This window comes from Pseudomonas sp. P4_C4 (genome assembly GCF_056402055.1).
In genome coordinates this window covers 57,672-107,124 of the sequence record NZ_JBFUID010000018.1, presented here as the reverse complement: position 1 = coordinate 107,124, position 49,453 = coordinate 57,672, and the positions used below count along the sequence as shown (strand labels likewise).

Below are 49,453 nucleotides of genomic sequence, written 5' to 3'. Positions count from 1 at the left end.
GCTTGAACGTGCTCGTTTATAACTTGAAACGGGTGATGAAAATCCTCGGCGCGCAGAATCTGATGAAAGCGCTGGCGGCCTGAAAAGCCCCCTGTTTTGCCCGATGGACGAGCTGAGAAGCGTTACTAGTGGCATTAAAAGCGGGTTGGAGCTACGAAGAACGCTTTAGGTGTAATTAGCCAGCCAAACATCGTCGACGCTACGCGTCGACGATGTTTGAACCAGTTTTTACACACTCTGGGCCGGCGGCGGCTAACCCGGCATCCATGCCGGGTTGMCCACTGCGCAGAACCTSCRCTCGGCCTCACGAGGGGGCGTACACCGCAACAGCGTCCGAGGCGGCCTGCCGGCCGGCCTGGTTCTTCATGCGTGCGCATTGCCCTGTAGGAGCTGTCGAGTGGAACGAGGCTGCGATCTTTTGGCTTTATTACTGACAAACAAGATCAAAAGATCGCAGCCTTCGGCAGCTCCTACGCAGTGATACATCCGCGAAATCAGGTCGGCTGGCAGGCCGCCATCGTCGGAACGCCGCCCGGAGCAAGCCCGCTCCCACAGGGTTTCACGTCGATCACAGCACTGTGTTTCGACGCTGATTTTGTGGGAGCGGCGGTGCGACGATTCGACTTGCCCGCGAAGGCGTCAGTCGCCACAGGCTGCGATCTTTTTCAGAGGATGCGATAGAGCAACCGCTCGATCCGCACACGACTCACGCGCTTGAGGAACTTGGCCACGCCCGCCGGGTACTCGGCGAGGGTTTCCAGGTTCTGGAAGTGCTCGATACGCCGAGTGTGCTGGAAGATCTCCGTCAGCTCTTTACGACGCGGCTCCAGCAGTTCGCCATGGGGATCATCGATCAACAAGGCGTTTTCCAGATCGAGTCGAAACGCCCGCGGGTTGAGGTTGTTGCCGGTCAGCAAGGTATAGCGCCGGTCGATCCACATGCCCTTGAGGTGATAGGTGTTGTCACCATCACGCCACAGGTGCAGGTTCAACTGCCCACTGTCGATGTTGCGCTGATGGCGCTTGGCAAACCGGCGCAAGCTGATTTCGTACAGGTACGGCAGCGCCGAAATGACCCGGAACGGTTCGCTCGGCGGAATGTAGAAATCGTTGGCGGTCTTGTCGCCGACCACAATGTCGATCTTCACCCCACGGGCCAGTGCGCGGTTGATCTCGCGGATGATCGCCAGCGGCAGGTTGAAGTACGGTGTGCAAATGGTCAGTTGCTGCTGGGCGCTGGCGATCAGTTCGCAGATCACCCGGTTCAGCGGATTGTTCTTGCCGACGCCGAGCAAGGGGCTGACAGACAAACCGGTCCGGTCGGTGGTGCCCCGCGTGGTGTCGTAGGCCGCGTGCTTGAGGCGGCTGCGCAGGTCGCCGATGTCATTGCGCAGGCTGCGGGTGGTCGGCAGGTTCGGCAGGTCGAGGCGGTGCACCGCCTTGGACGCCACCAGGCCGTGCTGCACCAGATGCTGCATCGAATCGGCCAGTTCACGATTGTGCAGCAGGTGATAGCGGTCGTAGCGGTACTTGTCGAACTTGTGCAGATAGACGTTGTTCAGGCTCGCGCCGCTGTAGATCACGCAGTCATCGATCACGAAACCTTTCAGGTGCAACACGCCGAACAGTTCGCGGGTTTGTACCGGAACGCCGTAGACCGGCACAACACTTTCGTGGGTGCGGGTCATTTCCTGATACCAGGCGGAGTTGCCCGGTTGCTTGCCGGCACCGATCAGGCCGCGCTGGGCGCGCAGCCAGTCGACGACGACCACCACGTCCAGTTCCGGACGTGCCAGCTTGGCCGCGTGCAAGGCATCGAGAATTTCCTGGCCGGCTTCATCCTGTTGCAGGTACAGCGCAACGATGTAAATGCGCCGGGTCGCGCTGGCGATTTTCTCCAACAGGCAATGACGGAATTCTGCAGCGCCGGAGAGAACGCTAACGGCATCGGCCGCCAGCGGAAAACTGCGCAACTTGGGCAGCAGGGAGCGTTTGAAAAGCGACGGCATAGGGCTCGCAATTGGGTCGAATCCGAAGAACCCGAGAGCTTACACCATGCAAAGGTTCGGGTCTTGTTACCGTCTGTAATGTCCCCTTCGCGAGCAGGCTCGCTCCTACATTGAAATGCATTCTCCTGTGGGAGCGAGCCTGCTCGCGAAGACCATTTATCAGGCACTACAAAAACACCTATTGACCATGGAGAACGATCATTCTACTGTTAGCCACATGAACGAAATCACCAGCAATGACACACGCGACATCATTATGGATGTCACCGAGAAGTTGATCTACAAAAGTGGCATTGCCGCCACTGGCATGGATCTTCTGGTGAAAACCGCCGGCGTCTCCAGAAAAAGCATCTACCGCTACTTCGCCAACAAGGACGAACTGGTGGTGGCCGCCCTGCAACGCCGCGACCAGCGTTGGATGCACTGGTACAGAGGCGCAGTCGGCCAGGCACAAACCCCGGCCGAGCGACTGCTCAACCTGTTTACCGTACTCAAGTCCTGGTTCGCCTCCGACGGTTTCCGCGGCTGCGCTTTCATCAACACCAGTGGCGAAACCGGCGACCCACAAGACCCGGTGCGCCTGGTCGCCAAAGAGCATAAACAGAAGCTGCTCGACTACGTGTGCGAGCTGTGTACCGAATATGGTGCCGAGGATCCGCAGACGCTGGCCAGACAACTGCTGATCCTGATCGATGGTGCCATTACCGTGGCGCTTGTAATGGGTGATCACAGTGCCGCCGATAATGCGCAATGCATGGCGCGAAAGTTATTGGACCTGTAGCAACTCAATCAAGCTCGACACAATGTTTGAACTTTAACTTGATACGGAGACTTGAAATGTCTGATGCCGAAGTTCGTCCGCCATTACCCCCTTTCACCCGTGAATCGGCGATTGAAAAAGTTCGCCTGGCTGAAGACGGCTGGAACTCGCGCGACCCCGAGCGCGTGTCCCTGGCCTACACCCTGGACACTCAATGGCGCAATCGCGCCGAGTTCGCCCACAACCGCGAAGAAGCCAAAGCTTTCCTGACCCGCAAATGGGCCAGGGAACTGGATTATCGGCTGATCAAGGAACTCTGGGCCTTTACCGACAACCGCATCGCCGTGCGTTATGCCTATGAATGGCATGACGACTCGGGCAACTGGTTCCGCTCCTACGGCAACGAAAACTGGGAGTTCAACGAGGAYGGCCTGATGGCCCACCGCTTCGCCAGCATCAACGACATGCCGATCAAGGAAAGCGAGCGCAAGTTCCACTGGCCGCTGGGGCGTCGTCCTGACGATCATCCGGGGCTGTCGGATCTGGGCCTGTAGTTTGAATTCGCACTAATCCCTGTGGGAGCGAGCTTGCTCGCGATAGCAATCTAACATTCAACATCATTGTTGAATTTGATGACGCCATCGCGAGCAAGCTCGCTCCCACAGTTTTTGTGTTGTTCACAAAGCATCACGCAAAGGTTACAGGTAACATGTCGCCCCTTCCCCGCAGCCCTTTCTGCACCCGCCGAATAAGCCGAGCCCATGTCTTTCGAACTCAGCGTTGACCTCTCCACCCTGGCCATCCTGGCCCTTGTCGCTTTTGTTGCYGGTTTCATCGACGCCATCGCCGGTGGCGGTGGCCTGTTGACCACCCCGGCCTTGCTGACTGCCGGCCTGCCGCCGCACTTGGTGCTGGGCACCAACAAACTCAGCTCGACCTTCGGCTCGGCGGTTGCCAGTTTCACCTTCTACCGCCGCAAGCTGTTCCACCCCGCGCAATGGGTACACGCCATCATCGGTACCCTGGTCGGCGCGCTGACCGGTGCCGTGGTCGCGCACTACCTGCCGGCGGAGTGGCTGAACAAAATGCTGCCGGTGATCGTTTTCGCCTGTGGCGTTTATCTTTTGTTTGGCGGCACGCCGAAAGCGCCAGTGGACAGCGATGCACCGATCAAGAAAAAGTGGCAGTCGACCCAGGGCTTCAGCCTCGGCTTCTATGACGGCGTGGCCGGTCCCGGCACGGGCGCGTTCTGGACCGTCAGCAGCCTGCTGCTCTACCCCGTCGACCTGGTGAAGGCCAGCGGCGTGGCGCGCAGCATGAACTTCGTCAGCAACGCGGCAGCGCTGTCGATCTTCATCTTTTCCGGTCAGGTGGACTGGATCATCGGCCTGTGCATGGGCTCGTCGTTGATGGTCGGCGCGTTCCTTGGTGCCCGCACCGCCATCAGCGGCGGTGCGAAATTCATTCGCCCGGTGTTCATCACCGTGGTGCTGGGCCTGACCGTGCGCCTAGCCTGGCAGCACTGGTTCAGCGTGGCCTAAACGCCGCGCCACATAGAGGTCGATCAGGTAACGGGCAATCGAGCGTGACGCCGGCAACGGCGGCAGCTCGTGCACGTTGAACCACTGGGCGTCCTCGATCTCGTCTTCCTGACAGACGATCTCGCCGCCGGCGTATTCGGCATGAAAGCCGAGCATCATCGAGTGCGGGAACGGCCAGCACTGGCTGCCCATGTACTGGATGTTCCGGACCTCGATGCTCACCTCTTCGCGAACCTCGCGAATCAGGCAGTCCTCGGCCGATTCGCCCGGTTCGGCAAACCCGGCCAGGGTGCTGTAGACCCCCGGCACAAAACGCGGCGAACGCCCCAGCAGAATCTCGTCGCCGCGGGTCACCAGCACGATCATGCTCGGCGAAATCCGCGGGTAATAGCGCAAGTCACAAGGCTCGCAGTACATCGCCCGCTCACGCACCACCTGATGGGTCGCCTGCCCACAATTGCCGCAAAAACGATGCTCGCGGGCCCAGGTGCCGATCTGTGCGGCGTAACCGAGCACCTTGTAGACCGTGTGATCGCCCTCCAGCATGAACGCCCGCAGGCCTTTCCAGTTGCAGCCCGGCACTTCGCTGTGACTGCGCAGCTCCAGTAGATAGACCGGCTCGCCATCGAGATGACCGATGCCATGTTCGGCAATAATCGACAGGTCCTGGCGCTTCAGCCATTCGCGCGCGAACAGTGCGCCATTGTCATCGAACAGAAAGCCTTCGGGGCTGCGCGCAATGGCCCAGCCGCCGGGTTGATCGGTGTCCAGTACTGCGGTGGTCCAGCGAGGAATCATGGTTAATCAATCCAGAAATTCGGGTTTCTGTTTGCTCATATGGGCGGCCATGGCCACACGCAGATCGGTGGATTGCAGCATGGCGGCGTTCCAGGTAGCGATGTATTCGAGGCCGTCATCGATGCGATGGTCGCGCATGTAGCTGATCATCTCTTTGGTGCCGGTGACGGCGATCGGCGACTTGCTGGCGATTTCGCGGGCAATGCCCATGACGCCGTCGAGCAGACTGGCGTTGTCGCTGTAGACGCGATTGACCAGGCCCATGCCCCGCGCCTCGTCGGCGCCAAACGTGCGACCAGTGTAAGCCAGTTCGCGCAGCATGCCGTCACCGATGATCCGCGGCAAGCGTTGCAACGTGCCGACGTCGGCGGCCATGCCGATGTCGATTTCCTTGATCGAAAACTGTGCGTCATCGGCGGCATAACGCATGTCGCACGCGGCAATCAGGTCGATGGCGCCACCCAGGCAGTAGCCCTGAATCGCTGCAAGCACCGGTTTGCGGCAGTTATCGACGGCATTGAACGACGCTTGCAGGGTGAGAATCTTGCGCCGCAGCAGTCGCGCATTGCGTCCGACGTCCTTGCCCAGTTCGTTGGCCACGCCAGCCAGCATCATCAGGTCGATACCCGAGGAGAAATGCTTGCCTGCGCCGCTGAGAACCACCACGCGCACTTCATCGGTGTCGTCGATCCACTGGAAGATTTCGACGATCTCGCTCCAGAACGCAGCGTTCATCGAGTTGATCTTCTCCGGGCGGTCGATCTGCACATGGGCGATTTTATCGACCAGTTCGACGTTGAACGCGCTGTACTGAGACATGCCAGTGATCCTTTTGCGGGCAAAAATGAGGCCCGAACTATAACAAGGCATCAAGGTGGGCAGTAAGGCAGCGGTTCGGCCAAATGCGGGACTCACGACGCGCACCACAATGGTGCGCGCATGCTGAATCGTGTCGCACATTTATGTGACTGCCCAGTGACTTTTTGAGGCCAAAACGCAAAAAAACATGCACTTCGTCGGGGCGATTGCACCTCAATCAGGCACGTCCGTCCCGCTACAAACCGATTGTCGAACAATTTTGCCATCCGGCCTTTACCGCTCTAAGTTCTGGCCTAGACTCATTTTCTCGAGACGAAACCGATCGGTCACAAAATGGAAAAACAGTCGAAACTTTTTCCAATCCCGATCGGTCCTCTGACAAGAAGGTGCGTTGCGACTGGTGCAATCTTTGCAACGGCTCATTCAACCCTTTTGCTTCGACGCATTGGGCAGCGCTTGCTCACTGATGCGTAGCGCATTTGCGCCGGCCACGGGAATTGGCCATGGAACACCGTTTGCCAGACCTAAGAATTAGATCAACAACACGGGAGATTCATATGATCAGTACGGCTTTGGAAATACAGGGAGAGCGTGCTCATCAGGTCGGCGAATCGAGCGCCGTTACTGCCGCAAACACCCAACCCGTCAGTGTTCCAGGCACCAGGACCCTGACCCCGGCAGCCAAGCACAATCCGAACCGTAAGAAAGTCCTGTTCGTCACCTCGGAAATTGCCGACCTGGTGAAAACCGGTGGTCTGGGCGACGTTTCCGCGGCGCTGCCACGGGCCATGGCCCATCTGCACGATGTGCGGGTGTTGATCCCGGGTTACCCGCAGGTGCTGCACAGCGAGAACCCCATTCATATCATCGGTGAGCTTGGCGGTCATGCGGCGTTGCCACCGTGCAAGATCGGGCGCATGGACATGCCCGACGGTCTGGTCATTTACGTACTGATCTGCCCCGAACTCTACGAGCGCGAAGGTTCGCCCTACGGCGCCAACAACGGCCGCGACTGGCCGGACAACCATATCCGTTTCGCCCGCCTGGGCCTGGCGGCGGCCGATATTGCCGCCAACCTCGCGCAAATCCACTGGTGCCCGGACCTGGTGCACGCCCACGACTGGCCGGCCGGCCTGGCCCCTGCTTATATGCACTGGCGTGGACAGCGCACACCCACCCTGTTCACCATCCACAACCTGGCGTACCAGGGCGTAACCAGCCTGGGGTCGTGCCCCGAATTGGGCATCCCCCATCACGCGCTGCAGCAGGAAGGCATGGAGTTCTACGGCAAGATGTCGTTCCTCAAGGCCGGCATGGCCTATTCGAGCCACATCACCACGGTTAGCGCGACCTACGCCCAGGAAATCACCACCCCGGATTTCGGCTGCGGTCTCGACGGTTTTCTCGCCGCCAAGACCCAGCAAGGCCTGCTCAGCGGCATTCCCAACGGCATCGATGAAAGCTGGGATGCGGCGACCGATCCGCACCTGTTCTGCCCGTTCAACATCGGCGACTGGGATGGCAAGGCCGTGAACGCCGCTCATGTGCGCGAGCTGTTCGGCCTGGAAGATTCCGAAGGTCCACTGTTTGCAGTGGTCTCGCGGCTGGTTTATCAGAAAGGCCTGGACCTCACCGAGGCGGTGTCCGAGTACATCGTCAAAAACGGCGGGCAGATCGCGATCATCGGCCGTGGCGAGCCGGAAGAAGAACAATCGATGCGCGAACTGGCCCTGCGTTTCCCCGGGCAGATCGGCGTGCGCATCGGCTTCAACGAAACCGACGCCCGCCGCATGTTCGCTGGCAGCGACTTCCTGCTGATGCCTTCGCGGTACGAGCCATGCGGCCTGAGCCAGATGTACGCCCAGCGCTTCGGCTCGTTGCCGGTGGCACGCAACACCGGTGGCCTGGCCGACACCATCGAGAACGGCGTGACCGGTTTCCTGTTCGATGAATCCACGGTGCAGAGCTATCAGGAAGCCCTGAGTCGCGCATTCAAGGTATTCGCCTTTCCCGACCTGCTGCACGCCATGCGCTGCCGGGCCATGGCCGCGCCGTTCAACTGGTGCAAGGCGGTCGAACCCTACGCCGAACTCTATGAACAGCTTGTGGCGAAAGCATTGGGGAAATCGAACAAACAGTAAGAGGCTTTCAAGATGCCGTTACGGACCCTTGAGACCTGGCCCCACGGCGCAATCATGCTGGACGCAGAGCACACGCGATTTGCGTTGTGGGCGCCAGATGCGTTTTACGTCAGTGTCGAACTGGAAAATGGACAGTCCTTGCCGTTGCTGCCCCAGGCCGACGGCTGGTTCGTGAGCAACATCCGATGCGCAGCGGGCACGCGTTACCGCTACAGCATCGACGGCGAACTGGAAGTGCCCGACCCGGCCTCCCGCGCTCAGGCCGGCGATATCGACCGGCACAGCGTGGTGGTCGATCCGCTGACCTATGCGTGGCAACACAGTACCTGGCTGGGACGGCCGTGGAACGAAGCGGTGATCTACGAACTGCATGTCGGTGCGCTCGGCGGCTTCAGCGCCGTCGAGCAGCATCTGGCGCGCCTGGTCGAACTGGGTGTCACCGCGATCGAACTGATGCCCATCGCGCAGTTTCCCGGTGAGCGTAATTGGGGTTATGACGGCGTCCTGCCCTATGCGCCCCAGGCTTCCTACGGCTCACCCGAGCAGCTCAAGCACTTGATCGACACCGCCCACGGCCACGGTCTGGCGGTGATTCTCGACGTGGTCTACAACCACTTCGGCCCGGACGGCAATTACCTGCATCGTTATGCCAGTGCTTTCTTTCGCGAAGACCAACACACGCCGTGGGGCGCGGCCATCGACTTGCGCCGTCGCGAAGTACGGGACTTCTTCATCGAAAACGCCTTGATGTGGCTGCTGGAATACCGTTTCGACGGATTGCGCCTGGACGCGGTGCACGCCATCCAAGATCCAGATTTCCTCCAGGAACTGGCGCAACGGGTGCGCCAGCAGACGGGACCGGCGCGGCATGTGTGGCTGATGGTCGAGAACGAACACAACCAGGCCAGCCTGCTCGAACAGGGTTACGACGCGCAATGGAATGATGACGGCCACAACGCCCTGCACGTATTGCTGACCGGCGAAACCGACGCCTATTACGCCGACTACGCGCAAAACCCCACCGAACAACTGGCGCGCTGCCTGAGCCAGGGTTTCGTGTTCCAGGGCCATCTCAACCGCCATGGAGTGGCACGCGGTGAACCCAGCGGGCATTTGCCCCCCGGCGCATTCATCCTGTTTTTGCAGAACCATGACCAGATCGGCAACCGGGCCTTCGGCGAGCGCCTGCATCAACTCGCCCACCCGCAAGCGCTGCAGGCCGCCACGGTGTTGCTGCTGCTGTCGCCGATGATTCCGCTGCTGTTCATGGGTGACGAGTTTGCCGTCGAACAACCCTTTCTGTTTTTCACCAGCCATCACGGTGAATTGGCAAAACGGGTACGCGATGGCCGGCGCAACGAGTTCGCGGCGTTCAGCGCGTTTGCGGACCCGCGTCAACGCGAACACATTCCGGACCCGAACGATCCGCAGACATTTGCGGCGTCCCGCCCTGTCCTGCCCTCGATCGGCCACAGCGAGATGCACGACCTGTACTGCCGACTGTTGCAGATCCGTCACCGGCTCATCGTCCCGCACTTGCCGGGCACCCAGGCACTGGGCACCGACGTGCTGGGCGAAGGCGCGATCAGTGCAGCCTGGCGATTGGGCGATGGCAGCCAACTGCGCATTGACCTGAACCTCAGCGACAGGCCCGTAGGCCACACCTCACAGACCGGTGCCGCGCGGTTGTTCGAATACCCGCCAGAGAGCGCCGGCCTTCTGGACCAGGGCACCCTTGCCCCGTATTGCGCGCTCGTCAGCCTCGCCGCCGCAGCCCCTTTGCTACCCCGTATGGAGAGCGTCCATGAGTGATGCGCAACTGGAAATCCTGGCCAGCCGTGCCGGCCTCGCGGTCGACTGGATCGACGCCAACGGTCGCCCGCAAAAAGTCGCGCCTTCAGTGTTGCGCAACGTGCTGAGCGGCCTTGGCCACCCGGCCGGCAGTGCCCAGGAAATCGACACCAGCCTGCTGGAGTTGCAAGCGGCGCAACAGACCCATCACTTGCCGCCATTGATCACCGCCGATGTCGGGGTGGGCCTGGACCTGGCGCGTTATTTCGAGCCCCAGACCCCTTGCGAAATCCACCTCGAAGACGGTTCGCGGCTCAACCTGAAACTGGACGCCAACGCGGTGCTGCCGGGGCTGGTACCGGTCGGCTATCAACAGGTCGGCATCGACGGACAAACCTTCACTCTGGCGGTGGCCCCATCCCGTTGTTACAGCGTGGCCGATGCCGTGGATAACCCCATTCCTCGTGCCTGGGGCCTGAGCGTGCAGTTGTATGGCTTGCGCCGCCCCGGTGATGGCGGGTTTGGTGACACCCAGGCGCTGGAGGACCTCGCCCGGGTGGCCGGTGAGCGTGGCGCCGAGGCGCTGGCGATCAGCCCGTTGCATGCGATGTTTTCCAGTGACACCCAACGCTATAGCCCATATTCGCCGTCCAGCCGTTTGTTTCTCAACAGCCTTTACTGCGCCCCCGGAACCATTCTCGGCGAACGCGCCCTGCGTACCGCCATCGATGCAACCGGCCTGGCCATTGAACTCAAGGCGCTGGAAGAACGTCCGCTGATTGACTGGCCGGCCGCCGCCGAAGCCAAGCATCGGTTGTTGCAGACCCTGTATGAAGGCTTCGTCCAGGGTGAACACCCGTTGCACGAAGACTTCAGCAGTTTTCGTCACGCCGCTGGCGAAGCGCTGGAAAACCACTGCCGCTTCGAAGCCATCCAGGAGGCTCGCGCCGCCCGCGGTGAACACCTCGACTGGCGGCAGTGGCCCGAACCCTGGCGCAACCCGCGCAGCGCCGAACTGGCGGCATTCGCCGAAGAAAATGCCGGGCGCATCGGCTTCTTCGCCTTCTGCCAGTGGCTGATCACGCGCTGCCTGGAGCGCGCGCAAACCGCCGCCCGCGCCAGCGGCATGAGCATCGGCCTGATTGCCGATCTGGCCGTCGGTGCCGATGGCGGCGGCAGCCAGGCCTGGAGCCGTCAGGACGAACTGCTCGCCTCCCTCACCGTCGGTGCACCACCGGACATTCTCAACCGCACTGGCCAGGGCTGGGGGATTTCCGCGTTCTCCCCTGAAGGCCTGGTGCGCAATGGTTTCCGGGCCTTCATCGAAATGTTGCGGGCCAACTTCGCCCACTCCGGAGGCTTGCGCATCGATCATGTCATGGGCTTGCAGCGTTTGTGGGTGATCCCCAATGGCTCGCCGCCAGCCGACGGCGCTTACCTGTATTACCCGGTGGACGATCTGCTGCGTTTGCTGACCCTGGAATCCCATCGTCACCAGGCCATCGTCCTCGGTGAAGACCTCGGCACCGTGCAGGACGGCCTGCGGGAAAAACTCATCGCCCGTTCGATGCTCGGCATGCGGGTATTGCTGTTCGAACAGGACAACACGCACTTCAAGCCGATCCTCGACTGGCCGGACAACGCCCTGGCGACCACCAGCACCCATGACCTGCCCACCCTCAACGGCTGGTGGCATGGCCGCGATATCGACTGGAACGCCCGGCTCGGCATGGTCGATGCCAGCACTGAAATCGAATGGCGCCAGCACCGCGAGCGCGAGCGTGAGGGCCTGCGCCGGGCGTTGAGCCAGGACCCGCAGAACTTTCGCGAAGAGTCCCACGAAACCGACCAGGTGCTCGACGCCAGCGTGCGCTTCCTCGGCCATACCCGGTCGCCGTTGGTGTTGCTGCCACTGGAAGATGCCCTTGGCGTGGAACAACAGGCCAATCTGCCGGGCACCATCGATACTCACCCGAACTGGTCGCGGCGCTTGCCCGGATACAGCGAGGCCCTGCTCGATGGAGCGGATGCCGCGCGGCGTCTGGAACTGCTCGCCTGTGCGCGACTTCAGGCGGCCGAGCGTGATCGATGACTCAAGTGCCGAGCCGACCACTGCGCGCCACGTTGCGCCTGCAATTTCATAAAGGCTTCACGCTGGAAGATGCGGTGCCACTGGTGCCGTATTTCGCCCGTCTCGGCATCAGCCATGTCTACGCCTCCCCGCTGTTGCGCGCGCGCGTCGGATCGACGCACGGCTATGACGTGGTGGACCCGACAAGGGTCAATCCGGAGCTGGGCGGTGAGGTGGCGCTGCGCAGTCTGGTCGGTGCCCTGCACGGGCACAACATGGGGTTGATCCTCGATATCGTCTCCAACCACATGGCGGTCGGCGGCAGTGATAATCCCTGGTGGCTGGATTTGCTGGAGTGGGGGCGCCTGAGCCCCTACGGCGAGTTTTTCGACATCCAGTGGCACTCGCCCGACCCGTTGATGGAGGGCCAGTTGCTCCTGCCGTTTCTGGGCAGCGACTATGGCGTCGCGTTGCAGGACGGCACCCTGCCCCTGCGCTTCGATGCCTGGCACGGAAGCTTTCATGTCGAGTACTACGAACACCGCTTTCCCATTTGCCCCTGGGATTACGGCGAGCTGCTCAAGGTCGATGCGCCGCTCGATACGCAACAGGCCGAACAACTCAAATCCCTGGCCGATCGCTTCAGCACCCTGAGCTACCAGACCGATGCCCACAGCCAGGCGCGACCGCTGAAAGCAGAACTACGCGACCTGGTCAGCGATCCGGCCATTGCCCAAGCCATTGACCAACACCTGAAAAACTACGACTCAGTGACCCGCGAAGGCTTCCAGCGCCTGCACAACCTGCTGGAGCGCCAGAGCTATCGCCTGGCCAGTTGGCGCACCGCCGCCGACGACATCAACTGGCGGCGCTTCTTTGATATCAATGAACTCGGTGGGCTGCGCGTCGAGCGTCCCGCCGTGTTCGAAGCCACCCACGCGAAGATCTTCCAACTGGTGGCTGAAGGGCTGATCGACGGGTTGCGCATCGACCATATCGACGGCCTTGCCGACCCGCGGGGCTACTGCCGAAAACTGCGCCGTCGGATCGACAGCCTGTCCCCGGGGCGCCACCTGCCCATCTATGTCGAAAAGATCCTCGGCGAAGGCGAAACCCTGCATCGCGACTGGTCGGTGGACGGCACCACCGGTTACGAGTTCATGAACCAGTTGTCACTGCTGCAACACGATCCCCGGGGTGCGCAGACACTGGCCGAACTCTGGCATTACCACAGCGAGCGGCCCGCCGACTTCTCCCGGGAAGCACAACTGGCCCGTCAGCAAATCCTCAATGGCTCCCTCGCCGGGGATTTCGAAAGCGTCGCCCAGGCCTTGCTGCAAGTGGCCCGGGACAATCTCATGACCCGCGACCTGACCCTCGGCGCCATTCGCCGGGCCTTGCAGGCGCTGATCGTGCATTTTCCGGTGTACCGCACCTACATCAGCGCCCTCGGCCGGTCGGCCCAGGACGAGGTGTTTTTCCAACGGGCCATGGACGGTGCCCGGCAAACCCTGGGTGAGGCGGACTGGCCGGTGCTCGACTGCCTGGCCGGCTGGCTCGGCGGTGAACCCTGGCGGCAGCGCCCGGCCGGTCGCGAGCGCAAACGCCTCAAGCACGCCTGCGTACGTTTCCAGCAACTGACCTCGCCGGCCGCGGCGAAAGCGGTGGAAGACACCGCGTTCTATCGGTCGGCGGTCCTGCTCTCGCGCAACGATGTGGGATTCAACACCGAGCAGTTCAGTGCGCCGGTTGCCGACTTTCATCAAGCCTGCATCGAGCGCCTCGACACCTTCCCGGACAATCTGCTGGCCAGCGCCACCCACGATCACAAGCGCGGGGAAGATTCACGGGCGCGGCTGGCGGTATTGAGCGAGCGCAGCGACTGGTACGCCGACCAGATCGGTCTGTGGCGCACCCTCGCCCGGCCACTGCGCAGTGACGATCAAGTGCCGTCGGCGGGCGATGAGTTGATTCTGTATCAAGCGATTCTTGGCAGCTGGCCGCTGGAGTTGGCTGTCGATCATCCGCCGGCGCTAGAGGACTACGCAAAACGCCTCTGCCAGTGGCAACGCAAGGCCCTGCGCGAAGCCAAATTGCAAAGCAGCTGGAACGCACCCAATGACCCTTGTGAGCAGGCGAGCGAGGACTTCATCCAGCGCCTGTTGCTCAGCCCCGAAGGCGAGTTGTTGCGTACGGCCCTGGCCAAGGCTGCCCGTTCGATTGCCGTCCCCGGTGCACTCAACGGTTTGGCGCAAACCTTGCTGCGCATGACCGTGCCCGGCGTACCGGATTTGTATCAGGGCAACGATTTCTGGGACTTCAGCCTGGTCGATCCGGACAACCGTCGCCCGGTGGATTACGCCAGCCGCCAGCAGGCACTGCAGCAAGCGGTGGACCTGCCGGACTTGTTGCTGAACTGGCGTGACGGGCGCATCAAGCAGGCCTTGATTGCGCGCACCCTGGGTTTGCGTACCGAGCATGCCGAGCTGTTTCGGCGTGGCACTTACCAGGCCCTGGAAGTGGTGGGCAGCGAAGCCCATCGAGTGCTGGGTTTTGTCCGTGAACGGGAGGGAAAACGCGCCATCGTGATTGTGCCGATACGTTGTGCCGAACTGCTGGAAAACAGTGCCGAGCCACAGGTCCACGCGCCGCAGTGGGGCGATACCCGGGTCAAATTGCCGTTCACCGTCCCTGACGAAAATCTGAAGGGACTTTTTTCCGGCGTCGCAGTCACACAACACAGGGAGCTGCTGGTCAGCGCCGCGTTAGGGGATTTCCCGGTCAATCTCTTTATTCAAACTACCCACACTTGAGTTCAGTTCAGGAGCATTGCGATGAGTACCAACGATAAACGCATCAGCGAGTTCGCCTATCAGATCTGGGAGTCCGAAGGAAAACCCGAGGGCCAGGAGGCCCGCCACTGGGAGATGGCGCGCAAACTGGCAGAAGCTGAAGCCCTGGCCCCCAAAAAACCAGCCAAGGCAGCGGCGATTAAAACCCCGGTCAGCAAAACGGCCAATGGCAAGGCTGGTGAGAGCAAAGTCGCTGCGCCCAAAACCAAAGCCAAGCCTGCAGCGGCCTCGAAAGTAATCCCGCCGGGAGAAAAGACCGCCGAGAAAAAGCCTCGGGCTGCGCGAAAACCGCCAGCGGTTTGATCCACACAGCGTTTGCCCTGACTGACTGCGTGGCACACCTGTTCGCCCCAAAAAACACCTGTGGGAGCGAGCTTGCTCGCGATAGCGGAGTGTCAGCCAACATAGGTCTTGCATGTTGAACCGCCATCGCGAGCAAGCTCGCTCCCACATGTATCCCGTCTGCAGGAGCACTTATGACCAGCCCAAAGAAAGCCGCCACGCCAGCCCCGCGTGCCGAAGCCACGCGAATCCGCGAAGGCCTGCCCTTTCCGCTGGGTGCCACCTGGGATGGACTGGGCGTCAACTTCGCGCTGTTTTCCGCCCACGCCACCAAAGTTGAACTGTGCCTGTTCGACGACGCCGGCGAGGTGGAACTCGAACGCATCGAACTGCCCGAATACACCGACGAGATCTACCACGGCTACTTGCCCGACGCCCATCCGGGGCTAATCTACGGCTATCGCGTCTACGGCCCGTACGACCCGGCCAACGGCCATCGCTTCAACCCCAACAAACTGCTGATCGACCCCTACGCCAAACAACTGGTCGGCAAGCTGAAATGGTCCGAAGCGCTGTTCGGCTACACCATCGGCCACCCCGACGCCGACCTCAGCTTCGATAAACGGGACAGCGCGCCCTTCGTGCCCAAATGCAAGGTCATCGACCCGGCGCACACCTGGGGCCACGACCACCGCGTCAGCGTGCCGTGGGACAAGACAATCATCTATGAAACCCATGTGCGCGGCTTCAGCATGCGTCACCCTGCCGTCCCCGAAAACCTGCGCGGCACCTTTGCCGGGTTGATGGTCGATGACGTGCTGGAGCACATCCGCAAACTCGGCGTGTCGACCGTGGAGTTGCTGCCGATCCACGCGTTCGTCAACGACCAGCATTTGTTGCACAAGGGCATGACCAATTACTGGGGCTACAACAGCATTGCGTTTTTCGCCCCCGACCCGCGTTACCTGGCCAGTGGCAAGATTGCCGAATTCAAGGAAATGGTCGCGCACCTGCACGAAGCCAATCTGGAGGTGATCCTCGACGTGGTCTACAACCACACCGCCGAGGGCAACGAGCAAGGCCCGACCCTGTCCATGCGCGGTATCGACAACGCGTCCTACTACCGCCTCAAGCCCGATGACAAGCGCTTCTATATCAACGATTCCGGCACCGGCAACACCCTGGACCTGAGCCACCCGTGCGTACTGCAAATGGTCACCGACTCCCTGCGCTACTGGGCCTCGGAAATGCACGTGGACGGTTTCCGCTTCGACCTGGCGACCATTCTGGGGCGTTACCACGACGGTTTCGACGAACGCCACAGTTTCCTCGTGGCCTGCCGCCAGGACCCGGTGCTGCGCCAGGTCAAACTGATCGCCGAAGCCTGGGACYGCGGCCCCGGTGGTTATCAGGTCGGCAATTTTCCGCCGGGCTGGGTCGAGTGGAACGACAAATTCCGCGACACCGTGCGCGCCTTCTGGAAAGGCGACGACGGGCAATTGGCGGACTTTGCCAGCCGCCTGACCGCTTCGGGCGAAATGTTCAATCAGCGTGGCCGGCGGCCCTACTCATCGGTGAACTTCGTCACCGCCCATGACGGCTTCACCCTCAACGACCTGGTGTCGTACAACGACAAGCACAACGAGGCCAACGACGAAGACAATCAGGATGGCAGCAACAACAACCTGTCGTGGAACCACGGCGTCGAAGGCCCTACCCACGATCCCGACATCAACGCATTGCGCCATCGGCAGATGCGCAATTTCTTCGCCACCCTGCTGCTGGCCCAGGGCACGCCGATGCTGGTGGCCGGCGACGAATTCGCCCGCACCCAGGACGGCAACAACAATGCGTACTGCCAGGACAGCGAGATCGGCTGGGTGAACTGGGACCTCAGCGAAGACGGCAAGGCCCTGCTCAAGTTCGTCAAACGCCTGATCAAGTTGCGCCTGACCTACCCGATCCTGCGGCGCGGGCGTTTCCTGGTGGGTAATTTCAACGAAGACATCGGCGTCAAGGACGTGACCTGGCTGGCGCCGGACGGCACGCACATGACCACCAGGCATTGGCACGATGCGCATAATCGCTGCCTGGGCATGCTGCTCGATGGCCGCGCCCAGGAAACCGGCATTCGCCGCAAAGGCGCCGACGCAACGTTGATGCTGGTGGTCAACGCGCATCACGACATCGTCAATTTCCGGCTACCGGAGGTGCCTGACGGCGGTTTCTGGACGTGCATGATCGACACCAACCAGCCGTCGATCCACGGCCAGGAGCGCTTCGAGTTTGGCCACGAGTACTCGGTCACCGGCCGCTCGTTGCTGCTGTTCGAACTGCAGCATGAGGAAGAAGAGTAAAAGAGACTCCAGGTATTCATGGCCGCAACACCGCAGAGCGGAAAAATCATTCTGGATAAGCTCGCGACGCGACGAATAGCGTTACATGAGCAATACTCGATTCGCGCCAATCCAGGGTTTGGCTTGTCGCACATTGCTTTCAACGAGCCCTCTCGGGTCTGCCGGCCCTGGCTCGCGCACGACTGAAGGCGAAACACAACAAGGACGTAATCCCCATGAAATCCGTTTCCTTCAACGAAGCCAGCCTGCCATCACAAATCTGGAACAGTGCCCCGCAACTGGACAGCATCCCGGTCATCAGCACCCAATCCCTGGTGCCCACCGGCTCACGCGCGGTGCTCATTGCCCCGCACCCCGGCGATGAAGTCGTGACCTGCGGCGGCCTGCTGCAATTGCTCAGCAACCTGGGCCACCCGCTGCAATTGATCTCGATCACCGACGGCAGCGCCAGCCATCCAGGCTCTCGGCAGTGGTCGGAAAAACGCCTCAGCGTATTTCGTCCCCAGGAAAGCGTGGAAGCCATCCGCCGACTCGGTTTGCCGATGCACAGCCTGAAGTGGATTCGTGGCGGGTTTACCGACAACGCCCTGGTGGAACACGAAGAACAGATCGCCCGATTCATCACGCGCTACCTGCGTCCAGGTGATGTGGTGTTCAGCACCTGGTGCGAGGACGGCAACCTCGACCACGACATCGTCGGCCGGGCCAGCGCCAGGGCCGCGGCCAACGCTGGGGCATCCTACAACGACGTACCGCTCTGGGCCTGGCACTGGCCGGCACGGGACCGGGAGTCGATTCCCTGGCATCGTGCGCGCAAGGTGCGCCTCGATACCTGGACCGTCGCCCGCAAGAGCCACGCCATCCACGCCTACGCCAGCCAACTCGACGGCGAGCCGGCCATCGGCCTCGCGCCATTGCTGCCGCGGGCGCTGCTCGAGCGTATCCGCTTGCCTTATGAAATCGTGTTGGTTTGAAAGCGCAACCCATCAGACTGAACTGCCTGCCGACGCATCAGTCGCATACATAAGCAGCCCTGAATCAGAGGAGTGGATGTGGCCAGTCATTCAAAACGGCAGGTAGCCCAATCAACGCCATTGAACACACCCCCGGCGATTCATCGGCTTCGCGTGCTGACGGTCAATACCCATAAGGGGTTTACCGCACTCAACCGGCGTTTCATCCTCCCAGAGTTGCGTGAAGCGGTGCGCAGTACGTCGGCAGACCTGGTGTTTCTGCAAGAAGTCGTCGGCGAACACGACCGGTATTCCTCCCGCTACAACGATTGGCCACAAACCTCGCAATATGAATTTCTCGCCGACAGCATGTGGGGCGACTTCGCCTATGGACGCAATGCCGTCTATCCCGACGGTCATCATGGCAATGCCCTGCTGTCGAAATACCCGATCCGCGAGTACCGAAACCTCGATGTTTCCATTACCGGCCCGGAACGCCGTGGCTTGCTGCACTGCGTGCTGGACGTGCCGGGGCATAGTGAAGTCCATGCCATCTGCGTGCACCTCAGCCTGCTGGAAAGTCATCGTCAGCTGCAGTTGCAGTTGCTCTGCCAACTCCTTGAGTCCCTGCCCGAGCAGGCGCCGGTGATCATTGCCGGCGACTTCAACGACTGGCAGCTGCAGGGCAATGCCGCCCTGGCACGTCGCGATTATCTGCACGAAGCCTTCGAACGCCACCATGGCCGTCCGGCCAAAACCTACCCCGCGCGGTTTCCCTTGTTGCGCCTGGACCGTGTCTACCTGCGCAATGCCAGCAGCCACGAGCCGCAAATACTCGGGCACAAGCCGTGGACGCACCTGTCCGACCATTTGCCGCTGGCGGTGGAAGTGCATCTCTAAATCGCCAAACCTGTTAGTTCTTACAGTATCCCGCGCCTCGATTGGCAGGCATGCTGGTTTCCGGGCATTGGGCAGGTAGCGAAGTACCACGATGACTTACCGGGCGCTTCACCACAAAGGCACGCCAACTTTGACGGTTACGGACGCGCGCGGTTTGACCGTACGTGAGGTGGCTTACTGCCGAGAGCAGGTGGAGCAGCCCTCCGATACCCGAATCACCCGTCAAGTATTCGACCCTGCCGAACGTCTGGTGGCGCATTGGGATCCGCGCCTTTGGGGCAACGCCCCCGCCCCCAACCTCGCGACGATCTTCAGCCTTACGGGCCAGACGCTATTGAGTGACAGTGTCGATGCCGGTTGGCTGTTGAGCCTGCCCAATGAAGCTCAATCCATGGTGTCTCGATGGGACAGTCGTGGCACTTGGCATCAAACGGGATTCGATCGACTTCAACGACCGGTTGCCCTCAGTGAAAAGTTGGTCAATGAACCGACTCGAGTCATCGAGCGATTCACCTACGGTTTGGCCAGCCATGGATGTGCGGCACACAACCAATGCGGCCAACTGATACGCCACGATGATGATGCCGGCAGTCAGCATTTGAGCGAATTTGCCGTTCACGGCGAAATGCTGGTTGAAACCCGGCAGTTTCTCAGCAGCCTTGATACGCCTGACTGGCCGCTCGACATTCAATTACGCGAGGCATTGCTGGAAGTTGGCGAGGCTTTTGTTTCCACCTGGCGTTACACCGCCACCGGCGACTCGCAAAGCCAGACCGATGCCAAAGACAACTACCGGGAATTTGCTTATTCGGTAGCTGGCCAGCTCAAGGAGAGCCGGTTGCAGCTGGAAAGCGCCGGGCAAGTACCTCGCCTATTGGTCAGTGACATCCATTACAACGCCGCCGGACAGATAGACAATGAAACTGCTGGCAATGGCGTAATTACCCGCGTTTTTTATGCAGCCGACGATGGCCGTCCGATTCGGCTGGTGAGCGCCGTGCCTGGCAGCCCCCCACTCCAGGATTTGCACTACCGCTACGATCCGGTCGGCAACATCCTTCATGTGGAAGACGCGGCACAACCCATTCGATTTTTCAAAAACCAGCGGGTCGAACCGATCAACCGTTATCGTTACGACAGCCTGTACCAACTGGTCGAAGCCAGTGGCAGGCAAGTGATGCCCGCCACTTACGGTCCCGCGCTCCCGGCATTGCTGCCTACTCCGCTGGACCCGAATCAACTGACCCATTACACACAAACTTTCGACTACGATGCCGCCGGCAACCTGCTCACCCGCCACCACTGCGGCGCACCGACCATCAGCATGAAAGTCTCCAGTACCAGCAACCGCAGCCTTGCGCTGCAAGAGAACAGCGCATGGCTCGACGAGGAGGACATCGCCAATGGGTTTGATCCCTGCGGCAATCAACAACAACTGCAACCTGGCCAGTTCATCCGCTGGGACGGTCGTCAGCAGTTGAGTGAGGTCACGATGGTCAAGCGCGATGACGGGCCTGATGACCATGAGCGCTACATCTATGGCCCGCGAGGACAACGCCTGCGTAAGGTGCGCATCACCCACACCGGCCGTCGCACCTTACTTGCTGAGACACGCTATTTACCGGGGCTGGAAATTCACATCGACGCCGTGCACGGTGAAGAACGACATGCGATTACAGCCGACGCGGGACGTAGCCAGGTACGGATGATGCACTGGACAGTGCCCCCTCCAAAGGACGTAAAGAATGATCAACTGCGATTCAGCCTCAGCGACTTGCTTGGTTCCTGCACACTGGAGTTGGATGAAAATGCCAGGCTATTGAACCAGGAAGGTTTTTACCCGTTTGGCGGCACGGCGTGGTGGGCTGGCAACAGTGCATTGGAATCGAGAGACAAGGTTCGTCGTTATTCAGGAAAGGAGCGGGATGCGACAGGGCTTTATTACTATGGTTATCGATATTACGCACCGTGGTTGCAACGGTGGATGAGTCCGGATCCGGCGGGGAATGTGGATGGGCTGAATCGGTATTTGATGGTGAAGAATAGTCCGGTGGTTTTTTTTGATGAAAATGGCCTTGGGCGCACATCAACAACAAATCCGCATCGACCATTAACGTCAGGCCGACAAAACGCTGAACCAAACATCTCTTATTACGATCAAAACTTAGAAGAACGCTTTAACCTAGATAGCGAAGCAGTAAAAAAGCACATAGACTTCATCGAAAAAAACTTCATCCATCAATCAATAATGAAATACGGCATAAACTCTTCATTTATTTCTGATAATTTTCACAATATTTTCCAACCAGATCACTGGCAATTCATGCATAACTTTCGAAACCCCACCACAACGGATTACTACGCAAATGAAGTGGTGAAATTTCAGTACACAAAAATAGCTCGAGAACAAAACTTCTTTGGACATCTACCGTCCCTCATTACCAGAAGTAACGTCATCAACAAGGAAACATTAAAAGAAACTAAACACCTTAAAAGCGGAAGTGACAAAATACTTCAAACCTTTATGAACAAGACACCAAATGGAAAATCCACTAAAAGAATACTGAGTGACTTCGGATTGATGGCTACCAAGGTTGAAAAATTTTCCTCTGACAATAAGGTCAGCTTTTTAATACATGTGCAGCCTGCCCCCGTCATTTCCTCCGAAGAAAATCCGGGCAAGTTTGGAGAGGCCGCTGCCAACGACGCCGTTTTCGAGTCGTCCAAGAATACCCTTCAAACGCAACGACGGAGAAACGGGCTAGTAGCATCTATTCAAAAATTTTTTCGATGACACCTGAAATCTMACTCACACAGCAATCCGAAATTTACCATGTTGAAAGCCAATTTAGATTTCAAACTGTCATTTATGACAGTAGCGACATTCAAAAACTGTTGTTAACGTTTAACTTAACCTCAGCAGCCAAGCGGTCACTTGTTTCACAGTAACCGACGCTGCCCCAAGGTCAGTAGCCTTTCGATGCAGTCTCGCAACTCACGCTACAGGTGCGTCCGATGCGTGACCGTTAATCGCGAGCGGCATAGAGCTGCCCATCCAAACGCGGGAGATAAGCATGACTTTTTCCGATCTGACCAAGTACCGCTACAGCACCTGCGCCGTTTCAATCTGTTTATGCATGGGCTGGCCCTTTCCCGCCCAAGCAGCCTGCACACTCACCCCCACCGCCGGTAACGACAATTTCGTGTGCGACAGCACCAACAGCGGGCCGCTGACCGATTTGTCGGGCAATAACTCCCTGACCTTCCCCGTCAATGGCACCGGCAGGATCAACGGCAACGTGACCTTCGGCGCGGGTACCGACACCGTGACCATGGCCTCGGGCATCGTGGCCGGCGCGGTGGATCAGGGCGACGCAGCGGACAGCTTCACGATCAGTGCCGGGCAAGTCACCGGGGAGGTCAGCCAGGGCAGTGGCATCGATAACTTCGTCATGTCTGGCGGGACCATTCAGTCCCTGGCCCAAGGCGACGGCCACGATACCTTCCTGATGACCGGCGGCACCATCGTCGGCGCCTTCGAGGATGGCGACATCGCCAAAATGACCGGCGGCACCATTGGCCGGGTCGACATGAAACTCGATAACAATATTTTCGATATGTCCGGGGGGCAGATCCTCGGCAACCTGGTGACCGGTTTAGGCACCGACACCATCATCGTTTCCGGTGGCCGTATCGGCGGCAACATCAGTGTCAGCAACGGCAACGACAGCATCACGGTTACCGGTGGGGAAGTCGTCGGCGAGATCCGCGCCGGCAATGGCGATGACAGCCTGGTGTGGGACGGTGGCGGGATCATCCACTCGCAAATTCTCCTTGAGGCGGGCAACGATAGCGCGACCTTGCGCAATCTCACCGAAAGCACCCTCACCCCGAGCCTCAATGGCGGGGTTGGCAATGACCTGCTGACCTTCGATCACACCACCTCGTCAGGCGCCACCCGCTACGTCAACTGGGAAACGGTCAACCTCGGCAACAGCTCGCGCTTTGATCTCGATGGCACTTTTCAATTGGGGGACAGCACCAGCGGCACGGGCGTGTTCAACGTCGATGGCAGCAGCACGCTGACGTCGGTGCAGGGCAGCATCGCGCCTTTGACTGCAGGTCGGCTCGTTACCTTGAACAACAGCGGGGTCATCGACCTCACCGGTGGCAACTCGCGCACCAATGACAGCCTGACGGTTGAAGGTAATTACGTGGGTAACGGCGGCCAGTTGCTGCTGCAAAGCGCCGTGGGCGATGACAGTTCTCCCAGCGACAAGCTGGTGGTCAACAACGGGACGCTGACCGGCAGCACCCTGATCAGCGTCACCAACGTTGGCGGCGTAGGCGCCCTGACCCAGCAAAACGGCATCCAGTTGGTACAGGCCAAAGGCACGGCAGTCAGCGACAACACTGCGTTCGCCCTGAAAGCGCCAGTGTCGGTCGGCGCCTTCGATTACCGCCTGTTCAAAGGCGGTATCACACCGGGCAGCGAAAACAGTTGGTACCTGCGTTCCTCGGTTGTGGCGCCGCCAGTGGTTGCGGTTGCCAATCCTGATCCCGCCTTGCCGCCGACGCTGGTGCCCATCGTGGCGGTGCCGGTGGCCGCGCCGGTGGTTGTGGCTTCCGGTGTTGATGGGGTTGCAACCGTCGAAGCCCCGGTGTTACCGGCCGCCGTACCCGGTGCCGCCCCGATCCCCCTGTACCGCGAGGCAGTGCCCACCTGGTCGGTGGTGCCGCCGGCAGCAGCACAGTTGAGCCTGACCGCCTTGGGCACTTTTCATGACCGTCAGGGCGATCAGCGCCTGCTGACCGAAACCGGTGCCTTGAGCGCCGGTTGGGGCCGGGTCTATGGCAAGAACCTCGAGCAGACCTGGGCCGGCACCGTCAAGCCAAGACTGGATGGTTCGCTCAATGGCTTTCAGGTCGGCAATGACCTGTTCGCTTCGCAGTTGGCCAGTGGTCAAACCCAGCGCAGCGGTTTCTTTATCGGCCACAGTCGATTGCAAGGCGATGTCGACGGTTTCAACGAGGGCTTTGAAGGCAAACGCTCCGGCAAGGTGGAGTTGCAAGGTGACAGTCTTGGCGTTTACTGGACCCTGACCGATCCTGCCGGCGCCTATCTCGATACCGTGGCCATGTACACCTGGCTCAACGGTGACAACCGTTCCGAAAGTGGACTGAAGATCGACAATGACGGTCACGTCACGACGTTATCGGCAGAAGTCGGGTATCCGATCGCGGTGACCGGTAGCTGGGTGATCGAACCCCAGGCCCAGGCGATTTATCAGAAGGTCAAACTCGACAGCCAGGACGACGGCATCTCCCATGTCTCGTTCGACTCCGACAGCGCCTGGACCGCTCGCGTCGGCGCACGCCTGAAGGGTCGCTACGAGGTCAGTGGCCGGCCGCTGGAACCGTACCTGCGGGCCAATATCTGGCACACCTTCACCGGTACCGACACGGTCACCTTTGACCATGTGGATCAGGTCGAAACCGAGCAACGAACCTCGTCCGCCGACCTCGGTATCGGCATGGTACTGAGCGTTGCAGCCTCGGTCAGCGTGTACGCCGGACTCGACTACACCAGCAATATCGACAGCAACCAACAACGGGGAACGTACGGTAACGTGGGGGTTCGGGTGAAGTGGTGAGGGTTGAAAAGCGCTCCGGCCTGAAGTTTTTTTGACGATCCACCGAAGACGCCGCGCCCACGGCCTGGGACCAACTCTACGGCCAGCCCTCTCGCCAGGTACAAACCGATTACCTTTCCCTGGGGCTGGCCGTCCCCGGCACCCACGAACTCAAAGGCCCGGCGATATTTACCCTGCAAAGCGCCAGCGGCCATATGCAAAGGGTCGGTCTGGAGTCAGCGGCTTCGGCCGCAACGAGCAAGGGACCCGAAGAGCCACCGAGGGCAGTGCGAGGACGTTGTCGGTGGAAGGTGGTTTCCCCATCGGCCTTGGCGAGAACCGGGTGATTGAACCCCAAGGCACAATTGATCAATCAGCGCATCACCCTGGACACCCCATCTACCGGCAACACCGTGACCCTCGATCAGGTCGACAAGATCAGCAGTAGCCGTAGTTCCTCGACCGTCGAACTGGGTCTGGGCCTGGTCGTCAGGGTGACGCCGACCGTGAGCCTGTATGTCAGCGCCGACTACAGCAGCGACGTGGATAACAGTGATTTGAACGGGTTGATTGGCAGCCTGGGTGTGCGGATGTGCTGGTGAAAACTGGTATTTCTTACAGTATCCACGGCATTGGCGATGATGCATTGTGATAGGCAAGTCACCCTGATCGAGGCCGTCACGGATGTCTATGGACCATACGCATCACGGCACGCCAACCCTTGCGGTTTCAGACGCGCGTGGGCTGGCGGTCAGGGCCGTTCAGTACCATCGGCGGCAAGCGGCCGATCCGGTTGAAATGCGAGTGACGCATCAACGCTTCGATGCCGTCGGCCGGGCAGTGGCCAGTCGGGATCCGTATCTGTTTGCCTTGGCGCAGAACGATGTGTCGGTACCGGCCAACCTTAGCCAGGTGTTCAGTTTGTCTGGCTCACCGTTGTCGAGTGACAGCGTGGATGCCGGGTGGCGGCTGGCGTTGCATGGCGCTGCCGGGCAACGCGCCGAGGCTTGGGACGGCCGCGGCAGCCATTCCCTGACTGAGTTCGATGCATTGCTGCGGCCGGTGGCCGTACATGAACGTGGTGAAGATGTCGCCGAGCATGTCCTTGAGCGTTTTACTTATGCGGGAGTCGATGCCGGCGCGGCATCGCGTAATCTGTGCGGTCAGTTGATTCGCCACGACGACCCGGCGGGGACGTTGCACCTTAATGATCTCGGCATCGCTGGCGCACTGCTACAACAGACGCGGCATTTTTTGCTCGAAACCAATCCCGTGAACTGGCCCGACACCGTGCCCGCCCGCGATGCGTTACTTGAACCTGCTGAGGGCGCCATCACCGCCCTGCACTATGCCGCCAGCGGTGAACTGTTCCAGCAAATCGATGCACTGGGTAATCAGCAGCGTTTTACCTACACCGTCGCCGGTGAATTGAGCGACACGCGACTGACCCTGGCTGGCCCCGACGGGAAAGAGCACACGCTGGTCAGCCATCTTCGCTACAACGCCTCCGGCCAGATCGAAGCAGAAACCGCCGGCAACGGCGTCGTCACCCGCCACCACTACGATCCGGCGGATGGTCGCCTCATTGGGCTCAGCGCACACAAAGCCAACGGCACGCCGCTGCAGGACTTGAAATACAGCTACGACGCAGCCGGCAACGTTCTGAGCCTCGAAGATGCCGCCCAGCCGATCCGCTACTTCAACAACCAGCGCATCGAACCGATCAAGACCTACCGCTACGACACGCTGTATCAGTTGATCGAAGCCACGGGTTGCGAGGCGAAAACCGGAAACGGCGGCCCCGCCATGCCCGACTTACAGCCGCTGCCCCCGGACCCCAGCCAGATCGCCAATTACACCCAGACCTATCATTACGACGCCGGCGGCAATTTGCTGGATCTGGTGCATGTCGGCGCACAAGTCCATGGCCGCACCTTGACCCGAGCCCGCTACAGCAACCGCTGTTTGCCCGAGCGCGACAATCGGCCACCAACCGAGGACGAATTGGCCAACGGCTTCGATGCCAACGGCAATCTGCGTGAACTGCAACCGGGGCAATATCTGAGTTGGGACTTGCGTAACCAGTTGCGGGAAGTACGACCCGTCGTGCGTGAAAATTCTGAGGATGATCGCGAGTGCTACGTCTACGACGGCGGCGGTCAACGGGTGCGCAAAGTGCACTCGAGCCAGACCAATGTCCRCACGATCACTCGCGAAGTACGTTACCTGCCCGGTCTGGAAATCCGTAGCCACAGCGGCACCAGGGAAATCCTCCACGTGATCACCGCCGACGCCGGCAGTAACAGCGTGCAGGTGCTGCATTGGGCCATGGTGCCTCCCGATGAGATGACACAGGATCAGGTGCGTTACAGCCTCAACGATCACCTGAAATCCAGCGCACTGGAGCTGGATCAAAGCGCCGACCTGATCAGCCAGGAATGGTATTACCCCTTTGGCGGCACGGCGTATTGGGCCGGTCGAAATGTGACCGAAGCCAAATACAAAACCGTGCGTTACTCCGGCAAGGAACAGGATGCGACGGGGCTTTATTATTATGGATTTCGCTATTACGCGCCGTGGTTGCAGCGGTGGATCAATCCGGATCCGGCGGGGGCGATTGATGGTCTCAATTTCTATCGAATGGTGAGAAATAACCCTATTGCACTTTTTGATCGTGACGGGCTGTCTCCACATGGCGACTTGGCGAGAGAGATGTTGAACCTCCCTAGCTTTCTTGAAACGCATGCTTCGGATCCAGAAGGGGCGTTCAGAACACTTGAGGGTATATATCTGAAATACCATGACGAAAATATTGTCAAAAAAGCAATTAGGAGAGTAATGAATGAGCTTTCACCTTCGAAAAAAGTTGAAGCCGCAGCAGGACCATCAACTTCAAGCAAACAACAAACACCCCTCAGCGACAACATAAAAAAGGGGCTTCAAATATTTTGGAGCACCAATGCTGGCGCTGGATATATCAATGCAATTACCAGAAATTATTACATGGAAGATACAATCCAAAAATCAACATCCTTACAGAGTGCCAGGGACGCTRCATTCGTGGAGTTAAAGACGAATCTTGGCTCAGCGGGGACCATCAAGATGTCGAGTGATACGGAGAAAGATAGCTACCGCCCTGCAATGGAGCTATTAGCTAGGCATAAAAATGATCCAATACAAACCATACGTCTGATGAAAGCCTCACTAGGCGACCGACAAAAATCAGCTGTTTTCCGTGGTGCGCGGTCACCCTATTTCGATATAAAAAAAGGTGACATATTACAAACCAGTGGATTCACGTCATTTAGCCCGGATGAACGTACCGCGCAGATATTTACTTATAAATTTCACAACCCCGCATTCAAAAGCACAACAATACCGGTAATGTTTGTTACTAATGGAGGCTATCGCATTGAACACAGCACAGAGTTAGAGAGCGTATTCCCTCCGAAGACTCAGTTCAAAGTAACCGGAGTCCATTCCGGCAAAAATAATACGCCAAATATATTCCTTGAAAAAATCGATTTTAAATCCACCCCCAGTGCCAGATGGATTTAAATCGAAAACATAATCTTTCAAGAAAGCTATTTTTAATAGGCAATTCGAATACTGAAAAGTATTCGAGTCACCCAATTGCAGTAGAGGAGCGTCTACCCCTCCGGCCGCAACATCAACACCGCCAACGGCGGCAAATTCAACACCAACGACAACGCCTGCCCATGGCTCGGCGTTTCCTCGGCCAGCGCCCCGCCACTATTGCCGTAGTTGGAACCGGCATAAATCGACGAATCGCTATTGAGCACCTCGCTCCACTGCCCGGCAAACGGCACCCCGACGCGATAAGCCTCGCGCGGCACCGGCGTAAAGTTGGCCACCACCAGCACAGGCCGGCCGTCCTTGCTCCAGCGCAGCCACGCATAAACGCTGTTGATCGCGTCATCGCCGATCAACCATTGGAAGCCCTGCGGTACATCATCCTGCTCATGCAGCGCCGGTTCTTCGCGGTACAAGCGATTGAGGTCACTCACCAGTTTCTGCACGCCCTTGTGCTCGGAGTACTGCAACAGGTACCAGTCCAGTTGCTGGTCGTGGTTCCACTCGCGCCATTGGCCGAATTCGCAGCCCATGAACAGCAGTTTCTTGCCCGGATGCGCCCACATGAAGCTCAGGTAGGCCCGCAGGTTGGCGAATTTCTGCCAGCGGTCACCGGGCATCTTGTCGATCAATGAGTGTTTGCCGTGCACCACTTCATCGTGGGAGATCGGCAGGATAAAGCGCTCGGACCACGCATACACCAGGCCGAAACTCAGCTCGTTGTGGTGATGGGCACGGTACACCGGGTCCTGCTGGATGTAATGCAGCGAATCGTGCATCCAGCCCATGTTCCATTTATAGGCAAAGCCCAGGCCGCCCTGTTGCGTGCCCTGGCTGACACCCGGCCATGCGGTGGATTCTTCGGCGATGACCAATGCACCGGGCGCTTCCAGGGCGACCACGTCATTGAGGTGGCGCAGGAAGTCGATGGCTTCGAGGTTCTCCCGCCCGCCGTGGCGGTTCGGCACCCATTCGCCAGCCTTGCGCGAGTAGTCGCGGTACAGCATCGAGGCCACCGCATCGACCCGCAGGCCGTCGACATGGAAATGCTTGAGCCAGTGCAGCGCCGACGCCAGCATGTAGCCGTGCACTTCGGTGCGCCCCAGGTTGTAGATCAGCGTGTCCCAGTCCTGGTGGAAACCTTCCTGCGGGTTGCCGTACTCGTACAACGCCGTGCCATCGAACTGGGCCAGGCCGTGAGTATCAGTGGGGAAATGCGCCGGCACCCAATCGAGGATCACCCCGAGCCCGGCCTGGTGGCAGGCGTTAACGAACGCAGCGAACTCGTCCGGCGTGCCATAGCGCGCACTCGGCGCGAATTGCGACAACAACTGATAGCCCCACGAACCGCCGAACGGGTGCTCCATGATCGGCATCAGTTCGATGTGGGTGAAACCCAGGTCTTTGACATAGGGAATCAGCCGCTCGGTCAGTTCCGGCCAGGTGTACTGGCGGGCCACTTCGCCCAGGTCGTCCAGCTCGCATTGCCAAGAGCCGGCGTGCAATTCGTAGATCGACAAGGGCGCGGTCACCCGATGGCGGTCGCCCCGGGCCATCATCCAGTCCTGATCCTGCCAGTCGACGTTCAAGGGTGAAGCGACTTTCGAGGCGGTGTCCGGTGGCAGGCTGGTGGCCAGTGCCACGGGATCGGCCTTCAACGGCAGTATGCCGTGGGCGCCGAGAATCTCGTATTTGTAGGTGTCCCCGGCCTGCAGGCGCGGGATGAACAACTCCCAGACACCGGTGGGATGACGCAGGCGCATCGGGTGCCGGCGCCCGTCCCAGACGTTGAAATCACCGACCACCGACACCCGCCGGGCATTCGGTGCCCACACGGCAAAACGCACGCCGTCGACACCGTCCACGGTTTTCAGTTGCGCGCCCAGACATGCACTGAGGTCGCGGTGATTGCCTTCGGCAAACAGGTACAAGTCCATTTCGCCCAGCAACGGGCCAAAGCTGTAAGGATCTTCTGCGGTTTGCTCGCCGCCGGCCCAACGGGTGCGCAACAGATACGCTTGCGCATGCTGGAAATGCCCGACGAACAACCCCGGCGTCTCCGTGACTTCAAGGTGACCAAGCTCTTCGCCGGAATCCCTGGCCAGCACCTGCACACTCAGGGCACCCGGCAGGTAAGTACGGATGAATTGCCCGCCGGCACCGTCACCATGTGGGCCAAGAATGGCAAAAGGATCGATATGCTCGGCGCGCACCAATGCATCGATATCCCGCGTGTTGGGCAGCAGCGCTTCTTTGTGATGACCCTGTTCCTTGTTCGAGACACTCATGACTACTCTCCACCAAGATCGGAAAAGGGTTTAAGCCCACTCAATAATCCATATAAACCGTGCAACGGCACGGGCAACCAGGTGGGGCGATTTTCCGCCTCATAGGCCACTTCATACGCCGCCTTCTCCAGACCGAACAACGCCAGCGCGGCATCCTCGCCTTCTGGATCTTGCCATGCATGGGCAAGACTAGCTGCCGCCAGCCGATAAGCGTCGACAAATGCATGCCGCGCCTCGCTCAAGTAGCGATCGGTGACCCGCAAGCGCGCGGCATCGGCCGCCGCGGTGTTGTCGACGCTCTGCACATTGATCGCCATCGCCGCCGCATAGTCGAAGGAACGCAGCACGCCGCTGACATCCTTGTACGGGCTGTGTTTGCCCCGTCGGTCATGCAATGGCCGGGCCGGTTCGCCTTCGAAGTCGATCAGGTAGGCATCGCCCTTGATCACCAACACCTGCCCCAGATGCAGGTCGCCGTGCACACGAATGCGCAAGCCGCCCGCGGTCTTCTTGCCCAGTGCCTGTACATGGCCGAGGATGGCTTTCCTGTTGTCCAGCAAACGGCTGACCAGGGTCTGGTCCGCCGTATTCAGTTGATTTTTATGCTGCTTGAGCAAGTTCAACGCGTGATCGATTTGCGCCGCGACATCCTTGGCCGAAGCCAGCGTCTCCTTCTGCGTGGTGACCTGGGGCAAGAAGTCCGGATTGGCACTCGGCGCCGCCAGCACCTGATGCATTTCCCCCAGGCGCTGACCGAGCATAGCGGCGAAATCTTTCAGTTCGCCCAGCGCGTTGTAGTGTTGTTCCTGCTCGGACACGGCGTCGGCCAGCTCATCGCGCAGCGCCCGTTCGAGGTTGTTCTGCGTCCACTCCCAGGCATCGCCCTGGTTACTCAGATAGCCTTGGGCGATCATCAGCAGGTTGTCTTCACCCGCCCCGTCCCGGCGCACCACCGCACCCAGCAATGGCGAAATATTGCTGAACCCGGCTTCGGTCAGGAACGCGCTCATTTCCAGCTCCGGGTGCACACCGCAGGCAACCTTGCGGATCAGCTTCAGCACCAGGCTGTTGCCGATCACCACCGAGCTGTTGGACTGCTCGGCCGACAGGTATCGCACCGGGGACTCGGCATTGAGGCCGAGTTTTTCAAGTTCGGCGGTGGACTCGAAGCGAATGTCGCCATCACTGGATGCCAACACGGTGCCGGCCTGAATGCCCTGTAATACGGCATGCACAAAGGAGTCCAGGCTGAAGGCATCGGTGATCAGGCCGACCTGGCGCCCACGCCGTACCCGCGACAACGCCAACTGCTGAGGCAACGGAGTACCGACCTGATCCTCGGAAATAAAGCCGAATGGCAACTGGTAGCGGCTGCGCTGGCCTCCACTGGTGACATTGATCTCACTGAACAGCACCGGATGCTGCGGATCGCCGAAACGCACGCCATAGGCCAGATCGACCTGTTCAATGGCGGCGTCCTTGCCGGCGAACCAGCGGCGATTYTGCAACCAGCTCGGCAAGATGCTTTGCTCCAGCGTGGTGCGTGACGGCGCTTCGAGCAGCTCTTCCATGCGTTTTTTCAGCACCAGCGTGGTGAAGTCCGGCAGGCTTTGTGCGGGCTCCACGTGCCAGCTCGGCATCWGGTTTTCCGCGGCGAGGCCGAACCAGTAAAAGCCGTAGGGCGCCAGCGTCAGGAGGAAATTCAGCTGGCCAATGGGCGGGAACGCGTTACCCCCGAGCATTTCCACCGGCACCATGCCAACGTAGGCCGACAAATCCAGCTCGGCGGCCTGGGCACTGCGCGACACATTGGCCACGCACAGAATGACTTCGTGCTTGCCATCCACCCCGGTGTATTCACGGGTGTAGGCCAGAATCCGTCGGTTGCTGGGCGAAAGCATCTTCAACGTACCGCGCCCGAAGGCCTTGGATTGCTTGCGCACGGCAAGCATGCGCCGGGTCCAGTTCAACAGCGAATGCGGATCGCCGGCCTGGGTTTCGACGTTGACCGACAGGTAGCCATATTGCGGGTCCATGATCGGCGGCAGCACCAGGCTGGCCGGGTCGGCGCGGGAGAAGCCGCCATTGCGGTCGATGGACCATTGCATCGGCGTGCGTACGCCGTCGCGGTCACCGAGGTAGATGTTGTCGCCCATGCCGATTTCATCGCCGTAGTACAGGGTCGGCGTGCCGGGCATCGACAGTAGCAGGCTGTTGAGCAGCTCGACCCGACGACGGTCGCGCTCCACCAAAGGCGCCAGACGGCGGCGAATCCCCAGATTGATCCGTGCGCGGCGGTCGGCAGCGTAGTAATTCCACAGGTAGTCGCGCTCCTTGTCGGTGACCATCTCCAGGGTCAGCTCATCGTGGTTGCGCAGGAAGATTGCCCATTGGCAGTTGGCGGGAATGTCCGGGGTCTGGCGCAGAATGTCGGTAATCGGGAAGCGATCTTCCTGGGCCAGCGCCATGTACATGCGCGGCATCAATGGGAAGTGAAAGGCCATGTGGCATTCGTCGCCGTTCAGGCCTTTTTTATCGGTGTCGCCGAAGTACAGCTGTGTGTCCTCCGGCCATTGATTGGCCTCGGCCAGCAGCATGCGGTCGGGGTAGTTGGCGTCGATTTCGGCGCGGATCTTTTTCAGGACGTCGTGGGTTTCCGGCAGGTTCTCGTTGTTGGTGCCGTCGCGTTCGATCAGGTAGGGAATGGCGTCCAGGCGCAAGCCGTCGATGCCCATGTCGAGCCAGTAACGCATCACCGACAGCACTGCTTTCATCACTTGCGGGTTATCGAAGTTCAGGTCCGGCTGGTGGGAATAGAAACGGTGCCAGAAGTATTGGCCGGCGACCGGGTCCCAGGTCCAGTTGGACTTTTCGGTGTCGAGGAAAATGATGCGGGTGCCGTCGTATTTCTGATCGTCATCGGACCACACGTAGAAGTCCCGGGCGGCCGAACCTTTTTTGGCCTTGCGTGCGCGCTGGAACCACGGGTGCTGGTCGGAGGTGTGGTTGATGACCAGCTCGGTGATCACCCGCAGGCCGCGTTTGTGCGCCTCGGCAATGAAACGCCGGGCATCGGCCATGGTGCCGTAGTCACTGTGTACGCCGCGATACTCGGCGATGTCATAACCGTCGTCGCGCCGTGGCGAGGGATAGAACGGCAACAACCAGATGGTGTTGACCCCAAGGTCGGCGATGTAGTCGAGCTTGGCGATGAGGCCGGGAAAATCGCCAATCCCGTCGTTGTTGGAGTCGAAATACGATTTGACATGAACTTGWTAGATCACCGCGTCCTTGTACCAGAGCGGGTCCTTGATGAACGTGGCTGCCTTGGGTTTCTTCGCCATGTGAAACTCCTGGTGAATTCATTAAGGCCGCTCTCAAAACGCCCCCTGTAGGAGCTGCCGAAGGCTGCGATCTTTTGATCTTCGCTGTAAAGCAAAAGATCGCAGCCTTCGGCAGCTCCTACAGGGTGGTTTGCGGCGCATTCAAGCAGTGGTAATCCTCCAAATCCCGAACGGCTGATACGCCGGATCGATCCGCATCAATTGCTGCTTGCCGTACCAGGTCCAGCGATGGCCATTCATCAGGTCTTCACCGTGAGTGCTGGCGTCATCGGGCAGGCCCATTTCCCACAAGGGCAACTCAAAGCTCGCTTCCTGCACGTTGTGCGGATCGAGGTTGACCGCCACCAGAATGAAATTGCTGCCGTCAATGCTGCGTTTACCGAAGTACAGGATATTGTCGTTCCACGCGTTGTAGACCTTCAGCCCCAGATGCGTGTGCAGCGCCGGGTTCTGCCTGCGGATGCGGTTGAGCTGGGCGATCTCGGCAATGATGTTGCCCGGCGCGTTGAAGTCCCTGGGGCGGATCTCGTACTTCTCGGAGTCAAGGTACTCCTCCTTGCCCGGCACCGGCGCCGACTCGCACAACTCGAAACCCGAATACATGCCCCACAAGCCTGAGCCCATGGTCGCCAACACGGCACGGATGAGGAACCCGGGACGCCCTGAGTCATGGAGGAACGCCGGGTTGATGTCCGGTGTATTGACGAAAAAATTCGGCCGGTAGCATTCGCGCCATGGCGATTCGTTGAGTTCCGTGAAGTAGCTCGCCAGTTCGGCCTTGGTGTTGCGCCAGGTGAAATAGGTGTAGCTCTGGGAATAACCGACCTTGCCCAGGCGCGCCATCATTGCCGGGGTGGTGAAGGCTTCGGCGAGGAAGATCACCTCGGGGTACAACGCCCGTACATCGGCGATCAGCCATTGCCAGAACGGCAAAGGCTTGGTGTGCGGGTTATCGACGCGGAAGATCTTCACACCCTCCTCGACCCAGCCCACCACGACGTCGCGCAGTTCCACCCACAGGCTCGGAATCGACTCGGGGGCATAGAAGTCGACGTTGACGATGTCCTGGTATTTCTTCGGTGGGTTCTCGGCATATTTGATCGTGCCGTCCGGCCGCCAGTTGAACCAGCCGGGGTGTTGCTTGAGCCAAGGGTGGTCCTGGGAACACTGGATGGCAAAGTCGAGGGCGATTTCCAGGCCATGGGCCGCGGCGGCCGCCACCAGTCGCCGGAAGTCTTCGCGGGTACCCAACTGCGAGTGAATCGTCTCGTGGCCGCCCTCCTCGCTACCAATCGCATAGGGACTGCCCGGATCATCGGGGCCCGCCGTCAGGGTGTTGTTCGGGCCTTTGCGGTAGCTGCGCCCGATCGGGTGGATCGGCGGGAAATACAGCACATCGAAGCCCATGTCCTGAATCATCGCCAGCCGTGAATGCACGTCATTGAAGGTGCCATGACGCGCCGGACTGTCGGTGATCGAACGCGGGAACAATTCATACCAACTGGCGAACTGCGCCAGTTCGCGCTCCACATCCAGCGGGTACTCCGGGCTCAGGCTCAGGTAAGCACGATGATCGACGCGGGCCATGAGGTCGGCACTACGCTGGTGCAAAAACAGCGCGACCTGCTCGGCTTCGAGCAGTCCTGACAGTTCATGGTGCAAGGCCGCCAGTTGCTCGCTGAGTTGCCCTTCGCTGCGTTCGGCGGCTTGTTGTACATGAATCCGCCCTTCCTGCAATTCCAGGCTGACGGGCACCGCCGCCGCATGCTTCTTTTCCAGCTCATAGCAAAAACTGGCGAACTGATCGATCCAGGCTTCGATACAGAACAGATAACGGCCCTGGCTGTGGACCCGGAACTGCCCTTGCCAACCGTTGTTGCCCAAATCGTTCATGACCGCGCTTTGCCAGACGTCCTCGTCCTCGGCCCGCCAGCGCACGCGAACCCCCAGCTTGTCATGCCCGTCGGCGAAGACCTTGGCCGTCACCACCACATCCTGCCCCACCACGGCCTTGACCGCGAACTGCCCGCCTTCAAGGGTCGGCATGATGTTTTCCATGACGATACGCGGCAGCAACAACGCCTGCGACAGCGGCATGTGCGGGTTGTAGCTCAACTCAGTCGGTTTTTCAGCCGTCATCGAGCCTCTCTCCTGACGCCCCATGGACGCGCTTGTGTCTGGTCGCCATCCCGCTGGACTGTCCGCCCCGGAATGCACTCACTTAGGTTCCGAGCGACAGTCGCCGGGAAAGTTTCATCAACAATTTGTGCAATCAAGTCCTTCGCGCTGCGACCCACCCACTAGTCCACCAACTAAAGCACGACTCACGCCATGTGCCACCTGAGGTTTGAACAATGAACAATCCACTCCTGGCACGATCCCACCGCCAAGGGAAGAACCACCAACGACGATGCCGCCGGTGATGGTGGATCCCTTACACGTAGGAACATGATCCTTGTCGATCAGCTTCACAATCCTCGGCATCACACAGAACACCCCGAGCGCCAACAATGAACTGAGCACCGCCGTCGCCTCCCGGCCCAGCCCGGCCGCGACGCAGATGGCGGCGGTGGTCAGGCCTTTGACGTGGCCTTCGTCGCCCTCGTGGTTTTCAGGATGGTGCCGGTACCCATGAAGCCACCGACAGTGATTCGGTGATTTGACTGACGTTGATCAACACCCACCTCAGCTGTTTTGCATAGGCGTTTGCACCTTTGTGGGGCGGGTGCTTCAAGTTGTCGCAGGCCGTGCGCCCAGCACCATCTGATCCGCTTTTTAATGCAACACCTGAATCTGTTATGCAAACAGATCGCCACTCATAGTGCTCATGCCTGATGGAGGCTGATGAGCGAAAGACCATGAGCGAGAGAATCCCCGTCCGAACCGTAGAAACATTCGAGCCTTCGCGTCCAAAGATGAAGGCCAAATCCAGCGACAACCACATCCACACCCGCAGCTTCACCGGGTTGTTCCGCAACCTGCGCATCAGCGGTGCGGGTTTTCTATTTTTGCTGTTTTTCGGCACCGTGTGGTTGAACTGGGGTGGCCGCCAGGCGGTGCTCTGGGATCTTTCCGAAAGCAAATTCCATATCTTCGGCGCGACTTTCTGGCCGCAGGACTTCATCCTGCTGTCGGCGCTGTTGATCATTGCCGCCTTCGGCCTGTTTGCGATCACCGTGTTCGCGGGACGGGTCTGGTGCGGCTACACCTGCCCGCAAAGTTCGTGGACCTGGATCTTCATGTGGTGCGAGAAGATCACCGAGGGCGAGCGCAACCAGCGGATCAAGTTGCAAGCCGCGCCGTGGGGCCTGAACAAGCTGATGCGTCGCTCGGCCAAGCACACCTTGTGGCTGGCCATCAGCCTGCTGACCGGCCTGACGTTCGTCGGCTATTTCACGCCGATCCGGCCTTTGGCCGAAGAGCTACTGACCTTGCAAATGAGCGGCGTCAGCCTGTTCTGGGTGCTGTTTTTTACCGGCGCCACCTACATCAATGCCGGTTGGCTGCGTGAAGCGGTGTGCATGCACATGTGCCCCTACGCGCGGTTCCAGAGCGTGATGTTCGACAAGGACACCCTGACCATTTCCTACGACGTGGCCCGGGGCGAAAACCGTGGCCCGCGCAAACGCGAGGTCAAACCCGCGGAGGTCGGCCTGGGCGATTGCATCGATTGCCAGCTCTGCGTGCAGGTCTGCCCGACCGGCATCGACATTCGCGATGGCTTGCAGATGGAATGCATCGGTTGCGCCGCCTGCATCGACGCCTGCGATTCGATCATGGACAAGATGGGCTACGCCCCAGGATTGATCAGCTATACATCCGAACATCAGTTGCAGGGTGGCAAGACGCACCTGTTGCGTCCGCGCCTGATCGGCTACACCGCCGTGCTGCTGGTGATGATTGCCGCCCTGGTGGTGGCGCTGGTGGAACGGCCGATGGTGTCGCTCGACGTCAGCAAGGACCGGGGCCTGTTCCGCGAGAACAGCCAGGGGCAGATCGAAAACATCTACAGTCTGAAGGTGATCAACAAAACCCAGCAGCGTCAGGACTACCAATTGCGCCTGGTCGATGCCGATGGTTTCGAGTTGCAAGGCAAGACCGGGTTGAGCCTGGCGCCGGGCGAGATTGTCGATGTGCCAGTGTCGGTGGTGATGCTCACGGAGCGTCCGGCCAGCAGCTCACAGAGCATCAGCTTCAAGGTGGTCGACAACGATGAGCCCGACGCCTACAGCGTGGCGAAGAGCCGGTTTGTGGCGCCGATGAATCGCTGAGCCTTTAAGATGCAGAGTTTTAAAGATCGCAGCCTTCGGCAGCTCCTGCGCACGCAAGCCGATCCATTGTAGGAGCTGCCGAAGGCTGCGATCTTGGCGGTACGACCGTCCCCTTTCTCCAAATGACACCCAACCGGGCTTTTGATGAAACGCTACGAAAAATTCGCCGACGACATCGCAGAACTGATCCGCTCCGGCGTCCTCGGCCCGGGCCAGCGTGTGCCCTCGGTGCGCTATGCCAGCCAGACCTACGGGGTCAGCCCGTCGACGGTGTTCCAGGCCTACTACCTGCTGGAACGTCGCGGGCTGATCCGCGCTCGCCCGCGTTCCGGTTACTTCGTCAACGCTCATGCAACCCGGCCGTTTTCCGAACCGGTGATCAGCAATCAGGTCAACGAGTCCACCGAGGTCGACGTCAGTGAACTGGTGTTTTCGGTGCTCGACTCGATCAAGGACCCGAACACCGTGCCCTTCGGCTCGGCGTTCCCCAGCCCGACGCTGTTTCCCCTGCAACGCTTGTCACGCTCCCTGGCCAGCGCCAGCCGCGAGATGGACCCGCGCATGGTGGTCACCGACATGTCGCCGGGCAACCCGCAGCTGCGCCGGCAAATCGCCCTGCGCTACATGGTCGGCGGGCTGATGCTGCCCATGGAAGAACTGCTGATCACCAACGGCGCGCTGGAAGCCCTCAATCTGTGCCTGCAAGCGGTGACCCAACCCGGCGATCTGGTGGCCATCGAAGCCCCGGCGTTCTACGCCTGCCTGCAAGTGCTCGAACGCCTGAAGCTCAAAGCCGTGGAAATCCCCGTGCACCCGCGCGACGGCATCGACCTCGGTGTGCTCGAGCAAACCCTGGAGCGCCATCCGATCAAGGCCTGCTGGTGCATGACCAGCTTCCAGAACCCCATGGGCGCGACTGTGCCTGAGGCCAAGAAACAGCAGCTTGTGGAACTGCTGCGCCGCCACCAGGTGCCGCTGATCGAAGACGATGTCTACGCCGAACTGTATTACGGCCAACAAGCACCGAAACCGGCCAAGGCCTTTGATACCGAAGGCCTGGTGATGCACTGCGGCTCGTTCGCCAAGAGCCTGGCCCCCGGCTACCGCATCGGCTGGGTCGCCGCCGGGCGCTATGCGCAGAAAATCGAACGACTGAAACTCATGACCTCACTCTGTGCCTCGATGCCGGCCCAGGCCGCCATCGCCGATTACCTGCAACACGGCGGCTACGACCGGCACCTGCGTAAATTGCGCCACGCGCTGGAAGACCAGCAAAGCGCCATGCTCGCCGCCATCGCCCGCTATTTCCCGGCGCAGACCCGCGTCAGCCAACCGGCCGGCGGTTACTTCCTGTGGCTGGAACTGCCGGAGCAGATGGATTCCTTGAAGTTGTTCCAGATGGCGCTGGCGCAAGGGATCAGCATCGCGCCGGGGCCGATTTTTTCGCCGACGCAGCGGTTCAGGAATTGTATTCGGTTGAATTATGGGAGTCCTTGGACTGAGGACTCGGAAAAGGCGATGGAGACGTTGGGGCGGATTGTGCGGTCGTTCTGATCCCCCTCATCCCTCCGTAAACAGCTCGGCACTGGCCACATAAGACGGGTGACTCGTCACCCGCTGCCCTGCTGCTACCAGTACCCGCCCCGAACACAACAGGCTCGCGGTATGTGTAAACCTAGCGGTTTCCAATACCGCAGACACTGTCCAATGATGGGAGACAGGGTCGAACACTTCCGTGACAAACGCGGCTTCATCGTTTGAAGCACAGCCAACCACGAGCACGCGCCCCGAACACAGTTGTGTCACGCTATGACCTATGCGGCCATAAGCCATTGGCATTGGAGCGCTCCAACTGTCCGAGTTCGGATCGTATAGGTACGCATCCTCCCGCCCGGGATCAAAAGGTTCATCGGTACCACCGACCACCAATACCTGCCCGTCCTTCAGCCGTGTTGCCGTGTGCTGCATTCGTCTTTGAGGTAATGGTTTGACGTTGCGCCAGGTTCGATTGACCGGATCAAACAGCGAGGCATCGTCGATCGCTGCATTCCGCGTTGCCGAATACCCGCCCAACACCAGTACTTCTCCGGATGCCAGCAGCGTGGCACTGTGGTTCATCCGTGCAACTGGAATCGATGGGGCAACGGTCCAGCCATTGCATATCGGGTCGTAGATTTCTACGCTGTCGAGTACATGACCCTCCCCTTGATACAGATTGTTGCCTGCACAGACCATGACCAGCCCAGTGTCCAAAACTGTCGCGGTGTGTGCAAAACGCGGAGTCGACATCGCCTGCGTCGCCGTCCAGCAATTTTTTGACGGGTTATACAACTCGACGCTGTCGAGCGTGCCCCGGGACCCGGAACCCGGAACCCGCAATGATCATGATCTGCCCACTGTGCAAACACACGGCACAATGGTCTGCACGGGCCTCGATCAGTGGAGAAACAAGAGACCAGGCATCTGCAGACGCATCGTAGCGTTCGACGTCGGAAATCGACGCCGACGCTCCAATGTCGAGTTGCTGCCAAAGGGTCGGGGTCGTGCCCTCAGGCTGGCGACCAGCCTCGGATTGATTGCGCCCTGCCTCGTTGAGACCACCTGCCACCAGCACACGACCGTCAAATTGAACGGTAGCCGAGTGATATGCCCGCGGGACGCCCAGGGATGCGACCGTGTCGAAATAATCGTCGATGATATTGTTCATGGAAATACTCCGTTGCTGAGAGTTCGTTTGAGTACAGTGATTCAGAAACAACAAATCACCTCCTTTCGCCCGAAACCAAGCTACGGGTCATGCATTGATTGGCCTACTGTCGGAAATAACAGGTAGACGCAGAAAGATTTCAAATCGGTGCTATCGCAATTGCACTCGACTGAATGATGGCAGCCCTTGGAATGAGGTGGTCGGGTACGCGATAGAAACATTGACGTGGATTGTCAGGTCCTGCGAATAGTTCTCTGTCGTTTGAAAGATTGCTATCGCGAGCAGGCTCGCTCCCACAGGGTTGCTGGTCAACTGTGGTAGCGAGCCTGCTCGCTAAGGGGCCGATTCAGACAAATAGAGGTCTCAGAGACTACCGCCCACCACCCAGATCAACGAATGTCCCCGTCGCATAAGAAGCCTTGTCCGACAGCAACCAGACAATCGCCTCCGCCACCTCATCCGGACGCCCGCCCCGGGCCATCGGAATCGCCGATTCCAGTTTGCTGACCCGATCCGGGTCACCGCTCAAGGCATGGAAATCGGTGTAGATGAAGCCAGGGCGCACGGCATTGACCCGAATCCCCTCGCCCGCCACTTCCTTGGACAGACCGATGGTGAAGGTGTCCAGCGCGCCTTTGGAGGCCGCGTAGTCGACGTACTCGTTGGGCGATCCCAAACGCGAGGCGACAGACGATACGTTAACGATGCTGCCGCCCTGCCCTCCGTGCCTGGGCGACATGCGCAGGATCGCGTGCTTGGCGCAGAGGATCGGCGCCAGGACGTTGGTTTTCATGATTTTGAGAATGCGGAACTCGGACATCTCGTCGACCCGGGACTTTTGCCCGACGGTGCCGGCGTTGTTCACCAGCGCGGTGACCCGGCCCAGTTCGCTGTCTACCCGATCGAACAGCGCGATGACTTCGTCTTCGATGCTGACGTCGGCCCGCACCGCAATGGCTTGTGCACCGAGGGCACGGACTTGCTCGAGCACGCCGAGTGCAGCCTGTTCGTCGGCCTGGTAGTTGATGCAGATCCGATAGCCCTGCGCGGCGGCCAACAGCGCGGTGGCGGCACCAATGCCGCGGCTACCGCCGGTGATGACGATGACTTTGTCCATGCGAGCTTTCCCCCAATCAAAGCTTAAGCGGTCGGGGGCTAGAATAACCGCCATTGACGGTTTTTGCATGGCTTCACGTCAGCTGTCATGTCATCGACATTTCGCGTTCTGAACTGGCTTTCAACTGCTCGACCAATTGCTCCCCGCGATGGATTTCCACCATGAAGCCTGCGGCCGGCAACGGATGCCCCAGCAGGTACCCCTGCAACGAATCGCAACCGAGTTGAGTCAGGAAGTCCTGCTGCACACCCGTCTCCACACCTTCGGCGACGATGCGCAACCCCAGCGCCTGGCCGAGGGCGACGATGGCCGAAACGATGGCGGCGTCATCGCTGTCGTGCTCCAGGTCGCGGACAAAACCGCGGTCGATCTTCAGTTCGTTGGCCGGCAGGCGCTTGAGGTACATCAAGCTCGAATAGCCAGTACCAAAGTCGTCGATGGACAGGTCGACGCCCATTTCCGAGAGTTCCTGAAGCACCGTCATGCTCGCATCGGCATCGCTCATGGCGGTGGTTTCAGTGATTTCCAGGGTCAGGCTGTTGGCCGGCAGATGGTGAGTCGCCAGGGCCTTGGCGACGCTCTGGACCAGCCCGGAATGACAGAACTGGATGGCCGAAAGGTTCACTGCAATGCGCCAATCGGTGCAGCCCGACACGTACCACTCGCGCATCTGCCGGCAGGCTTCGTTGAGTACCCACTCGCCAATCGGGATGATCAGGCCGGTTTTTTCCGCCATTTCGATGAATTTGTCCGGCAACAGCATCCCTTGCGTCGGGTGCTCCCAGCGCAACAACGCCTCGGCGCCCACCGGACGGCCATTGGCGGCGTCGAACTTGGGCTGGTAATACAGGCTGAATTCCTGTTGTTCCACGGCATTGCGCAAGTCCTGCAGCAATTGCAGCTGTTTGCGGGCGTTGCTGTTCATCGAGGCATCGAAAAAACTGTAGCCGTTTTTACCCGCGCCCTTGGCGTGATACATCGCCGCGTCGGCGTTCATCAGCAACTCCTGGGCGGACTGCCCATTACCCGGGTAGAGCGCAATGCCGACGCTGGCGGAAATGTGCAAATCATGTTCGGCAACCCGGAACGCCCGCGCGATCAACCCGACCTGACGGGCCGCCAGGCTCAAGGCGTCGTTCTGTTCGCTCAATTGCACCAGCAACACGAACTCGTCGCCGCCGATGCGCGCCAAGGTGTCCTGGCTACGCAAGTCTTCGCGCAGGCGCAAGGCCACTTCGCGCAACAGCAAATCACCCATATGGTGACCAAAGGCATCGTTGACCGGTTTGAAGCCGTCCAGATCGATGAACATCAGGGCAAAGCAGCCACCCTCTTCCCGGACCCACGACATGGCCTGATCGATACGATCAGCGAGCAACATCCGGTTCGGCAACCCGGTGAGGGTGTCATGCAGGGCCAGTTGGGTCAGTTCACGGTTGGCCTCGGTCAGCGACTCGGCCAGGCTCGCGGTGCGGGCCTCCAGGCGCGCATCGAGGATCGAGGTCAGCAAAGCGATGCTCAGCACCGCCAGCGTGGTGACCAGTACCAGGTTGTCCAGGCCCTTGCCGCTCAGGCCATTGACCACCGCCCCGCAAAAGCTGCCATCGGCAAAGCGTGCGGCGGCCATGCCGGTGTAGTGCATGCCGACGATGGCGATACCCATGATCACGGCGGCACCACCACGGATCAGACGGACATAAGGCGTGTGCTGGCGCAGGCGGAAAGCAATCCACAATGCCGCGCCCGAAGCACCGACAGCGATCATCAGCGAGGTGCCGAACAGCGTCGGGTCGTAGTCGATGCCCGGTTGCATGCGCATGGCGGCCATGCCGGTGTAGTGCATCGCGCTGATGCCGGCGCCCATGACCAACGCGCCAAAGGCCAGTTGCCAGGCCGGTAATTGCGGCTGGCTGACCAGCCACAGCGCAAAACCGCTGGAGAGCACGCCAATCAGCAGCGACAACAGGGTGATGGTGCCGTCGTACCCCAGGTCGATCGGCAACTTGAACGCGAGCATGCCGATAAAGTGCATCGACCAGATGCCGATGCCCATGGCAATGGCCCCGCCCGCGGTCCACAAATGCACGGCGCGGCCTTTGGCAGTGGCAATGCGTCCGGTCAGGTCGAGTGCGGTGTATGAGGCGAGAATCGCGACACAGAGCGAAATGATGACCAGGGTGGGGGAATAGCTACCGATGAGCATGGGGACTTCTCGCGCATGCCCCCGTCAATGGTATTGATTCTCGCTGGGGGGCAAATGCGGCGATTGTACTGATTCCAAATGAGAACGCACTCACAAAATGAGCAAAGGGCCATCAGTCCGATGAAACGCTTGTTTTAAGGTTTTACATTAACTCGCTTCAAGCTGCTGGCGCCACAAAACCTTTGGGATAGCAGCGTGCGTTAGATTGCACTATCGGCTTTCACTCACCTGAAGCTGCCCATCCCAGCCACCCCCCAACGCGGCAATCAACTGCACGCTGGCTATCAAGCGGCTTTGCAGCAGGTCCAGGTTACTGCGCTCATTGCTCAGCGCCGCCGCCTGGGTCACCACCACATCGATGTAGGCAATCAAACCGGCCTTGTACTGGTTCTGGGTCAAGCGTAGCGATTCACGAGCGGCGTCCAGTGCCTGTTGGCGCACGACGGCTTCGTCTTCAAGCACCTTGAGCTGCACCAGGAAGTTTTCCACCTCGCGGAATCCGTCCAGCACGGTCTGGCGGTACTTGGCCACCGTTTCGTCATAGGCCGCTTCACTGCGATCGACTTCCGCCGAGCGCTGGCCGCCGTCGAACAGGGTCATGGCCAATTGCGGTCCGACCGACCAGAAGCGGTTCGGCAGGCTGATCCAGTTGGAATAGGTGCTGCTGCTATAACCGCCGTTCATGTTCAGTGTCAGATCGGGGTAATAGGCGGCCTTGGCCACACCGATGTTGGCGTTGGCGGCCATCACCGAACGCTCGGCGGCAGCAATGTCCGGGCGCCGCTCCAGTAACTGCGAAGGCAGCGCCGACGGTACTTGCGGCAACGGCGGAATGTCCTGGCTTTCCGCCAGGCTGAACTGCGCCGGTGGCAAGCCGATCAGCACGGCAATGGCGTTCTCGAACTGGGCGCGTTGCCAGATCAGGTCGATCATATCGGCTTCGGTGCCCTTGAGCTGCGTCTGAGCCTGGGCCACGGCGTCCTTGCCGGATACGCCTGCGCGGTACTGGTTCTCGGTCATTTTCAGCGAACGCTGATAAGCCTCGACCGTGTCCTGGAGCAAGCGCTTCTGACCATCGATCACGCGCAATTGCAGGTAATTCTGCACCAGCTCCGACTGTTGACTCAGGCGCATCGCGGCCAAATCGGCAAAGCTGGCCTGGGCATTCGCGGTGTCGGCTTCCAGGCCCCGGCGCAGCTTGCCCCAGACATCCGCTTCCCAACTGACGCCCGCCTGGGCCGAGTACGTGTCGCGAATACCGCTGGAAGAACTGCTCAGGCTGGAGTTGCTGCTGCCGGTGCCCTGGCTTGAGCGGTTCTTGCTGACGTTCAGGTCGACCGTCGGGAAAAACGCCCCGCGTGCGCTGCGCACCAACGCCTGGGCCTGCCGGTACTGGGCTTCGGACTGGGCGACGGTCTGGTTGGAGCTGTTGAGCTTTTCGACCAGGTCGTTGAGCTGCCGGTCACCATACAACTCCCACCACGCACCACGCGCCAAGGCATCGCTCGGATTGGCCTGACGCCAGCCCTCTGCGGCCTTGTACTGCGCCGGTTCCGCGGTTTGCGGGCGCTGGTAATCCGGGCCGACGGCGCAGGCACTGAGCATCGCCACGCACAGTGACAGGCTCAACACACGCGAGCCTCGGGCTGTGATCAGCGGTGCAGCCAGGTTGAAAAGCGAACGTTCAGTCATAGCGGAGTTTCCAGAGCAGCATCGGTACGCACCCCACGCCATTTATTGAAGCGATGGCGCAGTTTGTCGAGATAGAGGTAAACCACCGGGGTGGTGTAAAGCGTCAGCACCTGGCTGAAGATCAGCCCGCCGATGATGGTCAGGCCCAGTGGCTGGCGCATTTCCGCCCCTTCGGCACGGCTCAGCAGCAACGGCAAGGCACCGAGGATCGCCGCCAGGGTGGTCATCAGAATAGGTCGCAAACGTTGCAGGCAGGCACTGCGAATCGATTCCAGCGGTGCCATGCCCTGGTGTCGTTCCAGTTGCAACGCCAGGTCGATCATCAGAATGGCGTTTTTCTTCACCACGCCGATCAGCAGAAACAGCCCCAGCAACGAAATCAGGCTGAACTCGCCGCCCAGTGCATAGATCGACAGCAACGCGCCGACCCCGGCCGACGGCAGCGTGGACAGGATGGTCAGCGGATGAATGTAGCTTTCGTACAACACGCCGAGCACCAGATACACCGCCACCAGCGCGCCGAGAATCATGAACGGCTGGCTTTTTTGCGTGGCGGCAAAGGCGTCGGCGGTGCCGGCCATTTTCACGATCACGTCTTCCGGCAGGCCGACCTTGGCAATCGCTCGTTCAATGGCGGCACTGCCCTGCTCCACGGTCACGCCTTCGGCCATGTCGAAGGCAATGCTTTCCGAAGCGAACTGGCCTTCGTGGCTGACCCGGTCGTTTTCCAGGCTGTTTTCGTAATGGGCAATGGTCGACAGCGGGATCCGCGCGCCGTCAGCGGTGATCACCTGGACCTGCTTGAGAGTGATCGGGTCCTGGGCGTATTTCGGATTGACCTCCATCACCACCTGATACTGGTTGAGGCTGTCGTAGATGGTTGAAATCTGCCGCTGACTGTAGGCGTTGTTCAGTACCGCCGTGACCATGTCCATATCGACACCCAGGCGCTTGGCCTGGTCGCGGTCGACGATCAGGGTCACTTGCCGGGCACCCCGGCCTTCCCGCGCATCGATTGCCGTCAGTTCCGGCAAGGCCCGGAGCGCAGTGACGACTTTCGGATACCACTCGCGCAACGCCCCCAGATCCCCGCTTTGCAAGATGTACGAGTATTGCGAACTGGTCTGTTCGCGGCCGCCACCGAATTGCAGGTCCTGGTCGGCCATGAGCATCAGTTGTGCGCCGGGGACCTTGGGCATTTCCTTGCGCAGGCGTTCGATGACTTTCTGTGCGGAAATGTTGCGTTCCTTGATCGGCTTCAGGCGCACCAGCATGAAGGCGTTGTTGGTGCCGTTGGAACCGCCAATGAACCCGGCGACGCTTTCTACGGCCTCGTCCTTCAACACCGCCCGGCGGAAAATCTCCATCTTCGGCTGCATCACACTGAACGAGAGGCCGTCGTCGCCGCGCACGAAACCGATCAGCTGGCCGGTATCCTGCTGCGGCATAAATGTTTTAGGAACAACCACATACAACGCGATGTTCACACCAATTGTCACGAATAGACTGAGCAACGTCAGGCGCTTGTGGCGCAGCACCCAGTCGAGGCTGGTGGCGTATTTGCCGACCATCCAGTCGTTGGCCCGCCGGCTCCAGCGTTGCAGGCGGTTCTCCTGCCCCGGCGTATGCGGCTTGAGCCATCGGGCGCAGAGCATCGGGGTCAGGGTCAACGACACCAGCAGCGAGACCACGATGGCCGCCGCCAGGGTGATGGAGAATTCGCGGAACAGGCTTTCAATGATCCCGCCCATGAACAGGATCGACAGGAACACCGCCACCAGCGACACGTTCATCGACAACAAAGTAAAACCGACTTCCTGGGCACCGAGGTACGCTGCCCGCATCGGCCGCACGCCTTCGTCGATGTGCCGGGAAATGTTCTCCAGCACCACGATGGCATCGTCCACCACCAGCCCGGTGGCCAGGATCAGCGCCATCAGCGACAGGTTGTTCAGCGAAAAACCGTAGAGGTACATCACGGCAAAGGTGCCGACCAGCGACACCGGCACCGCCAGCGTCGGAATCAGCGAGGCGCGGAAGTTACCGAGGAACAGGAACACCACCAGAATCACCAGCGCCACGGCGATCAGCAGGGTCATTTCCGCTTCGTGCAGCGTCGCCTTGATGACGGGCGAGCGGTCCATGGCCAGGTTCAGCTTGACGCTGGCCGGCAACACCGCCTGCAATGCCGGCAGTTGCGCCTTGATCTCGTTGACCGTCTCGATGATGTTGGCGCCGGCCTGCCGGTTGATCACCAGCAGCACCGCCGCGTCGTCGTTGAAGAAACCGCTGTTGTAGCGGTCCTCGACGCCATCGCTGACTTTCGCCACATCCTTCAGGCGCAGGGCCGCGCCGCCGTTGTAGTGGATGATCAGCGACTCGTAGTCCTTGGCCTTTTCCAACTGGTCGTTGGCCTGGACCTGCCACAGCCGTTGATCGTCTTCCACCGAGCCCTTGGGCCGGCGCACGTTGGCATTGGCGATGGTGTTGCGCACATCGTCCAGGGCCACGCCGTACTGGTTCAGCGACTGCGGTTCGAGCTCGATACGTACCGCCGGCAGGGAACTGCCGCCGATCTGCACCTCGCCGACGCCCTGCACCTGGGACAGGCTCTGGGACAGGATCGTCGAGGCCAGGTCATAGAGCTGGCCTTTTTCCAGCACATCCGAGGTCAGCGACAGCACCATGATCGGCGCCTGGGACGGGTTGACCTTCTTGTAGGTCGGCATGCTGCGCATCCCGCTCGGCAGCAGGTTGCGCGAGGCATTGATGGCCGCCTGCACTTCCCGCGCCGCGCCGTTGATGTCGCGGTCGAGGTCGAATTGCAGGATCACCCGGGTCGATCCCTGGCTGGACCGGCTGCTCATGGTGTTGACCCCGGCAATGGCGCCGAAAGAGCGTTCCAGCGGCGTGGCCACGGTCGATGCCATCACCTCGGGGCTGGCCCCGGGCAGACTGGCCTGGACCACGATCACCGGAAAGTCCATTTGCGGCAGCGGCGACACGGGCAGCAAACCGAAGCTCACGCCACCCAGCAGCATGATCGCCAGGCTCAGCAGCATGGTCGCCACCGGGCGTTTGATGAAAGGTCCCGAAAGGTTCATGGCTGCTCTACCGCTTCCACGGACTCAGGCTTGCGACCCCAGCGCCGACCGAGACGGTCGAAGTACAGGTAGATCACAGGCGTTGTGAACAGCGTCAGAACCTGGCTCAGCAGCAATCCGCCAACCATCACCAGACCCAGCGGCTGGCGCAGTTCTGCGCCGGAACCGGTGGCCAGCATCAACGGCACGGCACCGAACAACGCGGCCAGGGTGGTCATCAGGATCG

General features: G+C 60.1%; 29 protein-coding genes and 2 pseudogenes (1 of these 31 running past the window's edge). 17 read left to right on the top strand and 14 right to left on the bottom strand.

Annotation, left to right across the window (positions count from 1 at the left end):
- Positions 1-665: 665 nt before the first annotated feature.
- Entirely contained in the window at positions 666-2,009 is a 1,344-nt protein-coding gene (pssA, locus tag AC1DXW_RS12000; protein ID WP_477754412.1) for a CDP-diacylglycerol--serine O-phosphatidyltransferase, read from the bottom strand.
- Between the two features lie 217 nt (positions 2,010-2,226).
- Here pssA and AC1DXW_RS11995 point away from each other — a divergent pair, with 217 nt between their 5' ends.
- From AC1DXW_RS11995 to AC1DXW_RS11985, 3 genes are all read left to right on the top strand, one after another.
- Positions 2,227-2,790: a TetR/AcrR family transcriptional regulator gene (locus tag AC1DXW_RS11995; RefSeq protein ID WP_477754413.1), complete on the top strand. Its 564-nt coding sequence runs from the start codon at positions 2,227-2,229 to the stop codon at positions 2,788-2,790.
- Between the two features lie 56 nt (positions 2,791-2,846).
- Positions 2,847-3,323, top strand: a complete 477-nt coding sequence (locus AC1DXW_RS11990) for a nuclear transport factor 2 family protein (RefSeq protein WP_477754414.1) — start codon at positions 2,847-2,849, stop codon at positions 3,321-3,323.
- A gap of 207 nt (positions 3,324-3,530) precedes the next feature.
- On the top strand, positions 3,531-4,310 hold the full coding sequence (locus AC1DXW_RS11985; RefSeq protein ID WP_477754415.1) for a TSUP family transporter: 780 nt from the start codon (positions 3,531-3,533) through the stop codon (positions 4,308-4,310).
- On the opposite strand, the gene nudC is transcribed toward AC1DXW_RS11985, so the two are convergent.
- Together nudC and AC1DXW_RS11975 are read right to left on the bottom strand one after the other, a co-directional pair.
- Positions 4,278-5,108: an NAD(+) diphosphatase gene (gene nudC, locus AC1DXW_RS11980; RefSeq protein WP_477754416.1), complete on the bottom strand. Its 831-nt coding sequence runs from the start codon at positions 5,106-5,108 to the stop codon at positions 4,278-4,280. The two genes, AC1DXW_RS11985 and nudC, sit on opposite strands and share 33 nt — an antisense overlap.
- 6 nt (positions 5,109-5,114) lie before the next feature.
- Positions 5,115-5,927 carry a crotonase/enoyl-CoA hydratase family protein gene (locus AC1DXW_RS11975; protein ID WP_477754417.1) on the bottom strand — a complete coding sequence of 271 codons (813 nt, stop codon included), beginning with the start codon at positions 5,925-5,927 and terminating at the stop codon, positions 5,115-5,117.
- Positions 5,928-6,484: 557 nt separating this feature from the next.
- Here AC1DXW_RS11975 and glgA point away from each other — a divergent pair.
- The 12 genes and pseudogenes from glgA to AC1DXW_RS11915 all read left to right on the top strand — a co-directional run bounded on the left by glgA (position 6,485) and on the right by AC1DXW_RS11915 (position 28,465).
- A complete protein-coding gene (gene glgA, locus AC1DXW_RS11970) occupies positions 6,485-8,068 on the top strand; it encodes a glycogen synthase GlgA (RefSeq protein WP_223461124.1) in 1,584 nt (527 codons plus the stop codon).
- 12 nt (positions 8,069-8,080) lie between these two features.
- Complete coding sequence (treZ, locus tag AC1DXW_RS11965) at positions 8,081-9,880, top strand: malto-oligosyltrehalose trehalohydrolase (RefSeq protein WP_477754418.1); 1,800 nt, start codon at positions 8,081-8,083, stop codon at positions 9,878-9,880.
- Positions 9,873-11,951, top strand: coding sequence for a 4-alpha-glucanotransferase (gene malQ, locus AC1DXW_RS11960; RefSeq protein WP_477754419.1), 2,079 nt, complete (start codon positions 9,873-9,875; stop codon positions 11,949-11,951). Before treZ ends, malQ begins: the two co-directional genes overlap by 8 nt.
- Positions 11,948-14,743, top strand: a complete 2,796-nt coding sequence (locus AC1DXW_RS11955) for a malto-oligosyltrehalose synthase (RefSeq protein ID WP_477760041.1) — start codon at positions 11,948-11,950, stop codon at positions 14,741-14,743. The genes malQ and AC1DXW_RS11955 overlap by 4 nt, the downstream gene beginning before the upstream one ends.
- 21 nt (positions 14,744-14,764) lie before the next feature.
- On the top strand, positions 14,765-15,085 hold the full coding sequence (locus AC1DXW_RS11950; protein WP_477754421.1) for a DUF2934 domain-containing protein: 321 nt from the start codon (positions 14,765-14,767) through the stop codon (positions 15,083-15,085).
- A gap of 173 nt (positions 15,086-15,258) precedes the next feature.
- Positions 15,259-17,421, top strand: coding sequence for a glycogen debranching protein GlgX (gene glgX, locus AC1DXW_RS11945; RefSeq protein ID WP_477760040.1), 2,163 nt, complete (start codon positions 15,259-15,261; stop codon positions 17,419-17,421).
- A 215-nt stretch (positions 17,422-17,636) separates the two neighbouring features.
- Positions 17,637-18,395 (top strand): PIG-L deacetylase family protein, encoded by a 759-nt coding sequence (locus tag AC1DXW_RS11940; RefSeq protein ID WP_477754423.1) that lies wholly within the window; start codon positions 17,637-17,639, stop codon positions 18,393-18,395.
- Between the two features lie 78 nt (positions 18,396-18,473).
- On the top strand, positions 18,474-19,274 hold the full coding sequence (locus AC1DXW_RS11935; protein ID WP_477754424.1) for an endonuclease/exonuclease/phosphatase family protein: 801 nt from the start codon (positions 18,474-18,476) through the stop codon (positions 19,272-19,274).
- Positions 19,275-19,365: 91 nt separating this feature from the next.
- Positions 19,366-22,068, top strand: a complete 2,703-nt coding sequence (locus tag AC1DXW_RS11930; protein WP_477760039.1) for an RHS repeat domain-containing protein — start codon at positions 19,366-19,368, stop codon at positions 22,066-22,068.
- A gap of 280 nt (positions 22,069-22,348) precedes the next feature.
- A complete protein-coding gene (locus AC1DXW_RS11925; protein WP_477760038.1) occupies positions 22,349-24,928 on the top strand; it encodes an autotransporter family protein in 2,580 nt (859 codons plus the stop codon).
- A gap of 41 nt (positions 24,929-24,969) precedes the next feature.
- Positions 24,970-25,509: pseudogene (locus tag AC1DXW_RS11920) on the top strand (autotransporter outer membrane beta-barrel domain-containing protein); the annotation flags it as partial.
- 88 nt (positions 25,510-25,597) lie between these two features.
- Positions 25,598-28,465: an RHS repeat domain-containing protein gene (locus tag AC1DXW_RS11915; RefSeq protein ID WP_477760037.1), complete on the top strand. Its 2,868-nt coding sequence runs from the start codon at positions 25,598-25,600 to the stop codon at positions 28,463-28,465.
- Between the two features lie 92 nt (positions 28,466-28,557).
- Here AC1DXW_RS11915 and glgB read toward each other — a convergent pair whose 3' ends face one another.
- The 4 genes and pseudogenes from glgB to AC1DXW_RS11895 all read right to left on the bottom strand — a co-directional run.
- Positions 28,558-30,789, bottom strand: a complete 2,232-nt coding sequence (gene glgB / locus AC1DXW_RS11910; RefSeq protein WP_477760036.1) for a 1,4-alpha-glucan branching protein GlgB — start codon at positions 30,787-30,789, stop codon at positions 28,558-28,560.
- 2 nt (positions 30,790-30,791) lie between these two features.
- A complete protein-coding gene (gene treS / locus AC1DXW_RS11905) occupies positions 30,792-34,133 on the bottom strand; it encodes a maltose alpha-D-glucosyltransferase (protein ID WP_477760035.1) in 3,342 nt (1,113 codons plus the stop codon).
- Between the two features lie 141 nt (positions 34,134-34,274).
- Positions 34,275-36,272 (bottom strand): alpha-1,4-glucan--maltose-1-phosphate maltosyltransferase, encoded by a 1,998-nt coding sequence (locus AC1DXW_RS11900; RefSeq protein WP_477754048.1) that lies wholly within the window; start codon positions 36,270-36,272, stop codon positions 34,275-34,277.
- Positions 36,273-36,575: 303 nt separating this feature from the next.
- A pseudogene (locus AC1DXW_RS11895) lies at positions 36,576-36,772 on the bottom strand (MgtC/SapB family protein); the annotation flags it as partial.
- A gap of 219 nt (positions 36,773-36,991) precedes the next feature.
- Here AC1DXW_RS11895 and ccoG point away from each other — a divergent pair.
- Positions 36,992-38,404: a cytochrome c oxidase accessory protein CcoG gene (ccoG, locus tag AC1DXW_RS11890; protein ID WP_477754049.1), complete on the top strand. Its 1,413-nt coding sequence runs from the start codon at positions 36,992-36,994 to the stop codon at positions 38,402-38,404.
- A 144-nt stretch (positions 38,405-38,548) separates the two neighbouring features.
- Positions 38,549-39,958, top strand: coding sequence for a GntR family transcriptional regulator MpaR (gene mapR, locus AC1DXW_RS11885; RefSeq protein WP_477760034.1), 1,410 nt, complete (start codon positions 38,549-38,551; stop codon positions 39,956-39,958).
- A gap of 6 nt (positions 39,959-39,964) precedes the next feature.
- Here the strand turns inward: mapR and AC1DXW_RS11880 are convergent, their stop codons facing one another.
- The 7 genes from AC1DXW_RS11880 to AC1DXW_RS11850 all read right to left on the bottom strand — a co-directional run.
- Positions 39,965-40,693, bottom strand: a complete 729-nt coding sequence (locus tag AC1DXW_RS11880; protein ID WP_477754051.1) for a Kelch repeat-containing protein — start codon at positions 40,691-40,693, stop codon at positions 39,965-39,967.
- Between the two features lie 34 nt (positions 40,694-40,727).
- Complete coding sequence (locus AC1DXW_RS11875) at positions 40,728-41,111, bottom strand: Kelch repeat-containing protein (protein WP_477754052.1); 384 nt, start codon at positions 41,109-41,111, stop codon at positions 40,728-40,730.
- A 370-nt stretch (positions 41,112-41,481) separates the two neighbouring features.
- The gene (locus AC1DXW_RS11870) at positions 41,482-42,228 is read right to left on the bottom strand and encodes an SDR family oxidoreductase (RefSeq protein WP_477754053.1); all 747 of its coding nucleotides are present in this window, start codon (positions 42,226-42,228) and stop codon (positions 41,482-41,484) included.
- A gap of 85 nt (positions 42,229-42,313) precedes the next feature.
- Positions 42,314-44,431, bottom strand: coding sequence for a putative bifunctional diguanylate cyclase/phosphodiesterase (locus AC1DXW_RS11865; protein WP_477760033.1), 2,118 nt, complete (start codon positions 44,429-44,431; stop codon positions 42,314-42,316).
- A gap of 210 nt (positions 44,432-44,641) precedes the next feature.
- Positions 44,642-46,123: an efflux transporter outer membrane subunit gene (locus AC1DXW_RS11860; protein ID WP_477754055.1), complete on the bottom strand. Its 1,482-nt coding sequence runs from the start codon at positions 46,121-46,123 to the stop codon at positions 44,642-44,644.
- Complete coding sequence (locus AC1DXW_RS11855; RefSeq protein WP_477754056.1) at positions 46,120-49,227, bottom strand: efflux RND transporter permease subunit; 3,108 nt, start codon at positions 49,225-49,227, stop codon at positions 46,120-46,122. The genes AC1DXW_RS11860 and AC1DXW_RS11855 overlap by 4 nt, the downstream gene beginning before the upstream one ends.
- Positions 49,224-49,453, bottom strand: partial view of an MdtB/MuxB family multidrug efflux RND transporter permease subunit gene (locus AC1DXW_RS11850; RefSeq protein WP_477754057.1) — the end only. It continues 2,875 nt past the right edge of the window; only the last 230 of its 3,105 coding nucleotides appear in the window; the start codon falls outside the window, past its right edge; the stop codon is at positions 49,224-49,226. Before AC1DXW_RS11850 ends, AC1DXW_RS11855 begins: the two co-directional genes overlap by 4 nt.

Bases quoted from the DNA above. Each gene is read 5' to 3' on its own strand.
- pssA (WP_477754412.1), bottom strand. From the start codon at position 2,009: ATGCCGTCGCTTTTCAAACGCTCCCTGCTGCCCAAGTTGCGCAGTTTT.
- AC1DXW_RS11995 (WP_477754413.1), top strand. From the start codon at position 2,227: ATGAACGAAATCACCAGCAATGACACACGCGACATCATTATGGATGTC.
- nudC (WP_477754416.1), bottom strand. From the start codon at position 5,108: ATGATTCCTCGCTGGACCACCGCAGTACTGGACACCGATCAACCCGGC.
- AC1DXW_RS11975 (WP_477754417.1), bottom strand. From the start codon at position 5,927: ATGTCTCAGTACAGCGCGTTCAACGTCGAACTGGTCGATAAAATCGCC.
- glgA (WP_223461124.1), top strand. From the start codon at position 6,485: ATGATCAGTACGGCTTTGGAAATACAGGGAGAGCGTGCTCATCAGGTC.
- treZ (WP_477754418.1), top strand. From the start codon at position 8,081: ATGCCGTTACGGACCCTTGAGACCTGGCCCCACGGCGCAATCATGCTG.
- malQ (WP_477754419.1), top strand. From the start codon at position 9,873: ATGAGTGATGCGCAACTGGAAATCCTGGCCAGCCGTGCCGGCCTCGCG.
- AC1DXW_RS11955 (WP_477760041.1), top strand. From the start codon at position 11,948: ATGACTCAAGTGCCGAGCCGACCACTGCGCGCCACGTTGCGCCTGCAA.
- AC1DXW_RS11950 (WP_477754421.1), top strand. From the start codon at position 14,765: ATGAGTACCAACGATAAACGCATCAGCGAGTTCGCCTATCAGATCTGG.
- AC1DXW_RS11940 (WP_477754423.1), top strand. From the start codon at position 17,637: ATGAAATCCGTTTCCTTCAACGAAGCCAGCCTGCCATCACAAATCTGG.
- AC1DXW_RS11930 (WP_477760039.1), top strand. From the start codon at position 19,366: ATGACTTACCGGGCGCTTCACCACAAAGGCACGCCAACTTTGACGGTT.
- AC1DXW_RS11925 (WP_477760038.1), top strand. From the start codon at position 22,349: ATGACTTTTTCCGATCTGACCAAGTACCGCTACAGCACCTGCGCCGTT.
- glgB (WP_477760036.1), bottom strand. From the start codon at position 30,789: ATGAGTGTCTCGAACAAGGAACAGGGTCATCACAAAGAAGCGCTGCTG.
- AC1DXW_RS11900 (WP_477754048.1), bottom strand. From the start codon at position 36,272: ATGACGGCTGAAAAACCGACTGAGTTGAGCTACAACCCGCACATGCCG.
- ccoG (WP_477754049.1), top strand. From the start codon at position 36,992: ATGAGCGAGAGAATCCCCGTCCGAACCGTAGAAACATTCGAGCCTTCG.
- mapR (WP_477760034.1), top strand. From the start codon at position 38,549: ATGAAACGCTACGAAAAATTCGCCGACGACATCGCAGAACTGATCCGC.
- AC1DXW_RS11880 (WP_477754051.1), bottom strand. From the start codon at position 40,693: ATGTCGACTCCGCGTTTTGCACACACCGCGACAGTTTTGGACACTGGG.
- AC1DXW_RS11875 (WP_477754052.1), bottom strand. From the start codon at position 41,111: ATGAACAATATCATCGACGATTATTTCGACACGGTCGCATCCCTGGGC.
- AC1DXW_RS11870 (WP_477754053.1), bottom strand. From the start codon at position 42,228: ATGGACAAAGTCATCGTCATCACCGGCGGTAGCCGCGGCATTGGTGCC.
- AC1DXW_RS11865 (WP_477760033.1), bottom strand. From the start codon at position 44,431: ATGCTCATCGGTAGCTATTCCCCCACCCTGGTCATCATTTCGCTCTGT.
- AC1DXW_RS11860 (WP_477754055.1), bottom strand. From the start codon at position 46,123: ATGACTGAACGTTCGCTTTTCAACCTGGCTGCACCGCTGATCACAGCC.
- AC1DXW_RS11855 (WP_477754056.1), bottom strand. From the start codon at position 49,227: ATGAACCTTTCGGGACCTTTCATCAAACGCCCGGTGGCGACCATGCTG.